The sequence below is a fragment of the Pseudomonas agarici genome (assembly GCF_900109755.1).
Lineage (GTDB): Bacteria > Pseudomonadota > Gammaproteobacteria > Pseudomonadales > Pseudomonadaceae > Aquipseudomonas > Aquipseudomonas agarici.
Map to the genome: position 1 here is coordinate 1 of NZ_FOAR01000003.1, position 55717 is coordinate 55717.

The 55717-nt window shown below is 59.7% G+C and carries 59 protein-coding genes, 2 tRNA genes and 1 pseudogene (1 of these 62 cut by a window edge); 26 read left to right on the top strand and 36 right to left on the bottom strand.

Translation table 11 applies throughout. The features are described 5' to 3' along the window. The 5 genes and pseudogenes from BMX68_RS03240 to BMX68_RS03260 form a co-directional block, all read left to right on the top strand. A pseudogene (locus tag BMX68_RS03240) lies at positions 1 to 345 on the top strand (hypothetical protein); the annotation flags it as partial. Positions 346 to 391: 46 nt separating this feature from the next. Continuing rightward, positions 392 to 1525, top strand: a complete 1134-nt coding sequence (locus BMX68_RS03245) for a DNA-methyltransferase (protein WP_017132027.1) — start codon at positions 392 to 394, stop codon at positions 1523 to 1525. Positions 1526 to 1577: 52 nt separating this feature from the next. Next, positions 1578 to 1805, top strand: a complete 228-nt coding sequence (locus tag BMX68_RS03250) for a hypothetical protein (RefSeq protein WP_017132026.1) — start codon at positions 1578 to 1580, stop codon at positions 1803 to 1805. A 39-nt stretch (positions 1806 to 1844) separates the two neighbouring features. Beyond that, on the top strand, positions 1845 to 2030 hold the full coding sequence (locus BMX68_RS03255; protein WP_017132025.1) for a hypothetical protein: 186 nt from the start codon (positions 1845 to 1847) through the stop codon (positions 2028 to 2030). Further along, positions 2027 to 2278, top strand: coding sequence for a hypothetical protein (locus BMX68_RS03260; RefSeq protein WP_017132024.1), 252 nt, complete (start codon positions 2027 to 2029; stop codon positions 2276 to 2278). Before BMX68_RS03255 ends, BMX68_RS03260 begins: the two co-directional genes overlap by 4 nt. 2 nt (positions 2279 to 2280) lie before the next feature. Here the strand turns inward: BMX68_RS03260 and BMX68_RS03265 are convergent, their stop codons facing one another. The 6 genes from BMX68_RS03265 to dapA form a co-directional block, all read right to left on the bottom strand. Beyond that, the gene (locus BMX68_RS03265; protein ID WP_017132023.1) at positions 2281 to 3258 is read right to left on the bottom strand and encodes a tyrosine-type recombinase/integrase; all 978 of its coding nucleotides are present in this window, start codon (positions 3256 to 3258) and stop codon (positions 2281 to 2283) included. A gap of 120 nt (positions 3259 to 3378) precedes the next feature. Then, positions 3379 to 3468, bottom strand: a tRNA-Ser gene (locus BMX68_RS03270). An 84-nt stretch (positions 3469 to 3552) separates the two neighbouring features. Beyond that, positions 3553 to 4263 (bottom strand): phosphoribosylaminoimidazolesuccinocarboxamide synthase, encoded by a 711-nt coding sequence (purC, locus tag BMX68_RS03275; RefSeq protein ID WP_017132022.1) that lies wholly within the window; start codon positions 4261 to 4263, stop codon positions 3553 to 3555. 29 nt (positions 4264 to 4292) lie between these two features. Further along, positions 4293 to 5051, bottom strand: a complete 759-nt coding sequence (locus BMX68_RS03280) for an MBL fold metallo-hydrolase (RefSeq protein ID WP_017132021.1) — start codon at positions 5049 to 5051, stop codon at positions 4293 to 4295. A 5-nt stretch (positions 5052 to 5056) separates the two neighbouring features. After that, positions 5057 to 6169 (bottom strand): NlpB/DapX family lipoprotein, encoded by a 1113-nt coding sequence (gene bamC, locus BMX68_RS03285; protein ID WP_017132020.1) that lies wholly within the window; start codon positions 6167 to 6169, stop codon positions 5057 to 5059. Positions 6170 to 6186: 17 nt separating this feature from the next. Continuing rightward, positions 6187 to 7065, bottom strand: a complete 879-nt coding sequence (gene dapA, locus BMX68_RS03290) for a 4-hydroxy-tetrahydrodipicolinate synthase (RefSeq protein WP_017132019.1) — start codon at positions 7063 to 7065, stop codon at positions 6187 to 6189. A gap of 327 nt (positions 7066 to 7392) precedes the next feature. Here dapA and BMX68_RS03300 point away from each other — a divergent pair, with 327 nt between their 5' ends. Together BMX68_RS03300 and BMX68_RS03305 are read left to right on the top strand one after the other, a co-directional pair. Further along, positions 7393 to 7953 carry a glycine cleavage system transcriptional repressor gene (locus BMX68_RS03300; RefSeq protein ID WP_017132018.1) on the top strand — a complete coding sequence of 187 codons (561 nt, stop codon included), beginning with the start codon at positions 7393 to 7395 and terminating at the stop codon, positions 7951 to 7953. Positions 7954 to 7962: 9 nt separating this feature from the next. Beyond that, complete coding sequence (locus tag BMX68_RS03305; protein WP_017132017.1) at positions 7963 to 8436, top strand: peroxiredoxin; 474 nt, start codon at positions 7963 to 7965, stop codon at positions 8434 to 8436. A gap of 106 nt (positions 8437 to 8542) precedes the next feature. On the opposite strand, the gene BMX68_RS03310 is transcribed toward BMX68_RS03305, so the two are convergent. Further along, positions 8543 to 9613 (bottom strand): AI-2E family transporter, encoded by a 1071-nt coding sequence (locus BMX68_RS03310; protein WP_017132016.1) that lies wholly within the window; start codon positions 9611 to 9613, stop codon positions 8543 to 8545. A 43-nt stretch (positions 9614 to 9656) separates the two neighbouring features. Continuing rightward, positions 9657 to 9896 carry a sulfurtransferase TusA family protein gene (locus BMX68_RS03315; protein ID WP_017132015.1) on the bottom strand — a complete coding sequence of 80 codons (240 nt, stop codon included), beginning with the start codon at positions 9894 to 9896 and terminating at the stop codon, positions 9657 to 9659. 126 nt (positions 9897 to 10022) lie between these two features. Here BMX68_RS03315 and BMX68_RS03320 point away from each other — a divergent pair, with 126 nt between their 5' ends. Further along, positions 10023 to 11456, top strand: coding sequence for a M48 family metalloprotease (locus BMX68_RS03320; protein WP_017132014.1), 1434 nt, complete (start codon positions 10023 to 10025; stop codon positions 11454 to 11456). A gap of 59 nt (positions 11457 to 11515) precedes the next feature. Here the strand turns inward: BMX68_RS03320 and nadA are convergent, their stop codons facing one another. Then, entirely contained in the window at positions 11516 to 12574 is a 1059-nt protein-coding gene (gene nadA, locus BMX68_RS03325; RefSeq protein WP_017132013.1) for a quinolinate synthase NadA, read from the bottom strand. A 222-nt stretch (positions 12575 to 12796) separates the two neighbouring features. Between nadA and coaA the strand changes: the two genes are divergently transcribed. Further along, entirely contained in the window at positions 12797 to 13723 is a 927-nt protein-coding gene (coaA, locus tag BMX68_RS03330) for a type I pantothenate kinase (protein ID WP_017132012.1), read from the top strand. Positions 13724 to 13802: 79 nt separating this feature from the next. Here the strand turns inward: coaA and BMX68_RS03335 are convergent, their stop codons facing one another. After that, positions 13803 to 14345, bottom strand: a complete 543-nt coding sequence (locus tag BMX68_RS03335) for a hypothetical protein (protein WP_074861864.1) — start codon at positions 14343 to 14345, stop codon at positions 13803 to 13805. Between the two features lie 312 nt (positions 14346 to 14657). Here BMX68_RS03335 and gspE point away from each other — a divergent pair, with 312 nt between their 5' ends. From gspE to gspD, 11 genes are read left to right on the top strand one after another with little or no spacing between them, the layout of a single operon-like run. After that, on the top strand, positions 14658 to 16361 hold the full coding sequence (gene gspE / locus BMX68_RS03340) for a type II secretion system ATPase GspE (RefSeq protein WP_017132010.1): 1704 nt from the start codon (positions 14658 to 14660) through the stop codon (positions 16359 to 16361). A gap of 2 nt (positions 16362 to 16363) precedes the next feature. After that, on the top strand, positions 16364 to 17572 hold the full coding sequence (gene gspF / locus BMX68_RS03345; protein WP_017132009.1) for a type II secretion system inner membrane protein GspF: 1209 nt from the start codon (positions 16364 to 16366) through the stop codon (positions 17570 to 17572). A 12-nt stretch (positions 17573 to 17584) separates the two neighbouring features. Then, the gene (gene gspG / locus BMX68_RS03350) at positions 17585 to 18004 is read left to right on the top strand and encodes a type II secretion system major pseudopilin GspG (RefSeq protein WP_017132008.1); all 420 of its coding nucleotides are present in this window, start codon (positions 17585 to 17587) and stop codon (positions 18002 to 18004) included. A 2-nt stretch (positions 18005 to 18006) separates the two neighbouring features. After that, entirely contained in the window at positions 18007 to 18462 is a 456-nt protein-coding gene (locus BMX68_RS03355; protein WP_017132007.1) for a GspH/FimT family pseudopilin, read from the top strand. Next, positions 18459 to 18830, top strand: coding sequence for a type IV pilus modification PilV family protein (locus tag BMX68_RS03360; protein ID WP_017132006.1), 372 nt, complete (start codon positions 18459 to 18461; stop codon positions 18828 to 18830). The genes BMX68_RS03355 and BMX68_RS03360 overlap by 4 nt, the downstream gene beginning before the upstream one ends. Next, on the top strand, positions 18827 to 19456 hold the full coding sequence (locus BMX68_RS03365) for a type II secretion system protein GspJ (RefSeq protein WP_017132005.1): 630 nt from the start codon (positions 18827 to 18829) through the stop codon (positions 19454 to 19456). Before BMX68_RS03360 ends, BMX68_RS03365 begins: the two co-directional genes overlap by 4 nt. Then, positions 19453 to 20163, top strand: coding sequence for a hypothetical protein (locus BMX68_RS03370; protein ID WP_060782975.1), 711 nt, complete (start codon positions 19453 to 19455; stop codon positions 20161 to 20163). The genes BMX68_RS03365 and BMX68_RS03370 overlap by 4 nt, the downstream gene beginning before the upstream one ends. Beyond that, the gene (locus BMX68_RS03375; RefSeq protein WP_017132003.1) at positions 20160 to 21248 is read left to right on the top strand and encodes a PilN domain-containing protein; all 1089 of its coding nucleotides are present in this window, start codon (positions 20160 to 20162) and stop codon (positions 21246 to 21248) included. Before BMX68_RS03370 ends, BMX68_RS03375 begins: the two co-directional genes overlap by 4 nt. Then, positions 21223 to 21846 carry a type II secretion system protein GspM gene (gene gspM / locus BMX68_RS03380; RefSeq protein WP_017132002.1) on the top strand — a complete coding sequence of 208 codons (624 nt, stop codon included), beginning with the start codon at positions 21223 to 21225 and terminating at the stop codon, positions 21844 to 21846. The genes BMX68_RS03375 and gspM overlap by 26 nt, the downstream gene beginning before the upstream one ends. Next, positions 21843 to 22343: a type II secretion system protein, XpsN-like gene (locus BMX68_RS03385; protein ID WP_017132001.1), complete on the top strand. Its 501-nt coding sequence runs from the start codon at positions 21843 to 21845 to the stop codon at positions 22341 to 22343. The genes gspM and BMX68_RS03385 overlap by 4 nt, the downstream gene beginning before the upstream one ends. A gap of 57 nt (positions 22344 to 22400) precedes the next feature. Continuing rightward, a complete protein-coding gene (gene gspD / locus BMX68_RS03390; RefSeq protein WP_017132000.1) occupies positions 22401 to 24653 on the top strand; it encodes a type II secretion system secretin GspD in 2253 nt (750 codons plus the stop codon). Between the two features lie 125 nt (positions 24654 to 24778). On the opposite strand, the gene BMX68_RS03395 is transcribed toward gspD, so the two are convergent. The 18 genes from BMX68_RS03395 to BMX68_RS03480 all read right to left on the bottom strand — a co-directional run bounded on the left by BMX68_RS03395 (position 24779) and on the right by BMX68_RS03480 (position 38626). Then, positions 24779 to 24854 (bottom strand) — tRNA-Lys (locus BMX68_RS03395). A 62-nt stretch (positions 24855 to 24916) separates the two neighbouring features. Then, positions 24917 to 25606, bottom strand: a complete 690-nt coding sequence (gene queC, locus BMX68_RS03400) for a 7-cyano-7-deazaguanine synthase QueC (RefSeq protein WP_026013183.1) — start codon at positions 25604 to 25606, stop codon at positions 24917 to 24919. 1 nt (position 25607) lies between these two features. Next, positions 25608 to 26255: a 7-carboxy-7-deazaguanine synthase QueE gene (gene queE, locus BMX68_RS03405; protein WP_026013182.1), complete on the bottom strand. Its 648-nt coding sequence runs from the start codon at positions 26253 to 26255 to the stop codon at positions 25608 to 25610. Positions 26256 to 26419: 164 nt separating this feature from the next. Further along, positions 26420 to 27244: a tol-pal system protein YbgF gene (ybgF, locus tag BMX68_RS03410; protein ID WP_026013181.1), complete on the bottom strand. Its 825-nt coding sequence runs from the start codon at positions 27242 to 27244 to the stop codon at positions 26420 to 26422. 6 nt (positions 27245 to 27250) lie between these two features. Next, on the bottom strand, positions 27251 to 27748 hold the full coding sequence (gene pal, locus BMX68_RS03415) for a peptidoglycan-associated lipoprotein Pal (protein ID WP_017131996.1): 498 nt from the start codon (positions 27746 to 27748) through the stop codon (positions 27251 to 27253). Between the two features lie 52 nt (positions 27749 to 27800). Continuing rightward, entirely contained in the window at positions 27801 to 29051 is a 1251-nt protein-coding gene (tolB, locus tag BMX68_RS03420) for a Tol-Pal system beta propeller repeat protein TolB (RefSeq protein WP_017131995.1), read from the bottom strand. A gap of 47 nt (positions 29052 to 29098) precedes the next feature. Further along, a complete protein-coding gene (tolA, locus tag BMX68_RS03425) occupies positions 29099 to 30178 on the bottom strand; it encodes a cell envelope integrity protein TolA (RefSeq protein WP_017131994.1) in 1080 nt (359 codons plus the stop codon). Next, positions 30178 to 30630 (bottom strand): protein TolR, encoded by a 453-nt coding sequence (gene tolR / locus BMX68_RS03430; protein ID WP_011063015.1) that lies wholly within the window; start codon positions 30628 to 30630, stop codon positions 30178 to 30180. The genes tolA and tolR overlap by 1 nt, the downstream gene beginning before the upstream one ends. Positions 30631 to 30644: 14 nt before the next feature. After that, on the bottom strand, positions 30645 to 31340 hold the full coding sequence (gene tolQ / locus BMX68_RS03435) for a protein TolQ (protein WP_060782912.1): 696 nt from the start codon (positions 31338 to 31340) through the stop codon (positions 30645 to 30647). Next, positions 31330 to 31797: a tol-pal system-associated acyl-CoA thioesterase gene (gene ybgC / locus BMX68_RS03440; protein ID WP_017131993.1), complete on the bottom strand. Its 468-nt coding sequence runs from the start codon at positions 31795 to 31797 to the stop codon at positions 31330 to 31332. The genes tolQ and ybgC overlap by 11 nt, the downstream gene beginning before the upstream one ends. A gap of 137 nt (positions 31798 to 31934) precedes the next feature. Further along, complete coding sequence (ruvB, locus tag BMX68_RS03445) at positions 31935 to 32993, bottom strand: Holliday junction branch migration DNA helicase RuvB (RefSeq protein ID WP_017131992.1); 1059 nt, start codon at positions 32991 to 32993, stop codon at positions 31935 to 31937. Continuing rightward, complete coding sequence (gene ruvA, locus BMX68_RS03450; RefSeq protein WP_017131991.1) at positions 32994 to 33620, bottom strand: Holliday junction branch migration protein RuvA; 627 nt, start codon at positions 33618 to 33620, stop codon at positions 32994 to 32996. Between the two features lie 115 nt (positions 33621 to 33735). Further along, complete coding sequence (gene ruvC, locus BMX68_RS03455) at positions 33736 to 34260, bottom strand: crossover junction endodeoxyribonuclease RuvC (RefSeq protein WP_017131990.1); 525 nt, start codon at positions 34258 to 34260, stop codon at positions 33736 to 33738. 146 nt (positions 34261 to 34406) lie between these two features. Then, positions 34407 to 35153, bottom strand: a complete 747-nt coding sequence (locus tag BMX68_RS03460; protein ID WP_017131989.1) for a YebC/PmpR family DNA-binding transcriptional regulator — start codon at positions 35151 to 35153, stop codon at positions 34407 to 34409. 133 nt (positions 35154 to 35286) lie between these two features. Then, on the bottom strand, positions 35287 to 37062 hold the full coding sequence (gene aspS, locus BMX68_RS03465; RefSeq protein ID WP_017131988.1) for an aspartate--tRNA ligase: 1776 nt from the start codon (positions 37060 to 37062) through the stop codon (positions 35287 to 35289). A gap of 93 nt (positions 37063 to 37155) precedes the next feature. Continuing rightward, the gene (locus BMX68_RS03470; protein WP_017131987.1) at positions 37156 to 37377 is read right to left on the bottom strand and encodes an FmdB family zinc ribbon protein; all 222 of its coding nucleotides are present in this window, start codon (positions 37375 to 37377) and stop codon (positions 37156 to 37158) included. Between the two features lie 211 nt (positions 37378 to 37588). Continuing rightward, on the bottom strand, positions 37589 to 37861 hold the full coding sequence (locus BMX68_RS03475) for a ribbon-helix-helix domain-containing protein (RefSeq protein WP_017131986.1): 273 nt from the start codon (positions 37859 to 37861) through the stop codon (positions 37589 to 37591). Between the two features lie 294 nt (positions 37862 to 38155). After that, the gene (locus BMX68_RS03480; protein ID WP_060782908.1) at positions 38156 to 38626 is read right to left on the bottom strand and encodes a Dps family protein; all 471 of its coding nucleotides are present in this window, start codon (positions 38624 to 38626) and stop codon (positions 38156 to 38158) included. A gap of 443 nt (positions 38627 to 39069) precedes the next feature. On the opposite strand from BMX68_RS03480, the gene BMX68_RS26580 reads away from it, so the two are divergent. Beyond that, complete coding sequence (locus tag BMX68_RS26580) at positions 39070 to 39672, top strand: cold-shock protein (RefSeq protein ID WP_017131985.1); 603 nt, start codon at positions 39070 to 39072, stop codon at positions 39670 to 39672. 73 nt (positions 39673 to 39745) lie between these two features. On the opposite strand, the gene BMX68_RS03490 is transcribed toward BMX68_RS26580, so the two are convergent. Continuing rightward, positions 39746 to 39952 (bottom strand): SlyX family protein, encoded by a 207-nt coding sequence (locus BMX68_RS03490; protein ID WP_017131984.1) that lies wholly within the window; start codon positions 39950 to 39952, stop codon positions 39746 to 39748. After that, entirely contained in the window at positions 39949 to 40380 is a 432-nt protein-coding gene (locus BMX68_RS03495; protein ID WP_017131983.1) for an HIT domain-containing protein, read from the bottom strand. Before BMX68_RS03495 ends, BMX68_RS03490 begins: the two co-directional genes overlap by 4 nt. Before the next feature lie 982 nt (positions 40381 to 41362). On the opposite strand from BMX68_RS03495, the gene BMX68_RS03500 reads away from it, so the two are divergent. After that, positions 41363 to 42706: an OprD family porin gene (locus BMX68_RS03500; protein ID WP_017131982.1), complete on the top strand. Its 1344-nt coding sequence runs from the start codon at positions 41363 to 41365 to the stop codon at positions 42704 to 42706. A 299-nt stretch (positions 42707 to 43005) separates the two neighbouring features. On the opposite strand, the gene BMX68_RS03505 is transcribed toward BMX68_RS03500, so the two are convergent. Together BMX68_RS03505 and BMX68_RS03510 are read right to left on the bottom strand one after the other, a co-directional pair. Further along, positions 43006 to 43848 (bottom strand): mechanosensitive ion channel family protein, encoded by an 843-nt coding sequence (locus tag BMX68_RS03505; RefSeq protein ID WP_017131981.1) that lies wholly within the window; start codon positions 43846 to 43848, stop codon positions 43006 to 43008. A 121-nt stretch (positions 43849 to 43969) separates the two neighbouring features. Then, the gene (locus BMX68_RS03510) at positions 43970 to 44455 is read right to left on the bottom strand and encodes a YajQ family cyclic di-GMP-binding protein (protein ID WP_017131980.1); all 486 of its coding nucleotides are present in this window, start codon (positions 44453 to 44455) and stop codon (positions 43970 to 43972) included. Positions 44456 to 44575: 120 nt separating this feature from the next. Between BMX68_RS03510 and BMX68_RS03515 the strand changes: the two genes are divergently transcribed. Both BMX68_RS03515 and BMX68_RS03520 read left to right on the top strand, forming a co-directional pair. Further along, positions 44576 to 45529, top strand: coding sequence for a GGDEF domain-containing protein (locus BMX68_RS03515; protein ID WP_017131979.1), 954 nt, complete (start codon positions 44576 to 44578; stop codon positions 45527 to 45529). Continuing rightward, a complete protein-coding gene (locus BMX68_RS03520; RefSeq protein ID WP_017131978.1) occupies positions 45529 to 46446 on the top strand; it encodes a putative 2-dehydropantoate 2-reductase in 918 nt (305 codons plus the stop codon). The genes BMX68_RS03515 and BMX68_RS03520 overlap by 1 nt, the downstream gene beginning before the upstream one ends. Before the next feature lie 25 nt (positions 46447 to 46471). Here the strand turns inward: BMX68_RS03520 and BMX68_RS03525 are convergent, their stop codons facing one another. Next, entirely contained in the window at positions 46472 to 47707 is a 1236-nt protein-coding gene (locus tag BMX68_RS03525; protein ID WP_017131977.1) for a M20/M25/M40 family metallo-hydrolase, read from the bottom strand. 214 nt (positions 47708 to 47921) lie between these two features. Here BMX68_RS03525 and BMX68_RS03530 point away from each other — a divergent pair, with 214 nt between their 5' ends. Beyond that, on the top strand, positions 47922 to 49958 hold the full coding sequence (locus BMX68_RS03530; RefSeq protein ID WP_017131976.1) for a sensor histidine kinase: 2037 nt from the start codon (positions 47922 to 47924) through the stop codon (positions 49956 to 49958). A 2-nt stretch (positions 49959 to 49960) separates the two neighbouring features. After that, positions 49961 to 50545, top strand: a complete 585-nt coding sequence (locus BMX68_RS03535; RefSeq protein ID WP_017131975.1) for a cob(I)yrinic acid a,c-diamide adenosyltransferase — start codon at positions 49961 to 49963, stop codon at positions 50543 to 50545. A gap of 58 nt (positions 50546 to 50603) precedes the next feature. Here the strand turns inward: BMX68_RS03535 and BMX68_RS03540 are convergent, their stop codons facing one another. The 3 genes from BMX68_RS03540 to secA form a co-directional block, all read right to left on the bottom strand. Further along, entirely contained in the window at positions 50604 to 51545 is a 942-nt protein-coding gene (locus tag BMX68_RS03540; RefSeq protein ID WP_017131974.1) for a Nudix family hydrolase, read from the bottom strand. Between the two features lie 124 nt (positions 51546 to 51669). After that, on the bottom strand, positions 51670 to 52887 hold the full coding sequence (argJ, locus tag BMX68_RS03545) for a bifunctional glutamate N-acetyltransferase/amino-acid acetyltransferase ArgJ (protein ID WP_017131973.1): 1218 nt from the start codon (positions 52885 to 52887) through the stop codon (positions 51670 to 51672). Positions 52888 to 53018: 131 nt separating this feature from the next. Beyond that, a protein-coding gene (secA, locus tag BMX68_RS03550) for a preprotein translocase subunit SecA (RefSeq protein WP_017131972.1) crosses the window boundary here: on the bottom strand, positions 53019 to 55717 show its 3' portion. It continues 37 nt past the right edge of the window; 2699 of the gene's 2736 nt are visible here — the last part of the coding sequence; its start codon lies beyond the right edge, outside the window; its stop codon occupies positions 53019 to 53021.

The window sequence follows — 55717 nt, forward strand, 5'->3', positions numbered from 1 at the left end:
AAAGAGTGGGGCGGCGAGCCGCTGGTTATCTTCGACGGCGATGAGTACTTCTTCGACGAAGACAGCCTGCGCGACTACCTCATCGACAACGACATTGACCTGGCCGACCTGCAGCTTTGCATCTGCGAGCCGAACATGCCCTGCCAGATCGACCCTTGTGACGTCTTCTGCGATGACTTACCAGAGGACGGCGAGATCCGCGACGACCAGTTGATTGCGGCATTCGAGCTGCTGAACGAGATGATCTGCCAGTCCGAGCCATTGTCGTGGTCGCAAGGCGAGTTCGCCGCCTCTCTCCCGCAATCGCTTATTGATGAAGTAGCGGCTGCGCGGGTGACGCCATGACCGCCGTCGCCCACATGGCCTGGCTCATCTATCGAGGGCCTCGGCGATGACAGAACAGCACCGCATTCTGGTTGGTGATTGCATCGACATGATGCGGACTCTGCCAGACCAATCAGTTCAAACATGCGTAACCAGCCCGCCCTACTTCGGCCTACGCGATTACGGAGTAGACGGACAGATCGGTCTCGAACAAACCCCCGGCGAATTCATCGCTCGTCTGGTCGACGTGTTCCGCGAGGTGCGTCGAGTACTCCGCGACGACGGCACGGCCTGGGTGAATATGGGTGACAGCTACGCCGGCAGTTGGGGTGCACATGGCCGCGACGATATGGGCGTCGGCGTGTCGACGATCAGCCAGCGCCAGGTTATGGCCTCGCAGCGGAAGGCCAAAGCCACCACCCTCGCCGAGTACAAACCGAAGGACCTGATGGGTATGCCGTGGCGCTTGGCGTTCGCACTTCAGGACGACGGTTGGTATCTGCGTCAGGACATCATCTGGCACAAGCCAAACCCAATGCCTGAGTCGACGCGGGACCGGTGCACCAAGGCCCACGAATACATCTTTCTGCTCAGCAAGGCGCGGCGGTACCACTGCGACATGGAGGCGATACGCGAGCCGGCGATTTATGGCGCCACGCCCACCGGCGTCGGTTTCGGTCACGGGTTCGACGCAGTGAAGAAGCCGCGGGCAGCGGTACCAACCGGCTGGGATACCTCAACCGGGGACGGTGGCCACGGCGCTTTTCACAAAGATGGCGCGGAGCGGGCCCGGCGTGACAGTTTCAAGCGAGAGGATTCAAAGCGAGAGCAGGCAATCCCCGGCCAGAATAAAGGCACGCACCGGCCAGACCGCAAGGAAAGCCAATGGGATACCGCTACGAGGAACAAGCGCAGCGTGTGGACCGTGGCAACCCACAGTTTCAAAGATGCCCACTTCGCCACCTTCCCTCCCGACTTGATCCGGCCATGCGTTTTGGCCGGGGCGCCGCGCGGCGGCGTAGTGCTAGACCCTTTCGGCGGCGCCGGTACCACCGCAGTGGTCGCCATGCAGGAAGGTCGCAAGTCGATCCTGTGTGAGCTCAACCCCGAATATGCCGCGATGGCTGAACGCCGGATAGCGGCGGCCTGGCTCGACGGAGCCGCGCAGATGGACGTTTTCCACGACGCCGCAAACGCCTAACCCCCTCCCCCAACTCAACAGCCTGCCGGTGAACGGCGGGCGAGGAATTCGTATGCCCGTGATCATGATCACAACCTCAGTCGCGACCGTTTTTGAAGTGCCTGACGGGGTCGACCTCTTGCAGGTCCGCCGATTAGCGTTATCAGAACTCGGCGATGACGATTGCGCCACCGACACCGTGGCCGTCCAGCACGACAACGTCATGAGCCAGGTCTATCTCGGAGCCGCCGATCGCAAGACGGTTTCCATCTCGCACAGCGTTGTCGACCCAACCGAATAACCACCTTCTGCCGCCACGCGCGGCATGGAGCACACACACATGGCAACTGCAGAACTGCACGGCCAGAAGATCAACCCCTTCGAGCAGGGATACGCAGCCTTTCTCAAGGGCACGGACATCAAGCAAAACCCGTTCGAAACGGAAAACGACACGTCTCCATGCTCCAAAAAGCAGTGGATTCAAGGCTGGAACAAGGCACAGCGCGCGACTGGGGGGAAGTCATGAGTGACGAAGCTGAAATTGTCTTTGTAGATGGGCTGGGGAGGATGCTCGGGAGAACCGAGGCTTCGGTCAGGGAGGGAATCCGGCGCGGCGTTGATTGGCTGCCGAAGGGTTTCAAGATGGGCACCAGGCACTGCTGGCTCAAGGCGGATGTGCGAAAGTTTCTGATCGCGTGCCGGGATGGCGAGAATAAGGCGCCAAAGGTTGGACGGAAACGCCAGCCGCCGCCGACGCTCCGGGGTGTGGCGTGATGCTACCCCAGCTTTTCGGCCAGGTCGGTAGGACACAGATGGGTATATCGGCGCAGCATCGACAGGGTTTTATGGCCGGTGATGGATGCCACCTCCATCATCGCAAGCCCGCGCTCGAACATCCGACTTGTGGCCTCATGCCGCATATCGTGAAGGCGGAGGTCTTTGATCTTCGCCGCCTCACACGCCAGGGAGAAATAGTTGCTGACGCTGTCCAGCTTCAAGTGAAAGAATCTGCCGCCGTCAATCGGCGTCGGCAATCCCTCCAAGAGTTCCACCGCCCGCTTTGACAGTGGAACGGATCGGCGCTCGCCGTTCTTCGTGTCTTCGAGGAATGCAACTTTCCCCCGTATTTGATCCTTGCGCAACATGACCAGCTCGGAGCGGCGCATGGCCGTCTCGACCGCCAGCTCGATGATGACTGGCAGTTCGGCATTGATTTCGGCTGCATGCTTGTACAGCGCCTTCAGTTCTGCAGTGGACGGCCGGCGCTCCCGCTGCTTGCTCCCCTTCGGCATTCGGATTGACTGGCACGGATTCTTCAGTCCCTCGATGCCCCAGTCCTTCGCCGCTACCGTATAAAGGTGGCTGATCAGGGCAAGGTTCAGGCGGACCGTCGCAGTGGACTTCCCGGCCTTAAGTTCGGCATCGCGGTAGGCGGCCATATCACTGGACCGGATCGCGGCCAGGGACTTGACGCCATAGTCCGACTTCTGCCACTTCCTGGCGCGTACCTTCTCTTGGGCGGATCCTTTCTTTGATTCGCTCACCTCATTGATGTAGCGAGTCAGAGCATCGGTGAGCGTGGTGCTCTCAGCTTCCCGGGTGTCCACGAATCGCTTGCGCGACATATCACCCTCGACCTCGGCCGCCCATCGCTGGGCTTCTGCCTTGGTGTCAAAGGTCGATGAAAGTGTTGGGTATCCTTTGCGACGGATCTGGGCTCTCCAGGCGTCGCCGCGTTTTTCGTAGTAGGCCATCCACCGATAATAGCGTGAGCTTGGGGGAATGACATCCGCACCCAATCCCCCAAAATTCCCCCAATCTACAACCAAAAACAAAAAGCCCCGAGGCAGTTAAGCGCTCGGGGCCTTTAAATATGGCGGAGAGATAGGGATTCGAACCCTAGGTACCGGTGAAGGTACAACGGATTTCGAATCCGTCCCATTCGGCCACTCTGGCATCTCTCCAACGGCGCGCATCATAACAACACTTTTGCCTGAAGCGAAGCCCCAATTGCAAAAAAATTACGTGCTATCAAATGCTTGCGTCGATTACAGCGGTACGCCCAGGCGCTTGGCGACTTCCTCGTAAGCTTCGATGACATCACCGAGGCCCTGACGGAAGCGGTCCTTGTCCATTTTCTTGCGCGTTTCCTTGTCCCACAGGCGGCAGCCGTCCGGGCTGAACTCGTCACCCAGGACGATCTGACCATGGAATACACCGAATTCCAGCTTGAAGTCCACCAGTAGCAAACCGGCGTCGTCGAACAGTTTGCTCAGCACCTCGTTGACTTTGAGCGACAGTTCCTTCATGCGCACCAGTTGCTCGGCAGTGCCCCAACCGAATGCTACGACGTGGGATTCGTTGATGAATGGGTCGCCCTTGGCGTCGTCCTTGAGGAACAGTTCGAAGGTGTAAGGGTCGAGCTTCAGGCCTTCCTCGACACCCAGGCGCTTGACCAGGCTACCCGCCGCGTAGTTGCGCACCACGCACTCCACCGGGATCATGTCGAGCTTCTTCACCAGGCACTCGTTGTCACCCAGCAGTTTGTCGAATTGGGTCGGCACGCCGGCTTCTTCGAGTTTACGCATGATGAAGGCATTGAACTTGTTGTTCACCATGCCCTTGCGGTCGAGCTGTTCGATGCGCTTGCCGTCGAACGCCGAGGTGTCGTTGCGAAACAGCAGGATCAAGCGGTCGGCGTCATCGGTCTTGTAGACCGACTTGGCTTTGCCGCGGTAGAGTTCTTCACGTTTTTCCATGATGGGCTCCGCTTGTTTAAGTTGTGGGGCTAGGCGATGTGTCGCCAGTCGAGCCCTGAATCTTGATCGGCCAATTGCAGCCAGTCCGGGTCGCACCCGAGGGTGCCGACAAAACATTGCCGGGCTAGCTGCGGCAGGTTGTTCTTGCTGCTCAAGTGGGCCAGCACCAGATGTTGCAAGCCTTGCCAACCCAACTGGGCCACCAGGCTCGCGGCCTGGTGATTGTTCAAATGTCCCCGCTCACCACCGACCCGCTGTTTGAGAAAGGTCGGGTAATGTCCCCGCGCCAGGAGGTCCTGGCAATGGTTGGCCTCGATCATCAGCGCATCGAGGCCACTGTAGCTGTCCATGACGCTGGCGCAGTACGATCCCAGGTCGGTCAGTAGGCCGAAGCGCCGCCGACCGTCGTTGAATACATACTGCGTGGGCTCCAGGGCGTCGTGGGCCACGGCGACGATGTCGATGGCCAGCGAACCGAGCTGTAAGCTCTCGCCACCTGCCACGAAACCCGCAGGTTCGATGGGCTTGCGCATCCCGCGCAAGGTTCCGCGACTGAGATACACCGGTAGATTGTAGCGCCGAGACAGCAAACCCACGCCATGCACATGGTCGGCATGTTCGTGGGTCACCAGGATCGCGCTCAGTTGCGCTGGACTCATGCCCAGACGCGCCAGGCGGCGCTCGGTTTCACGCAAGGAGAAACCACAATCGACCAGCACGCAGGTGTCGCCACTGGCTATCAGTGTGCCGTTCCCTCGGCTGCCACTGCCGAGAACGGCAAAACGCATGGCAATCAGCCCAGGTTGTCTTGAATCACGCCCAACACTTTGCGCGCTACTTCAGCCGGCGCCACGGTGTTGATGTCCTTCTCGACCGTCACCTGCACGCTGTCACCGACCTTGCTCAGGCGAACCTGATAACGCTCCGCACGGGCTTCGATTTCTTCTTTGACCGGTTTGCTGCCAAAGAGCCTGCTGAAGAAGCCGGGCTCTTCGTTTTTCCTCTCGGCTTTTTCCGCCAGGTTGATGTAGTACAGGCCCAAGCTGCGGTTGATGTCTTCAACGCGCCATTCGCCCTGCTCCAGCGCACGACCGACGCTCGACCAGGCACGGTCCAGGTCTTCGCCGACATTGAGCACCGGGTTGCCGCTACCGTCCTGGTTCAGGCTGACACGGCTCGGGGTATCGAAATCACGTGCCGCCAGCAGCGACACCGAACCGCCCTTCTCGGCGCCGCGGCTCATGCTCGACAGCATTTCGTCGATCAGGATCGAGTCGCGACCGATATTGACCGAACGTGTGGTGAAATCGACATTCGCGGTGCTACCCGCCGGACGCTCGGCGCTGACGACGTAGATTTCACTGCTATTGCGCTGTACACCTGGCTCGATACGAACCCGCACACGCGCTTCGGTATCGGCGGAGCTGCCGGTGCCCAAGCGCTGGGCTATGTTTGCGGACAGCTCGTTGGCACGCTGCCAGGCGGTGGTGAACTCGCCGGTCTGCGGGCGCTGGGAGTCGATGCGAAAACCGTTGTCCTGGAAGAACTGCATGGCCAGCGACCAGACTTCAGCCGGGGCGTGTTGGCCCATGATCCAGCTCGAATCGCCGCTTTTCTGCAGGCTGTAGTCGCTGGCACTGGCCGCTGCCTGCAACGGCTGCGGACGCGGTACTTCGTATTCGCCCTTGACCGTTTCGGTGGCGACGTTGCGTGGAATAGGCAACAGCGGGTCGAGACGCTTGCTGGTGGAAATATCCGGCGGCAACTGCATGGCAGGTGTCTGTTGCGCCTCCAGGTAATCGCTGCCACGGTCACGGAAGTAACCTTCCGAGCCCCAAATCCAGCCACAACCGCTGGTGCTGGAGATAATCAAGGCAAGTGCGCAAAGTCCGGCCAATCGCTTCATGCGGTGTATTTCCTCAATTAAACCAGGACGCCGGACTGACGCAAGGCCTGCCGCAGCGGTTCGTGACTCGGGGTGCTGAGCCAGGTGAGCGGTAGACGGATACCGTCCGGCATCAGGCCCATCTCATGCAGCGCCCATTTCACGGGAATAGGATTGGATTCGATGAACAGGGTCTTGTTCAGCGGCATCAGTTTCTGGTGGATCGCCCGGGCGGTGACGGCGTCGCCACGCATCGCAGCGGCACACAACTCGCTCATTTCACGCGGGGCGACGTTGGCAGTCACCGAGATGTTGCCCTTGCCGCCGAGCAGAATCAGCTCGACCGCGGTGGCGTCGTCGCCGGAATAGACCAGGAAGTCGCTGCCCACGCCAGCCAGAATCGCCTTGGCACGGTCCAGGTCGCCGGTGGCTTCCTTGATTCCGATGATGTTCGGCACGGTCGACAGACGAATGACGGTCTCGGCCTGCATATCGCAAGCGGTACGGCCTGGTACGTTGTACAGGATCTGCGGGATATCGACGGCTTCGGCAATGGTTCGAAAATGCTGGTACAGGCCTTCCTGAGTCGGCTTGTTGTAGTAGGGGGTAACCAGCAGGCAGGCGTCGGCACCGGCGGTTTTCGCATTGGTGGTCAGTTCGATCGCTTCACGCGTCGAGTTGGCACCCGTGCCGGCGATCACCGGAATGCGCCCCGCCACCCGGTCAACCACACGACGAATCACTTCGATGTGTTCGTGCACGTCAAGGGTAGCCGACTCACCTGTGGTGCCGACCGCGACAATGGCGTTGGTGCCGTTTTGCAGGTGGAAGTCCACCAGTTTGCTCAGGCTGTCCCAGTCAAGACGACCCTGTGCATCCATGGGTGTGACCAGTGCCACCATACTGCCCGCAATCATGCAACCGCTCCTGCCGGAAAAAGAGAGCGGTAATGGTACTGGCGCCATCAGCCTTGTACAAGCGAAGTACTCACCATGAGCATTCCCCTTGGCGCTGCTTTTCGCTACCCTTCAGACTTTGATCGGTACTGAGTCAGTCACGCGCCAGGTTTCAGCCTTCCTTTTCGCTGCCCGAAACCCGATCCAGCCTTGCCATTGCTCGCTCTCGCCCTTGCCTGAGCCCGGCGCAAGCGTTTGATCCACGGCGAGGTCAATGACTTGTGAATACCGGAACCCGACCCGCGACGCCCCTGTCGTACCGACCGCTCATCGCTTTAGGAATGCTGCATGTCCACCCCCACAGTCCGCGAACAATTCCTTGTTATCAGTGCCCTCGGCGCCAACCCCATGGAGCTGACCAACGTCCTGTGTCGCGCCAGCCATGAAAATCGCTGCGCCGTCGTGACCTCGCGTCTGACCCGCCACGGTGAGTACAGTGCGTTGGTCCTGCAGATTTCCGGCAGTTGGGATGCCCTGGCTCGCCTCGAAGCGGGCCTGCCGAACCTGGCGAAAAAGCACGCCCTGATCGTCAGCATGGTGCGCAGCGGTGCTCTGGAGAATCGTCCACAGGCACTGCCTTACGTCGCTTATGTCAGCTCGGCCTATCGCTCGGACATCATCAACGAGTTGTGTCAGTTTTTCATCGACCACAACGTCGAGCTGGAAAACCTCACTTGCGACACCTACCTGGCGCCGCAGACCGGCGGCACCATGCTCAACGCCACCTTTACCGTGACCCTGCCGGCCGGTGTGCAGATCAGTTGGCTGCGCGACCAGTTCCTGGATTTCGCCGACGCGATGAACCTCGACGCGCTGATCGAACCGTGGCGCCCACAAAATCCCATGTAAGGAGCCAGCATGGCCGTTTTCATCAATGAAGCCGTCACCGATTTCCAGGCGCCGGCCACCAGCGGGCAAACCGTCAGCCTCGCTGCCCTCAAGGGCAAGCAGGTGGTGCTCTACTTCTATCCGAAGGACAGCACTCCCGGCTGCACCACCGAAGGCCAGGACTTTCGCGACCAATACGCAGCGTTCAAGGCCGCCAATACCGAGGTTTTCGGTGTTTCGCGCGACAGCCTGAAATCCCACGAGAACTTCAAGAGTAAGCAGGCGTTTGCGTTCGAGTTGATCAGTGACAAGGATGAAGCTGTCTGCCAGCTATTCGACGTGATCAAGCTGAAGAAGCTCTACGGCAAGGAATACCTGGGTGTCGAGCGCAGCACCTTCCTGATCGATGCCAAAAGCGTGTTGCGTCAGGAATGGCGTGGCGTGAAGGTGCCGGGCCATGTAGATGCGGTACTGGCAGCGGCCCAGATGCTGAACAAAGCCTGATCTCTACAGCGTTGGTATGAGCAGGCTCGCGTGCTGACTTGTCCGCGAAGAGGCCGGCAAGGCTTCGCGGGCAAGCTCCACTACCAATGCCCTCTCAACTTAGCGATTACAGCAACGGCGCCACCATCGGTTCCTTGCGCGGCCAGGCATCCAGCACTGCCTTGAACAGCGTGGCCAGGGGAATCGCAAAGAACACTCCCCAGAAACCCCATAACCCGCCAAACAGCAAGACCGCACAGATAATCGCCACCGGGTGCAGATTCACCGCCTCGGAGAACAGCAGCGGCACCAGTACGTTGCCGTCCAGGGTCTGAATAATCCCGTACACCGCCATCAGGTAGATGAACTGATCGCTCCAGCCCCACTGGAACAGCGCGATCAGCATCACCGGTACGGTGACCACCACCGCGCCGACATAGGGCACGACCACCGACAGCCCCACCAACAACGCCAACAGAGCGGCGTAGTTGAGTCCCAGCGCGACAAAGGCGACATAGGTCACGCCACCACAGATGATGATCTCGATCACCTTGCCGCGAATGTAGTTGGCGATCTGCCGGTTCATTTCCTCCGCGACCCGGGTAATCAGCGCCCGCTCGCGGGGCAGGTAGCCACGTACCCAGTCACGGATGGTCGCCCGGTCCTTGAGGAAGAAAAACACCAGGATCGGCACCAGCACTAGGTAGATCATGATATTGACCAGCAGCGGCAGGCTGGATAGGGAAAAGGTCAGCGCCCATTGGCCGAACTTGCCGACTTCCCCCCGCGCCACTTCGATGGCCTGCATCACCTGCTCGTCGGACACCAGGTGCGGATAACGCTCAGGCAGCAACAACAGCAACGACTGCCACTTGGCCAACATCCCCGGCAGCTCGTTGAATAAGGTGATCATCTGATGCCAGAGCAGCGGCACCACCACCAGCATAAACAGCAACAGGCCGCCCATAAACAGCGCGAATACCAGGCCGACCGCCGCCGCGCCAGGCAACCGCATGCGCTCCAGGCCGAACACCAGCCCCTGCATCAGATAGGCCAAGACCATCCCGGCCAATACCGGCGCGAGCATCTTGCCCAGGGTCAGTACGGCGGTGAACGCCAGGAACAACAGGACCGCCAATACCACCGCTTCCTCATCGGAGAAATAGCGCTGGATCCAGTCTCGCAACACCTTGAACATCAATATTCCTTAAAAAATCGACGACAATTTCAGCGCCAGAGAATCAGGCCTTGCGCAACCAGTAACGATAGACCCCAGCTTCTTCCTCTTCGCGCAATAGCGTGTGCCCGGCCAGCCTGGCAAAGGTACGAAAGTCGCGCTGCGAACCGGCATCGGTAGCGATCACCCTGAGCACGGCGCCACTGGCCAGGCGATTGAGTTCCAGCTTGGCCTTGAGCAACGGCAGCGGACAAGTCAGGCCGCTGGCGTCCAGTTCGGCGTCGTAGTTTACAGCGTCGGTCATTACTTCACTCCTGGCGGCGCGCCGGGTCGATTATTAGGCCACTAGGATAGCCCAAGCGATGCCACCTCTGGTCGTTCGCGTGGTGTGCGGCTAAAGTAAGGGCTTTGCCGAATTAGAGCCTTGTGCATGACTTTTCTGCGCCCCACCCTGTTGACGCTCGCCTGCCTGCTCGCCGCCCCTGGCTTCGCCGACGACCTGCCGTCACTCGGTGATGCCAGTTCCGCCATCGTCTCTCCCCAGCAGGAATATCAACTGGGTCGTGCCTGGCTGAGTCTTTTGCGCAGCCAGGTCAAGCAATTGAACGACACGCAGCTCAAGGATTACGTGGAAACCACGGTCTACAAGCTGGTGGAAACCAGCCAGGTGCAGGACCGACGCCTGGAATTCATCCTGATCGACAGCAACCAACTCAACGCTTTCGCTGCTCCGGGTGGCATCATCGGGATCAACGGCGGTCTGTTCCTCAATGCGCAAACCGAAGGCGAATATGCTTCGGTACTGGCCCACGAACTGGCGCACTTGTCGCAGCGCCACTTCGCCCGAGGCGTGGAGGCCCAGCAACGCATGCAACTGCCGATGATGGCGGCGCTGCTGACCGGAATTATCGTTGCCGCCGCCGGCGGTGGCGACGCGGGTATCGCGGCCATTGCCGGGACCCAGGCCGCCGCTTTCCAGGAGAGGCAACGCTTCTCTCGCCAGAATGAACAGGAGGCCGACCGCATCGGCATTCTCAACCTGGAGAAGGCCGGCTACGACCCGCGCAACATGCCGACCATGTTCGAACGCCTGATGCGCATCTACCGTTTCGATGCCAAGCCGCCGGAATTCCTCCTGACCCACCCGGTCACCGAATCGCGGATCGCCGACACCCGCAACCGTGCCGAACAAGCCAAGCCCGGCGGTATCGAAGACAGCCTGCGTTATCAACTGATCCGCGCTCGCGTGATGCTCTCATACGAGGACTCACCGGGACTGGTGGCCAAGCGTTTCCGCATCCAGTTGGACGACAACCCCAAGTCCGATATTGCCCGTTACGGCCTGGCCATCGCGCAGATCAAGGGCAGCCAGTTGAATGACGCACGAGAGACCCTCAAGCCGCTGCTGGTCAAGTCTCCCAGCGAGATTATCTACAACCTGGCCCAGATCGAACTCGATATCGCCAGCGGCCATCTTGCCGATGCCGTGGCACGCACCGACCGGATGCTGGCCTTGTATCCGGGCAATTACCCGCTGAACCAGGCCCATGTCGACCTATTGGTCAAGCAGAACAAGCCGGCCGACGCGGAGAAGATCCTGGTGAGCCTGCTCAAGACGCGTTCGGACGATCCGGATATCTGGTACCAGATCGCCGAGACCCGTGGCCAATCCGGTAATATCATCGGCCTGCACCAGGCCCGGGCCGAGTATTTTGCCCTGGTAGGCGACTTCAAACAGGCCATTCAGCAACTGGACTTCGCTAAGCGCCGTGCGCCGAACTTCCAGCTGGCATCGCGCATCGATGCACGGCAAAAAGAGATGATCGACCAGGAACGCATGGTCAAGGACATGATGGGCGGTTGATAGCCTTCATCGACAAACAGACCTGAGCAGGTTCAGGGCTGTTTGTCGGTGAAGGCGGATCAGGCGTTACCGGCCAGTTTCAAACGCGCGGTCTGGGTGAAATCCAGCATGCGTTTGAGCGGGCGAACCGCCCGGGGAATGATCGAGGGATCGACGAAGATCTCGTTGTTACCCTCGCGCAGGCACTGCAGGGTGCGTTCGAGGGTGTTCATGGCCATCCACGGACAATGGGCGCAACTGCGGCAGGCCGCGCCATTGCCGGCGGTCGGTGCTTCGACAAAGACCTTGTCCGGACACAACTGCTGCATCTTGTAGAAAATGCCACGGTCGGTGGCGACGATAAAGGTCTTGTTCGGCAAGGTTTGCGCCGCCTTGATCAACTGGCTGGTGGAGCCCACTGCGTCGGCGAGGTCGATCACCGATTCGGGGGATTCCGGGTGCACCAGGATCGCCGCATCGGGATACAGCGCCTTCATGTCTTCCAATTGCTTGGACTTGAATTCTTCATGAACGATGCAGGCACCGTCCCAGAGCAACATATCGGCGCCGGTCTGTTTCTGGATATAGCGCCCCAGGTGCTTATCCGGCGCCCAAATGATCTTTTCGCCGTTGTCCATCAGGCTCTCGACGATTTCCAACGCACAGCTGGAGGTCACCACCCAGTCGGCTCGCGCCTTGACCGCCGCCGACGTGTTGGCATACACCACCACCGTGCGTTCCGGGTGTTGGTCGCAGAATGCGGAAAACTCCTCCACCGGGCAGCCCAAGTCCAGCGAGCAGGTGGCTTCGAGGGTTGGCATCAGGATGCGTTTTTCCGGGGTGAGGATCTTCGCCGTCTCGCCCATGAACCGCACGCCGGCCACCAACACTGTGCTGGCCGGGTGAGCGGCGCCGAAACGGGCCATTTCCAAGGAGTCGGACACACAGCCGCCGGTTTCTTCGGCCAGGGCCTGAATCACCGGATCACAGTAGAAGTGGGCCACCAGCACCGCGTCCCGAGCCTTGAGCTCGGCGGCGATCTCGGCGCGGAGGGTCGCCTCTTGCTCGACGCTCAACGGTTTGGGCTGCTTGGCGTCGAGGTGGGCTTGAACCAGAAGGCGTTCGGAAATCTGCGTCATGTTCGCAAGACCTGCAAGCGCGTAAGCGCGAAAGTCGAGTATACCCCGGCGCTGATGTAGCGTAAGGCGACCGGGAAAGTAAATCCATCAGGCATGGAGTGCTTTTCAGCGCCGCAAGGCTACAGAATATCCAATGGATTCAAAAGATTATTCTGAGCTGCGGACACGCGAGGGTCAGTCGATGGATAATCCGCCCATTGACGAGACGTGGGACAGTAACCGATGACCGCAGATGACTACCTGGTAATGAACCGCACGGAGTGGGCGGGCCTGCGCGCCAACACACCCCTGACGCTCTCGGAAGAGGATCTGTCGACTCTGCGCGGGGTAAACGAAGACATCTCCCTGGAAGACGTCGCCAACGTCTACCTGCCGCTGTCGCGACTGATCAGCCTGCACGTGGGCGCGGCTCGCCATCTGGCCGGTATCAAGGACACCTTCCTTGGTCGGGCAAGCCCACGGGGGCCTTATATCATTGCCATCGCCGGCAGCGTCGCGGTGGGCAAGAGCACTTTTGCCCGCGTCCTGCAGGCCCTGATGGCGCGCTGGCCGGACCATCCGAACGTCGCCCTGGTGACCACCGATGGTTTCCTCTACCCCAACAGCACGTTGGTTGCCAAGGGCATCATGCACCGCAAGGGTTTTCCGGAAAGCTACGACCGCCGGCAAATGGTCAAATTCCTCGCCGCCGTCAAGGCCGGCGAAGGCGAAGTCCGGGCGCCCATCTATTCCCACATCAGCTACGACATCGTAGCGGGCGAACACCAGACGGTGAATCGGCCGGATATCCTGATCTTCGAAGGGCTCAATGTCCTGCAAACGAACGGCGCCGACGAACCGAAACCGAGCACCATTGTCTCTGATTTCTTCGACTTCTCGATCTACCTGGATGCCGAGGAAGAGGATATCGAACAGTGGTACGTGGACCGTTTCCTGCTGCTGCAGAAAACCGCCTTCCGCGCACGCGGCGCCTACTTTCGCAAGCTGGCCGACCTGACACCCGAGGAGGCGCCTGATGCGGCGCGGCAGATCTGGCGGGATATCAACCGGGTCAATTTGCTGGAAAATATCCTGCCGACCCGTAAACGGGCCGACCTGGTGGTGCGCAAGGCCGGCAATCATTCGGTGAGCGAGATTTGGTTGCGCTAAGATATTCGAGCATCGACATCGCAAGCGCCTGAAACGGGAAGCAGAGCTTCCCGTATTACAACGATGAGACAGTTGAATATCAATTCACAGTAAAGAGGATGGGCGCCCCAAGGTGGGTGACTTTCCTCGAACCGAGAAGAGCGCAGCCCAATAGTGCGAGGCTCAAGGGGGGACTGGCAGTGATAGACATCGTATGGTTGACTTCGTGCGGGCCGCTGACGATCTTGAATTGAGCGCCAAAGGGCCCGAACGGCAGTGGGAAGAACGACGGACTTGTAGATACATAGGTCGCCGTTCCCGTTGTATTATCATCCCAGGTAATCGTCATGACGGGCGGCGTGGCCAACGTGAAACCCGTGCATGATGCGCCGCTGAAACTGGTGGTTATCGTGAGGCTGGCCGGTTGAATGGACGTCCCCACAATTGCACAGCCCGCCACCGACACGACACTGCCCTGCGCCGATATGGTCTGGGAGGCCGGGCTCGGCGAGAGTCCGGGCGAGATGACGGCCCCCAGCGTTCCAGTACACCCCACAATAGCGGCCGAGGCCGGTAACGCGCACAAAAGACTCAACAACAGAAAAACCGAGCCCAGTATTTTTTTAGCAGTAGAGTTGGACATGATATCGCTCCTGCGAATCGGACCTTCGATCGACATGATCGAAAGAATGGAAACAACTGCTTTTCCATCCACGCCAAACTATCCACCCCCTAAAAAAACTGCCTACTGTCATTTCTGACAGTTCGGACCAGTGGTTGCGGCTTTTTTCCTCAGCCTTATTTGTTCGGAGCGCATCCCGGAGTTCGCGATGATGCTCCACTAGCAACACTTACGCCCCGACCAACGGTCAGCAAAACTGTCATTTCTGACAGTAGTCGCCCGAGCGCTTCAGGTTCAGGCTGTGCCAGAGGCATGGAGCCTGGAGAGCGCATCATGAACGCCCCGATGTCCCATGACCTGGGCAGGCTGGCTATCGATTGGCTGGTCGACAAAGGTCGCCTGAAACTCGCCGATGTCGACCGGGCTCACCCACTGCAGGACGCCAGCGCAGGCCACGACTCGACCGAACTGCTGGCGCGCCTTGGCTTGGTCTCGGAGCAGGACCTGGCGCAGGCCTGGTCGACCCTGCTCGAAACTCCCCTGCTGACGCTGACAGACGCGCCCGAGCGACTGGAAGAACCACCCGAACTGGCGCCACGCTTCCTCAAGCAGCATGGTCTGGTGCCTCTGTCATCCATCGGTGACGAGCTGCATGTACTGATCGCTAATCCGAACCAACCCGACGCCCTGCATGCGCTGGAATATGCCTGTCAATGCGGCCTGCGCCTGTCCATCGGCCAGCGCAGCGATATCGAGCAATTGATCGAGCGCTACTACGGCCGAGGTCGCAGCGCGATGGGCACCCTGGTAGAAAACCTGGAAGAAGACCCCGACAATCAGAAAACCGATATCGAGCACCTCAAGGATCTGGCGTCCGAAGCTCCGGTGATCCGCCTGGTCAACCTGCTGCTGCAACGGGCCGTCGAACAGCGGGCCTCGGACATTCATATTGAGCCGTTCGAGAACCAACTCAATGTCCGCTACCGGGTCGATGGCGTGCTGCATTTGGCCGAGGCGCCACCCGTCAGTTCCTCGGCGGCGGTGATTTCGCGTATCAAGATCATGGCTCGACTGGATATCGCCGAACGCCGCCTGCCCCAAGACGGCCGCATTATGCTCCGCGTGCAGGGCAAAGAGTTGGATTTGCGGGTCTCCACCGTGCCCACCAGTTTCGGCGAGTCGGTGGTGATGCGTCTGCTCGACCGCCAGACCGTGACGTTCGATTTCCAGAGCCTGGGCTTCGACGGCGCACGCCTGGAGGCGTTGCTGAACGTGCTCGAACGGCCCCACGGTATCTTGCTGGTCACCGGTCCTACCGGCTCGGGCAAGACCACCACGTTGTACACCGCATTGGCGCGGCTCAATACCGCCGAGCGCAAGATCATCACCGTCGAGGACCCGGTCGAATACCAGTTGGAGGGTATCAATCAGATCCAGGTCAAACCAGGCATCGGCCTGGATTTCGCCGGCGTGCTGCGCGCTATCGTGCGCCAGGACCCGGACGTGATCATGATCGGCGAGATGCGCGACCTGGAAACCTGCCGAATCGCCATCCAGTCCTCGCTGACCGGCCACCTGGTGCTTTCCACCCTGCACACCAATAGCGCCGCCGCCAGCATCACCCGCTTGCTGGACATGGGCGTCGAAAGCTACCTGATCGCCTCGACGGTGAACGGTATTCTCGCTCAGCGCCTGGTGCGCCGGTTGGCTCCCGAATGGCGGGAAAGCTTCGAGGCCCCGGCGGAACTGGTGGCCGAACATCAGTTGGAGCGCTTCACCGACGAACGCCCGATCCGCCTCTACCGCCCGCGCACCGATGCACCCGGCGGCGGCTATCGCGGGCGCAGTGCCCTCAGTGAATTGCTGGTGATGAACGACACCTTGCGCTCGCTGCTCATGCGCCACGCCGATGCTGCAACGCTGGAACAGGCAGCCCGCACCGCCGGGCTGCGAACCCTGTACGAGGACGGCTTGCGCCAGGCCTTGGCTGGTATCACCAGCCTTGAAGAAGTCCTGCGCGTCAGCCGTGGCGAATAAACATGGAACACTATCGCTATCGCGCCCTGGACCCGAATGGCAACGCCCTTGCTGGCGCACTCGAGGCCGAGAATGACGACGCGGCCGCCAGCCAGTTGCAGGAGCGCGGCCTGCTGGTATTGCAACTCGAACCGACGGCGTTCGCCACCGTATCCAGCGCGTCCTGGTTCAAGCGCCCGCCTCTCGTCGGCGACGAACTGGAGCGCTTTACCCAGCAACTCGCAACGCTGCTGGATGCCGGTCAACCGCTGGAACGGGCCCTCAATATCTTGGCCCGTCAACCGGGCAAACCCCAGTCGCGACGCTTGCTCGAACGCATTCGCGACCGGGTCAAGGGCGGCCAACCGCTGTCAACGGCGATGGCTGTCGAAGGCCCATCGTTCTCGCCGCTGTACCTCAGCCTGGTGCGCGCCGGGGAAGCCGGCGGCGCGCTGGGCGACACCCTGGGACAACTGGCTAACTACCTGGAGCGAACCCAGAAAGTGCGTGGCGAAGTGATCAATGCATTGATCTATCCAGCCTTCCTGTTGGTCGGCGTGCTGGGGTCGCTGGTCTTGTTGTTGGCCTATGTCGTACCGCAGTTCGTACCGATCTTCAGTGGCCTGGGCGTGCCCGTGCCGCTGATCACCGAGGTCATCCTCGGCCTCGGCCAGTTCCTCGGCCACTACATCCTGTACCTGCTGGGTGCCATGGCCTTGCTCTGCGCCTGGCTTGGGCAACGCTTGCGCACAGCCCAGGGACGCCTGCAACGGGACCGCCTGATGCTACGCACGCCCGTCGTCGGGCCGTTGCTGCTGCGCCTGGAAACCGCTCGCCTGGCCCATACCCTGGGCACGTTGTTGAGCCAGGGAGTCGCACTGATCAGCGCCTTCGATATCGCTCGGCAGGTCTGCCGAAACCAGGTACTGCGCGATGCGGTGGAACTGACCATCGGCAAGGTCAAGGACGGCAGCCGGCTGTCGGTCGCCATGGACTCCACTGCGACCTTCCCGGAACTGGCGATCCAGATGATTCAGGTCGGTGAGGAGTCGGGGCAGCTTGACCGGTTGCTGCTCAAGGTCGCGAGCATTTTCGACGCCGAGGCCAAGCGCCATATCGATCGCCTACTCGCCGCCCTGGTGCCGTCCCTGACCCTGGTCATGGCCGTGCTGGTGGGCGTGATCATGCTGGCCATCATGCTGCCGTTGATGAGCCTGACCAATAACCTCTGAAAGGAACCCGCCATGCGTCGTGATCGTTCGCCACGTTACCACCAAGGTTTCACCCTACTGGAGATGCTCGCGGTGATCGTGCTGCTCGGCGTGATCGCTACCATCGTCGTGCGCCAGGTCGGCGCCAATGTCGACAAGGGCAAATCCGGCGCCGGCAAGGCACAGTTGGCCAGCCTGTCGATGAAGATCGAAGGTTACGCCCTGGATATCGGCGCCCCGCCCAAGGAACTCGTCGAGCTGACGAGTTCGCCGGCTAACGTGCGCCTGTGGAGCGGCCCCTATGCCAAACCCAGCGACCTGCTCGATCCCTATGGCCATTCGTTCGGCTATCGCGCACCAGGTGCGCACGGGGCCTTCGACCTGATCTTCTTCGGCAAAGACGGGCAACCCGGTGGCGACGGCTACAACGCCGACCTGGGCAATTGGGAATAGCCATGGCCGACCTGGGCGCCACACGGGGTTTCACCCTGCTGGAAATGCTGGTGGTGATCCTGATCATCTCGATCGGAACCAGTCTGCTGGCCCACAGTGTGACCGGTGGCCTGGACAACGCTCGTGAACGCCAGGCCAAGCGCGAGCTAAGCCTGGCGCTGCGCAGTGTCCGCAGCCAAGCGGTGCTGAGCGGACAACCGACCACTTTGCACTTCGACCTGCGGCGCGACAGCTACCGGATAGGCCACCAGGCCGAACACTTTCTGCCCGAGGGCATGCACTTGCGTCTGACCACTGCCGTCGACCTGTCGTCGTCCCGGGACGGAGCAGTCGAGTTCTATCCGGACGGCGGCTCCAGTGGCGGCAACGTTTACCTGGAGCGTGGTCCGAACAGCTGGCGGGTAGATATCGCCTGGCTGACCGGCAAGGTCAGTTGGCAGGATGGGGCACAGCCATGAAAACATCGACCCAGAGCGGTTTTACCCTGCTGGAAATGCTCGCGGCGGTGGTCTTGCTGAGCATCGGCTTTGCCATTTATCTCAACGCGATGGGCACCACGAGCCAGGCCTTGCTGCGCGACGAACAGAGCACCCGCATGGCGCTGCTGGCCAGGAGCCTTTTCGACGACCGCGGCCATGGGCCGCTCAAGCCGGGGCACTGGCAAGGCAACCTGGCGCAGGTGCAATGGCAACTCACCGCGACCGCACAACCCGCTACCCCACCGGTGGACCTGTATCGACTGGAGCTGGTGCTGGAACAAGGCACCCGACAGGAGCGCTTCGTCACCTGGCGCGCCCAGGGGCGGATCGTGAGAGTCCAGCCATGACGTCCCGGTTGCGTGGGTTCACCTTGTTGGAAGTGCTGATCGCGCTGAGCCTGCTCGGCTTGCTGATGGTGCTGATCGCCTCGGCACTGAGCGCCAGCAGCCGCACGCAAGTCTTCGGCGAACGTTATTCCAGCCGTCTGGAGGAGATCCGTTCGGCGCAGAATTTTCTCCGAAACACGGTGCAACAGGCCCATCCGATAGTGTTTCTGCGCGACACGAAAAACAACGACTGGATGTTCGAGGGCGAGCGCGAACAGATGCGCTTTGTCGCCCCACTGCCGCCGCGACTTGCGGGAGGCATGCCCTTGCAGGTGTTCTCGGTGATTGAAAACCGGCGCAGTTCAAAGGATCTGCAAGTGGCTTTCTTCCAGATCGACGAGCGCGCCCTGCATCCTTGGGGCGAGCCGCAGATCCTGCTGCACGGACTGGATAAATGGCGGTTGAGCTACCGGGGCTTGGACGAGCAGTCGCAAGCCACCGGCTGGCTGCCACGCTGGCCTTGGCCAACGCGCCTACCGCAGGCGTTGCGTATCGAATTGCAGGTCAGCGGCGCCATCGCCTGGCCCCCTCTGGTGGTGCTCATCCGCATGAACCTGGGCGGCAATGACGCTCAGGCCTCGCGATGAACAGCGCACGCGGGGCCGCCCTGGTCCTGGCGCTCTGGGCCCTGGCGCTGCTAAGCCTGATGATGGCCGTGGCGGTGGGCACGGTGCGCCTGGAAAACCGCCAGAGCGCCTATGCCTTGCAGCACGCCCGCGCCCTGCTCGCCGCCGAGTCCGGCCTGGCGCTGGTGGTGCAAGACCTGTCGAGCAAAACGCCCCGAATAATTGCCGATGGCCGCCGCTATCGCCTGAACGTCGAAGACGCCCAGGTCAGCGTCGAACTGCACAGCGAACGCGGCAAGCTGGACCTGAACCAGGTCAGCCCCGAAGACTTCAACCGGGTCGTGCGTTATCTGGGCGCCAGCCCCGCTCAAGGCAAGAAGCTGACCCGCGAGCTGCTGGCACGGCGCAATGGAAGCCGCCCGATAAGGGCCGTCGAAGAGTTTCAGTTGTTTGCCGCCATGGATCGCCAACTCTACGCGCGACTGGCCCCGAACCTGACACCGTGGACAGGGCTGGCACAACCCGACCCGAGCCTAGCTACCGCGCCACTGCGCGCCGCGCTCAAGCTGGCGGCGCCCGCAATCGCAAGCCCGGCAGGGCCAATCTACAACGCACAGATACAGGCAACATTACCAGCGACTGTTGCGGCCAATCTCAACGTGACGTTTCTGCTCAACCCCCAGGCGGAGGGTACGCAACTCTATCGCGTGCTGCGGTGGCAAGAATGAAGCCGCCAGAAAGTCGCTGGCGCGCCGCGCTACTGGGTGCCACGCGCCACTTCTCACAACAATGGCGTGCCTCGCGCCTGCCGGTGTTCCTGCGTTGGTGGCGAGGAGAACTGCTGGGCTGCCTACCTCGGCGCTGGCACGCGCGCCTGGCATCGGCGAACCAGGAACACCTGCTGCGCTGGCACGAAGGAGCATGGCGCCATGACTCCACTGCCGATCGGCCGGCGGGGAGTCGCCGCCAAGTCTTGTTGATGCCCTACGAACAGGTGATGCTCGCCCACGTGCAACTCCCTCGGGCAGCCGCCGCACAAGCCCATGCGGCGCTGGCCTTCGAGATGGACAAGTACACGCCGTTCAAGGCCGACCAGGTCTATTTCGATAGCGTCCGCGATCCGACCGTGGACCGTGCCCGAGCAGTATTCGAGCTGACCCTGGTGGTCGCCCTGCGCGAACGGATCGACGCAATTCTGGAGGAGGCCGCACAAACCGGATGGCGCATCGATGCCATCGACGCACAAGATCGCGACGGCTCACGCTTGAACGTCAACTTGCTACCGGCCCAACGCCGCCCCCAGACCCGTCACCCGACTCGACGACTGCAACTCGGATTGGCCCTGCTCAGTGCCGGCCTGTCGGTAGCCGCCATGCTGATGTGGGTGCATAACCGCCAGTCGGCGCTGGATGTCATGAAGGCCCAGGTCACCGCACTGCGCAACGACACCCAGCAGATTCAGACGTTGCGCCGACAACTCGATGAGCAGCTCGACACCGGACGCTACGTGCAAACACAAAAAGCCCTGTCGCTGTCCAAAACCGCATTGCTGCAAGAATTGACCACCTGCATTCCCACCGACACCTGGCTGGAGCAGTTGGACATCGACGCCCAAGGCACCCTGACTCTCAGCGCACAAAGCAGTCAGGCCAGCGACCTGATCGCCAAGATGAAGACCTGTGCGACCCTGCGGGACCTGCAATTTCAGGGGGCGATCCAGGCCGACGCGACCACCGGCCAGGACCGCCTCAATCTCACCGCACGCCTGCGTCCCCCGGAGGAGCAACATGCCGCTGCGCCTGACACGCCGTGACCAACGCGGCGCGGCCTTGATGCTGGCCGTACTGTGCCTGATCGCCGCCTATTTCATCGGTATCCATTGGTGGTTCACCGCGCCGCTACAGTCGATCAGCGCTGATATGGAGGCGCTGCGCGCCCAGCACCAACGCTACCAGGCTCTTGAACACCAACGCCCGCTACTGGAGGCACAACTGGTCCAAGCCCGCAACCTACCGGCGAGCAACGACAGCCTGTTGCCGGACTCCGATGCCGGCGCCGCCACCGCGCAACTTATGCAACAAGTGGCCTCCAGCCTGCAGGCCCTGCCTGCGCAGAGCGGCGTTTGCACAATGAGCAATCGCATGCCGCTTGCGGTCGGCGATACCGCGCCCTATCGCCAAGTCAAGGTCAGCATCAACCTGGACTGTGCCATAGAGCCCCTCGTGATGTTGCTCCACGGGTTGGAAAACCAGCACATTTCACTGTTTGTCGAGGCCCTCAGCATTCGCCAGAATCCGGCCCAGACTCCCGAAAACACTTATCGCCTGGCGGTACAGTTGCAAATCGGTGCCTACCTGAACAACCCGCCGGATAAAAACCTCGCCCCCGCCAACGGGGAGCCACCTGCATGAAAACCCCGGACCGCCTCACGCTCTGGCTGGGGGTTTTCGTGGCATCGACCGCCACCTTGTGCCTGGCCTTGCTCGAAGGACTGGGCGCGCAAATCGAGTGGTATCCCGAGCAGGCGCATCTGCCGCCGGCGGTGCCTCCTGTAGCCGTGACGGTCGAAACGTCGCCACCGCTGTCGTCCTATGCCGGGATTTGGGAGCGCTCGCTGTTCAACCGTGATCGCAAGCCCGACCCAACGAATTCGCTAGCTACGGGCGAACACGATACGCAATCGCTCGCCGGCCTTTCGCTGAACGGCGTCGCCGTCTCCGCGACCCTGCGCAGGGCTCTGTTCAAGAGCCGAGAGGGCAAGAACCTGAGCGTGGCCGAAGGCGAAACCCTGCCCAACGGCTGGCGGGTCGAACGGATAACCGCTGAAAAAGTCTCGCTGAGCTTCCAGTCCACCGAGCAGGAACTGAGCATCCCCGTTTTGAAATTGCCGGCCACGGCCGTGCATTAACACCACGCCAGTGCCTGACACTTTGGGCGCCGGACGCCTCTACAAGGATGAATCAATGTGATCGAGCGTATCGTCTGTCCCTACCTTATCGGTTGCCTCTTGCTCTCGGGCTGCGTCGCGCCGGTGACCGATGATAGTCAAGACGACTCACTGATCCGGCAAGGCCTGGCCGGCACGGGGGCTGATCGTCCGCCTCTGGCGACGGCAATGTCGTCAGCTTCCCTCGCCGTGCCGCTTCAGGCCCCGGCGGCCTCCGGATCACAGATCATCAGGGGCAACCAGGGCCTGCTGGCCCGCGATGGCGCCACGGTCAAACCGCACCCCGTGCCGGCTGGCGACAACGGGACAATGTTCAACTTCGCCGGCGTGCCGATCCAGGCGGTGATCAACACCATCCTCGGCGATGTACTCAAACAGAACTACAGCATCGGCCAGGGCGTGACCGGGGACGTGACCTTCTCGACTTCAAGGCCTGTAGACAAGGCCCAGGCGTTTTCCATCCTCGAGACCCTGTTGTCCTGGACCAACAACGCGATCATCCGCCAGGGCGAGCGTTATCTGATCCTCCCGGCCAACCAGGCGGTCGCGGGCCAACTCACCCCCCGCCAATCGATCCAGGAGCCGGGCAGCGGCCTGAGTGCGCGATTTTTCGTACTGGACTATATCTCGCCGTTGGAGATGCAAAAACTGCTCAAACCGTTTGCCCGGGAGAACGCTTTCCTAGTCGTCGACACTTCGCGCAACGTGTTGGTGATGGCGGGCACGCCGGAGGAGTTGAACAATTACCAGCAGACCATCAATACCTTCGACGTCAACTGGCTGCAGGGCATGTCCATCGGCGTGTTTGGTCTCAAACGCGCCAATGTGAGCCAACTGATGCCCGAGCTGGATCGCCTGTTCGGCGCCCAGAGCGGCACACCGCTGGCAGGTATGTTGCGTTTCCTGCCGATCGAACGCACCAACGCGATTGTCGCTATTTCCCCGCAAGCCGAATACCTGAACGACGTCCGCCGCTGGATCGACACCATTGATCAGGGCGGCGGTGACGAACCGCAGATGTATGTCTATGACGTGCGCAACATGAAGGCTACGGACCTGGCCCGCTACCTGCGCCAGATCTACAACGACGAATCGGTCACCGAAGAGGCCGCAGCGCAGGTCGCGCCGGGGTTGCGCACCGTGACCCTGACCAGCAACGGTTTCGGCGGCAGCTCGGGCGGTGCCTCAGGCATCGGTAACGGGCTGCCCACCAACGGCAGCGGCGGCCCGGGTTTGCCGCCGCCTATGAGCAGCTCGGCAGATACCCGTATCGCCCCAGAGCGCACCAGCGACGATCTGCAACTGGGAGCTCCCGCCACCAACAATGCCGCCAGAGGCCCGGACAATACCAACAACCCGACCAATTCGGTGCGTATCACCGCGCAAAAAAGCAGCAACCAGTTGCTGGTGCGTAGCCGACCGACCCAGTGGGCCGAGATCCAGTCGGCCATCCAACGACTCGACAATCCACCGATGCAGGTGCAGATCGAAACCCGGATACTGGAAGTCGGCCTCAGCGGCTCGCTGAACCTGGGGGTGCAGTGGTATCTCGGACGCCTGGCCGCAAACTCGGCGACCAAAGGTATTGAAAACGTCTCCGGCAGCCAGGGTGCGCTGGGACGTGGCGGTGCCGCGCTGGGTGCTACCGACTCGTTGTTCTACTCGTTCGTCAGCAACAACCTGCAAGTGGCCTTGCACGCCCTGGAAACCAACGGCAATACCCGCGTGCTGTCCGCTCCGTCGCTGGTGGTCATGAACAACCAGCAGGCGCAGATCCAAGTCGGCGACAACATCCCGATCAACCAGACCACCATCAATACCAACACCACCACCATCAGTACCAGTTCGGTGCAATACATCCAGACGGGCGTGATCCTCGACGTGGTGCCGCGGATCAATCCGGGTGGCCTGGTGTACCTGGATATCCAACAGCAAGTCAGCGATGCCAGCAACACCGTCGATGCCAACGGCAACCCGACCATCTCGACCCGCGCTGTCTCGACGCAAGTGGCGGTACAAAGCGGACAAACCATCTTGCTCGGCGGCCTGATCAAGCAGAACGAAAATGGCACCGACAACAGCGTGCCGTACCTGGGGCGGATTCCTGGCCTGCAGTGGTTGTTCGGCAACACCCAACGTCAGCGTGGACGCTCGGAGCTGATCGTGCTGATCACGCCACGGGTGATCACCGGCAACGGCGAGGCGAGGCAGATTACCGATGAGTATCGCCAGCAGTTGCAACTGATGACACCGATAAAGGCCAACCACTAGCCATTGTCATGATGGAAGGGAAGGAGCTTGCCTGGCCTCTGAAGCTCATTCGCTTTTTTGCAGGCAAAAAAACCCGGAAATCCTCACTTGCGTGGGCCTTCCGGATTTTCTAAACCGCCAAAATATGGTGGGTCGTGTGGGATTCGAACCTACGACCAATTGGTTAAAAGCCAACTGCTCTACCAACTGAGCTAACGACCCGCTGTGTGGTGGCGCGTATAATACTGATTTCTAACGGTAATTCAACACTTTATATAAAAAAATCAAAAATAACGGGTTGGGTCGCCGATTCCGGCCGCCGAGAAGCCTTCGGCCCGCAGGCGACAGCTGTCACATTTCCCACAGGCAAAGCCGTTAGCATCCGCTTGATAGCAGGAAACGGTCAGCGAGTAATCGACGCCCAGTTTGACTCCGGCCTGAACGATATCAGCCTTGCTCAGGTTCTGCAGTGGGGCCCGAATACGGAAACCGTCCCCCTCGACACCGGCCTTGGTCGCCAGGTTGGCCAGAGTTTCGAAGGCCTCGACGAACTCGGGGCGGCAATCCGGGTAGCCGGAGTAGTCCACCGCATTCACACCGATGAAGATATCCCGTGCACCGAGCACCTCGGCCCAGCCTAGCGCCAAGGATAGGAACACGGTGTTGCGTGCCGGTACGTAGGTCACCGGAATCCCCTCGCCCGGGGCCTCGGGCACCTCGATGGCGCTGTCTGTCAATGCCGAGCCACCGATACCGTTCAGGTTCAAGCCGATGACCTTGTGCTCGATCACCCCCTGGTCCCGCGCAACCCGCTCGGCGGCCTGTAACTCGGCGCGATGGCGTTGGCCATAATCGAAACTCATGGTGTAGCAGCGGTAACCATCGGCACGCGCCATGGCTACCACGGTCGCCGAATCAAGGCCCCCGGACAGCAGGATTACCGCTTTTTTTTCAGTGTTCGCTTGAGTGGTCATATCAGCGCCCCGGCTCATCATTCCATAGATATTTGTGCAATTGCATCTGCAAGCGCACGGGAAGGTTATCCGCCACGATCCAGTCCGCCAGATCTCGGGGCGGCAAGTCGTGATGACTCGGCGAGAACAGCACCTCACCGGCCCGTTTCTCCAGGCCGTATTGGATCAGCTTGGACACCGACCAGTCGTAGTCTTCGCGGGAGCAAATCACGAACTTGACCTGATCATTGGCGGTCAGCCGCTCAATGTTTTCGTAGCGGTTGCGATGCGCCTCCTTGGAGCCCGGCGTCTTCAGATCGACCACGCGGCTGACCCGCGTATCCACCGCCGAGATATCCAGTGAGCCGCTGGTTTCCAAGGAAACCTCATAACCAGCGTCACAGAGCCGCTGGAGTAGCGGTATGACATTGGGCTGGGCCAACGGCTCGCCGCCCGTCACACAGACATAGCGCGGCCGGTAACCGGCAACCTGATCGAGAATGCCGTCCAGCGTCATCAACGTACCGCCGCTGAAGGCGTAGGCGCTGTCGCAGTACTGACAGCGCAGGGGACAGCCCGTCAGGCGCACAAATACTGTCGGCAACCCAGCGGTGCGCGCTTCACCCTGTAACGAGTAAAAAATTTCGGTAATTCTCAATGTGTCTTGCATATTCGCCACGGGCGTAACAGCTAAACAGGCTGTCCGCCTCCGTCAGGCACCGTCATGAACCGGCAATCGCACCGTCCAGAACAGCGTATTTCATAAAAAGGGCAGTAATTCTAACGAAAAAACCCGCGACAAGCGCGGGTTTCTTGATTCAGGTCCTCAACACATCACATGCGCTGTAGGTCCCGTTGAGCCAACTGGGCAGCCGAGGTGCCCGGATACTGGGAAACCACCTGCTGCAAAATGCCCTTCACCTTATCGGTGTGCCCCAGCCGACGCTCTACGTCAGCCAGCTTGTACAGCGAGTCAGGTACCTTGGCATGCTTGGGATACAGCTGGCTGACTTTGGCAAAGGCCTGGCCGGCACCTTGCAAGTCGCCCTTGGCCAGGTTCACTTCACCCAGCCAGTATTGCGCATTGCCTGCGTATTGACTGTTCGGGTATTTGCGCAGAAAGGCGCCGAATGCCTGGCTGGCCTTGTCGAAATCCTTGGCTTTGATCAGGTCGAAAGCAGCGTCGTAGTACAGCTTTTCTTTCGCAGGATCGCCAGATTCACCGCTGGCCGCCGGGGCCAGGGCAGCAGGTGCAGCACCGACGCCGGCATTGACATCGCCACCGCCGGAAGAATTATCAGGCGCCGCAGTCGCCGGAGCGCCGCCACTGCCTATGCGCCGATCAAGATCCTGGTATCGCTCCAGGCTTTCCTGCTTCATGCGCGCTACATCATTTTGCAGAACTTCGATTACGCCTTGTTGCTGCGCAAGTTGTTCCTGCATGCGTTGCAATTGGTTGAACAATTCGCCCTGTGCCGAGACAGGGGCCGAAACCCCTCCCCCGGCATAGGCGCCGTTCGTACCGTAACCCGCAGGAGGATAACTCCCACCGCTATTGTTATAGCCGGAGTTGTTATCGACCACGGGAACCGCAGCCCACGCCGCAAGCGGCATGAGGCTGAGAGCCAATACAGTTACAGCACGACGGCACGTTCGCATGACGAATTACTTACGCAGTTCGACGCGACGGTTTTGAGCCCAGGACTGCTCGTCGTGGCCAGTAGCAACTGGACGCTCTTTACCGTAGGAAACCAATTCCAGCTGAGCTGGGGAAACACCCTGCAGTACCAGGTAGCGCTGAACGGCTTTCGCACGACGCTCGCCCAGTGCCATGTTGTACTCACGAGTACCACGTTCGTCGGTGTTGCCTTCCAGAACGACACGAGCGCCGTTGGCTTTCAGGTCCTTGGCGTGAACGTCCAGCGCACGCATGGCTTCTGGCTTCAGGTCCGAGCTATCGTATTCGAAGTAGAAGGTGGTGATTGCGCGCAGAGCAGCTTCTTCGCTCATCGAGCCATCGACGGCACCGGTGTTAGCGCTGTAACCAGCGTTTGGATCAACAGCGCCTTGACCGGCGTTGTCGCCGCCTTTGGACGAGCAACCTACAGCTACAGCCATGGCCAGAGCCAGCGCAGCAAATTTACCAAACTTCAGCATTTCCATCGTGAAACTCCTAATGAACCCCAGTGTGTTAAGTAAAACGTACAGCGCCGCGTCAGTTCAGGTAAGGGGACCAGGAAGGTTCTCTGACTTCGCCTTGTGCGGTAGGAAGCGGGAGCCTTACGCGTCCGTTGATGGACACGAGCATCAAGACTCCCCGGCCCTGCTGGGCGGTGGCGTAGATTACCATGGTGCCGTTGGGCGCGACAGTAGCTGACTCATCAAGGTTAGTGTCTGTAAGGATTTTTACGCTGCCGCGCTGCAAATCCTGAGCGGCAACTCGGAAATTGGTGAAACCATCCTGACGGTGGATCATCACCAGCGTCTTTTCATCAGCCGACAGTTTCGGGTTGGCATTGTAGTTACCGATAAAGGTCACCCGCTCCGCGCTGCCACCATTGACCTTGGTCTTGTAGATCTGCGGCTTGCCGCCGCGGTCGGAAGTGAAGTACAGCGTCGAGCCATCCTTGCCCCAGAACGGCTCGGTGTTGATGCCCGGACCGCTGGTTACACGGCTGATCTGACGCGAAGCCAGGTTCATCACGTAGATATCCGGGTTGCCGTCCTTGGACAGCACGAACGCCAGGCGCGTGCCATCTGGCGACCAGGCCGGCGCGCCGTTCAGACCTTCAAAGTTGGTGATCTGCTCACGACGACCGGTGTCGATATGCTGGACGAAGATGCGTGGACGCTTCTGTTCGAACGACACATAGGCGATACGCTTGCCGTCCGGCGCAAAACGCGGCGAGAGGATCGGCTCGCGCGATTGCAACAGGGTCACCGCACGCGCGCCGTCATAGTCCGAGCGCTGTAGGGTGTAGCGGGTGTTGTTCACCGAGAAGCGCTCGGCTGTCACGTACAGCATGCGGGTCGAGAACGCGCCCTTGATGCCGGTGAGCTTTTCGAACGACTGGTCGGCGATGTAGTGCGACATATCGCGCAGTTGCTCGGCAGTGCCCGACACGCTGCCGGCCAGCACCTGCTGCTCGGTGGCGACGTTGAACAGCGCATACTGTACCTGCAGGCGACCGCCTGCCGGGACAATGCTGCCGACCATGAGGTACTGGGCGCCCAGGGCCTTCCAGTCACGGTAGATGACTTCGCTGGCCTGGGTCGGCAGGCTGATCATGTTCTGCTTCGGGATCGGCGAGTAGTAACCGGAGTTACGCAGGTCGTCGCCGACAATCTGGGCCATGTCATCCGGCAGCACGCTACCGCCCTGCCAACCGAACGGGACCACCGCAATCGGCGTCGCCCGGTCACTGCCACTGGTAACCAAAATGTTCTTTTCATCTGCTACCGCCATCCCTGCCAGACAGCAGATCACGACAAGCATTCCTCGAAGAAGGTTTCTCACAAGGCTAGATCCTCAGGTGTGAATGTCATCTTGAATGAACGATAAGGAGCGAAGTCGCTCGGTTTCATTCCCTGCATTTCTGTCAAACGACCAATATTCTTGACCGCCGCTACCGCCGATGCGTCAAACGGCCCATCGCCACTGGATTTGGCCACCGAGACCGTGGTCACGGTACCATCCGGCAACATGCCGATCTGCAGCACCACCGTCATCCCTTTACGTGCCGAAGGCGGGCGAGCCCAACCCTCCGCGGCACGGGCGCGAATTAGATCGTCGAAACTGCCCGCGGTTTCATCGCCCTGCTCATCCGCCAGGGCCTGCTGGCGCTGCGGCGTATCGGAAAGCAAATCGGCCAGGGCTTGGGCCTTCTTCTCCTCGGCGGATTTACGCGCGGCATCCTGCGACTTTTTCTTCGCCGCATCGGCCGCTGCTTTCTTCTTCGCGTCTTCGGCGACCTTCTTCTTCGCCTCTTCCGCTTCAGCTTTTTTCTTGGCGTCCTCCGCGGCCTTCTTCTTCGCGTCTTCGACTATCTTTTTCTTCGCTTCCTCAGCCGCCTTTTTCTTGGCCTCTTCTTCAGCGACCTTCTTGGCTTCTTCTTCGGCTTTCTTCTTGGCTATATCAGCCAATTGTTTCTCTTCAACCTTTTTCGCCTCGGCGGCCTTCTTCGCGTCGTCGGCTTTCTTGGCTTCGTCGGCCTTCTTTGCCTCGTCCGCTTTCTTGGCTTCGTCAGCTTTTTTCGCTTCTTCGGTCTTTTGAGCGGCCTCTTCTTTCTTTTTTTCCGCTGCCTTTATCGCTTCCTGCTCGACCTTCTTCTGTTCCATCTGCTCGACTTCGGTCTGGCGCGCGGCGGATTTCTTCGCCTCACCCGCAATCTTCTGATTGGTCTGGGTGGTTGCCTGACTCTTCGATTTCAGTTGGTACAGAGTCGCCTGGACGATGGGCTTGGCCGGCGGCAGTTCCGGAGTCATGGCAAAGCTGGCGAACAACATGCCGAAAATCAGGAGGTGCAAGCCTATCGCCCAGACGCTGGGCCAGAAGTAGCTTTCCGAGGTGGACGGCTCTCGCTGTTGCTGCATCAGGGCGCCTCGGTAATCAAGCCAACATTACCGACCCCTGCTTTTTGCAGACCGCCCATGGCTCCCATGACGGCACCGTAGTCGACGCTTTTGTCGCCACGAATGAAGACCTGGGTGTGCTTGCCGCCCTCGTTGCCGGCGCGAATGATCTTGGTCACGGCGTCGGTCATCTGCGGCAAGGTCATGGCCTTGTCCTGCTGCTTTTCGGTGTCGACTTCACTGCCAAGATTCCAGTAGTAGGTCTTGTCAGCCTTGATCGAAATGGTCAGGACCTGGGTGTTGTTGTCCTGCGGCAAGGCTTCGCTGGAAACCTTGGGCAGATCGACTTTCACGCCCTGGTTGAGCATCGGTGCGGTAACCATGAAGATAACCAGCAATACCAACATCACGTCGATGTATGGCACCACGTTCATCTCGGCAACCGGCTTGCGTTTGTGGCGAACTCGGGCCATGGGGATTTACCTGCTCACTCTTCGCTGGTGTGCACTTTACGGTGCAGGATCGCCTGGAACTCGTCGGCGAAGGTGTAATAACGGCTGATCAGGGTTTCACCGCGGGCGGCAAACCGGTTGTAGGCGATCACCGCCGGAATCGCCGCGAACAGGCCAATGGCGGTGGCGACCAAGGCCTCGGAAATACCGGGAGCAACAGTGGCCAGGGTCGCCTGCTGGGCAGTCGCCAGGCCACGGAAGGAATTCATGATCCCCCAGACGGTGCCGAACAGGCCGATATACGGGCTGACGGAACCCACGGTCGCAAGGAACGGCAGACTCTGCTCGAGTTTTTCCTCCTCGCGGGAAATGGCCACGCGCATGGCACGGGACACGCCTTCCATCACCGCCTCCGGATCGACACCCGATTGCTGGCGCAGACGAGAAAATTCCTTGAAGCCGGCGCGGAAGATCTGCTCGACCCCCGAGTCCGGATCTGGGTTGCTACCGGCCTGACGGTACAACTTGGACAGGTCGATACCCGACCAGAAGCGTTCCTCGAAGCTCTCCAGAGCACGACGACCGGCGCGCAGCAGATTACTGCGCTGAAAAATCATGATCCACGAGGTGACTGAGGCAGCCACCAGGATCAGCATGACCAACTGCACCACGATGCTGGCATTGCTGACCAGACTCCACATGGAGGTATGGTCGACGACGTTAGCTTCCACGCTTTTTCTCCTGCTGTAAGTGAGTACCCGCGCCGCTTGAGTCGGCAAAGGCCGACCGCAAGGCTTCTGGAATGGCCCGGGGTTTCAAACTGTCGGCGCGCACGCACGCCACCAGAAACTGCCCTTCACAGAGCAGTGTTGAATCCGTTGCTCGCCGAACCTGCTGCTTGAAACGCAGGCTCGCTCGGTTCAATTCAATGACATCAGCGCTGACCGACAGCTCGTCGTCCAGTCGCGCCGGCGCGTGGTAACGCGCTTCGCTGGAATGTACGACGAACAGCAGGTTCTCCCCCATCAGCTGCGATTGGGCAAAACCCAGCGCCCTCAGCCGCTCGGTTCGAGCCCGCTCCATGAATTTAAGGTAATTAACGTAATACACGATGCCGCCAGCATCGGTGTCCTCGTAATAAACGCGACAGCGATGTGCGAACGACTGAACCCCGTTTTGCGCGCGCATACTCTAGTGCTTACTCCTCAGGTTGCCAATCCGGCCAGGCAACTGTTTTTCATACTTCCACGACTTTTTGCATAAAGATTTGTGACACGTACCTTCGGACAACGCAAACATCGAATAAATCAGCCTCGGTCTTGCCTTTACTCGTCCAGCGCATCAAGAAACCCGTCTGCTACGGGCATTTCACCTAAACGTGAGGGAATGTTCAAACCGAAGTGCAAATACGCGTGCCGGGTGACCACCCGCCCACGGGAAGTACGCATGATGTAGCCCTGTTGGATCAGGTAGGGTTCGAGCACATCCTCGATGGTGTGCCTTTCCTCGCTGATCGCCGCCGCGAGGCTGTCCACCCCCACCGGGCCACCGTCGAACTTCTCGATCATGGTCAACAACAGACGTCGGTCCTGGTGATCGAAACCGTGCTCGTCGACATCCAGCAGGTTCAGCGCCAGGTCAGCGACCGCCTTGGTAATATGCCCCTTGGCCCGCACCTCGGCGAAATCACGGACTCGCCGCAATAATCGGTTGGCGATCCGCGGCGTACCGCGCGCGCGCCGAGCGATCTCGAAAGCCCCCTCGGGATCCAGCGGCAACCCGAGAATCCCAGCCGAACGACTGACGATGGTCGCCAGATCCGCGGTGCTATAGAACTCAAGACGCTGCACGATACCGAAGCGGTCACGCAACGGATTGGTCAACATACCCGCGCGAGTGGTCGCCCCTACCAGGGTGAACGGCGGCAAATCCAGCTTGATCGACCGTGCGGCCGGGCCTTCGCCGATCATGATATCGAGCTGAAAGTCCTCCATCGCCGGATACAATACCTCCTCGACAATCGGCGACAGGCGGTGGATTTCGTCGATGAAGAGCACATCGTGGGGCTCGAGATTGGTCAGTAGCGCCGCCAGGTCGCCCGCCCGTTCCAACACCGGTCCGGACGTGCTCTTGATCGATACCCCCATCTCCTGGGCGATGATATTGGCCAGGGTAGTCTTGCCCAACCCCGGCGGCCCGAAGATCAAGGTGTGGTCAAGGGACTCGTTGCGGCCCCGGGCCGCCTGGATAAACAGCTCCATCTGCTCCTTGACCGTGGGCTGACCGATGTACTCGGCCAGGCTCAGCGGACGAATTGCCCGGTCCTGGACCTCCTCGCGGTCGCGCCCGCCGGAGGCGGTTATCAAACGATCGGCTTCAATCACTTAAATCATTCCCTTCAGGGCGCGGCGAATCATATCTTCGCTGCTCAAGCCTTTCTCTTTGATGGCAGACACCGCCTTGCTGGCTTCCTGTGGCTTGTAGCCCAGGGAAATCAGTGCGCTGACCGCATCCGTCTCGGCACTCGCAACCGGCACCGGCACCGGCACCGGCGGCGAGCCATCCGGCTGGTTGGGCACCAACGCAAACATGCTCGGCACGGTTTCCCAAGCCTTGAAGCGGTCCTTGAGCTCGACCAGCAGACGCTCGGCGGTCTTCTTGCCGACCCCCGGCACCTTGACCAAGGCCGAAGTATCCTGGGCCGACACGCAACGTACCAGCTCATCAACCTCCAGGCTGGACATCAACGCCAGCGCCAGCTTGGGTCCGACACCATTCAGGCGGATCAGCTCGCGAAAGAAGTCACGCTCGCGCTTGCCGACAAAGCCATAGAGTAACTGGGCATCCTCGCGCACGACCAAATGGGTGTGCAGCGTCAGCGGTTCGCCGACCGACGGCAGACGATAGAGCGTGGTCATCGGGACCTCCAGCTCATAGCCGAGTCCATTCACATCCAGGATAAGGTGCGGCGGCTGTTTTTCAGCCAGGGTACCGCGCAAGCGTCCAATCACGTATCAGATCCTTATTTCCGGCCAGGCCAGGGGGCTGATGAACAGGCCGATAGACCTGCCATCATCCGGCAGGACACGCTATCGGCAAGCAAAATTGTTTAAGCTGATGATGCTATCAGAGACGCAGGCGACCGCCACGAGCCCGTGCCGCCCCCAATCCATGGGACAACAGGCTCGAACGCGTGTGTGCATGGCACAAGGCGATCGCCAACGCATCCGAGGCGTCGACCTGCGGCTTGCTGGTCAACTTGAGCAAGTGCATCACCATCATCATCACCTGTTCCTTGTTCGCGCCGCCCGTACCGGCCACCGCCTGCTTGACCTGCGTCGCCGTGTACTCGGCAATCTCCAGGTTCTCTTCGGCCCCGGCGACAATCGCCGCGCCACGCGCCTGGCCGAGCTTGAGCGCCGAATCGGGGTTCTTTGCCATGAACACCTTTTCGATGCCCATGGTCACCGGCTCATAGGTCTGGATCACCTCCCGCACACTGCGGTAGACCACTTGCAACCGCTCGCGCAGCTCACCACTGCCGGTGCGAATGCACCCCGACGCCACATAGACACAGCCACGCCCAGTGTCGCGTACCACACCGTAACCGGTAATTCGCGACCCTGGATCGATACCAAGAATAAGAGTCATAACGCCTGCGGTTTAATCGAGAAAGCCTGCCAATGACGCCTAGTATCTACTGTATATGCATGCAGGTCGATAGCGTGTCGCCCAGAGGACGCCAGTCCTTTGCGCTGCAACGGGAGACGCCCCTGTCAGACAGGAGCGTAAGTCGGTCAGCCGAGCTGTTCCAGCACAGCCTCGGGAATTTCCGCGTTGGAGTAGACGTTTTGCACATCATCCAGGTCTTCGAGCATGTCGATCATTTTCAGGACCTTCTCCGCACCTTCGAGATCGAGTTCGGCACTGGTGGTCGCCAGCATGACGATTTCCGCATCGCCGGCCTTGAACCCAGCAGCCTCCAAGGCGTTACGCACCGCGTAGAAACCGGAAAACGAAGTGAAGACATCGATCGAACCATCTTCATTGGTCACCACGTCGTCGGCATCAGCCTCCATCGCAGCTTCCATCAGCGCATCTTCGTCGACGCCCAGCGCGAAGGATATCTGCCCCTTGCGCTCGAACAGATAGGCCACCGAGCCGTCGGTGCCGAGGTTGCCGCCACATTTGCTGAAGGCATGACGCACGGCGGCGGCGGTACGATTGCGGTTATCGGTCATGCATTCGACCATCACCGCCACACCGCCCGGACCGTAACCTTCATAGCTCAGTTCGACCATGTCGTCGGTGTCGGCGGCGCCGGCACCGCGGGCCACGGCGCGGTCGATGATGTCGCGACTCATGTTCGCACCCAAGGCCTTGTCCAGGGCCAGGCGCAAGCGTGGATTGGAGCCCGGCTCAGCACCACCCTGCCGGGCGGCAACAGTCAGCTCGCGAATCCACTTGGTGAAGATCTTGCCCTTCTTGGCATCCTGACGTTCTTTGCGGTGCTTGATGTTCGCCCACTTGGAATGACCCGCCATAACTTGCTCCGATGCTCTTTGAAAAATTGCCTTGAAACATTGCCCGCCACGCAATCAATACGGGTTGGCAAGCGAAATTTTCGACCCTATATAAAGAAAGGGCGCATCCAAGGATGCGCCCGCAAGCACCGAGTTACTCGGCCTTGGGTGTTTCACGCAGGCGAATGTGCAGCTCGCGCAACGCCTTGGCGTCCACCAGGCCCGGTGCCTGGGTCATGACACAGGCCGCGCTCTGGGTTTTCGGGAAGGCGATCACTTCGCGGATCGATTGGGCACCAGTCATCAGCATCACCAGACGGTCGAGGCCGAAAGCCAGACCACCGTGGGGTGGAGCACCGTATTTCAGCGCATCGAGCAGGAAGCCGAACTTCTCTTCCTGTTCCGCTTCACTGATACCCAGCAGACGGAACACCGCCTGTTGCATTTCCTTACGGTGGATACGGATCGAACCGCCGCCTAACTCGGTGCCGTTCAGGACCATGTCGTAGGCGCGGGACAGCGCGGCGGCAGGGTTGGCCTGCAACTCTTCGGGCGAGCACTTCGGCGCGGTGAACGGATGATGCAAGGCGGTGAAGCTGCCGTCTTCGTTCTCCTCGAACATCGGGAAGTCGACGACCCACAGCGGCGCCCACTCGCTGGTCAGCAGCTCGAGGTCGTGACCGATCTTGATCCGCAGCGCGCCCAGGGCCTCGCTGACGATCTTGGCCTTGTCGGCACCGAAGAACACGATATCGCCATCGACCGCGCCGACGCGATCGAGGATCACGTTAAGGTTGGCCTCGGGGATGTTCTTGACGATCGGCGATTGCAGGCCTTCCACGCCCTTGGCGCGTTCGTTGACCTTGATGTACGCCAGGCCCTTGGCACCATAGATACCGACGAACTTGGTGTAGTCATCGATCTTGCTGCGCGGCATGCTCGCCGCACCGGGGACACGCAAGGCGGCCACGCGGCATTTCGGGTCGTTGGCCGGGCCGCTGAACACCTTGAATTCAACGTCCTTGAGCTGGTCGGCGACGTCCACCAGTTCCAGCGGGATACGCAGGTCCGGCTTGTCGGAGCCATAACGGCGCATGGCCTCGTCCCACGTCATGTGCGGGAACTCGCCGAACTCCTGACCCAACACTTCCTTGAATAAGTTGCGAATCATGCCTTCGGTCAGGCCCATGATGTCTTTTTCATCGAGGAAGCTGGTCTCGATGTCGATCTGAGTGAATTCCGGCTGGCGGTCGGCACGCAGGTCTTCGTCGCGAAAACACTTGGCGATCTGGTAGTAACGGTCGAAGCCGGCCACCATCAGCAGTTGCTTGAACAACTGCGGCGATTGCGGCAGGGCAAAGAAGCTGCCGGCATGGGTACGGCTCGGTACCAGATAGTCACGAGCGCCTTCTGGCGTCGCACGGGTCAGGATCGGTGTCTCGACGTCGAGAAAACCGTTTTCGTCCAGGTAACGACGGATGCTGGTGGTCATGCGCGAACGCAGGCGCAGCTTCTCGGCCATTTCCGGGCGACGCAGATCGATAAAGCGATAGCGCAGGCGGGTTTCTTCGCCGACATCGGAGTACTCGTTGAGCGGAAACGGCGGGGTTTCCGCTTCGTTCAGCACTTCCAGCTCGTAACCGAGCACTTCGATTGCACCGGAGGCCATGTTGGCGTTACCGGCACCGGCTGGGCGCAGGCGCACCTTGCCGGTGATCTTCACCACGTACTCACTGCGCACACGATCGGCGGCGGCAAAGGTGTCGGCACGATCCGGGTCGAAGACCACCTGGGCCAGACCTTCGCGATCACGGATATCGAGGAAAATCACCCCGCCATGGTCACGACGACGGTGGACCCATCCGCAAAGGGTGACTTCCTGGCCTTCAAGACTCTCGTTCAGTTGGCCGCAATAATGGCTGCGCATCATGGTCGTGGTTTCACTTCTCGTAATTCGAATTCGGTGAGGTCTTGCGCACCGTAGTACCTGTAGCGCGCAAGAGCCTGCTCGTGTGATTCATTTTCAGTCGGCTTTGTCGCCACCGGCCAGGTTTTTCTTGGCGCCGGTCTTGAAATCGGTCTCGTACCAACCGCTACCGCCGAGGCGGAAACCGGGCATCGAAAGCATCTTTTTCAACGCTGGCGCCTGGCAGGCCGGGCAATCGACCAGAGGGGCGGCGCTGATTTTCTGAATGGCTTCCAACTGATGAGCACAGGAAGCGCATTGGTAGTCGTACATGGGCATGGGGCATCTCGACAATCAGATAACGACATCACTGCTGCCCGAGCCCAGAGTCGGGCCATGCAGCAAAGAGCGGGATTATATCCGTTAAATCGAGGCTTTGCAGCCGTATGACCGACCGTCCCGCTCAGTGTATTCGCCAAATACCGACAGGCGCCTCCTTTCAAGACATTCTACAAGCTGAACGCCAGAGCGGGACGCCTCTCACCCGCAATCAGGCCGAACGGTGCAAACCACCCGATGTCAAAAGATGCACCATGCAGACCACACGAATCAAACCACTGAAATTCTTTACCCCTCCATAACGCAGATGTACCTCCATATCGACATTGGAAAGCAGCGCATTGACCGTGCACTGGTTGATGCCGGCCATGTCGGACAACACTTTCCAATACACCTCCTCCAAGCGCAGACAGGTTGCAAACCCATTCAGGCGAACCGATCGCGATACCGGTTTTGCCAATCCGATATCAAACTCCAGCAACATGGGTTCCGTCCTGGCTTTACGAAACAAACCAGTCTCCCCCACACACTGACTTAACTGCACCATCTTCCTCGCACTCCGTCGCTACATGCCTTTGAATAAAGACATTCCTGGAAAATCTCTTTTACATAAAACATTAAGCAAAAGTTCTTATCCAGCGGACCGGACCATGAAAACCGTAGGATGAGGCAACCAGAAAATGCAGAACAGCGACGCGAGCCGGCAGGAACGGCATGCCCGCACACACCTGGCAATCGCACGAATGAAGCCACAAGGACCTCATCCGCGCGCCAAGCCTCAGCCTTCCAGCAGGGCTCGCAACATCCAGGCGGTTTTCTCATGCACCTGCATGCGCTGAGTCAGCAGATCGGCGGTGGGTTCGTCGCTGACCTTCTCCAGCAGTGGAAATATGCCACGCGCCGTGCGGGTCACCGCTTCCTGGCCCTGTACCAACTGCCGGATCATTTCCTCGGCACTCGGCACGCCTTCCTCCTCCTTGATCGAGGACAGGCGGGCATAAGTTGAATAAGTGCCTGGCGCGGGGAATCCCAACGCGCGGATTCGCTCGGCAATCGAATCCACCGCCAGTGCCAGCTCGTTATATTGTTCTTCAAACATCAAATGCAGGGTCCGAAACATTGGGCCGCTGACATTCCAGTGGAAGTTATGGGTCTTCAGATAAAGTACATAAGTATCCGACAGCAGGCGGGAAAGACCTTCAACAATAGACTTGCGGTCTGCTTCGCTGATACCGATATCAATAGCCATATGAGTCCCTTTGATGTGATTGAGATAACCCGTGAAGGTGTCGGACCACTCTAGCAAGAGTCCGTGCCCCGTGCAGCCCTGGCGTCACCTGCCCCGTGCGACAAATCCGCCTTGCCCGCCCATAGCTTGCGCCAGCTATGCAAGAACAGTCCGAACGCCCATCACCCGCTCGTCGCGGCTCGAACCACTGACCTGCAGGTGTCTAGGACAGGCCTCTGCTCGCCTCTTGCGACATGCACCCAAAAAGTCCGGCGATACCGCTCAAACCGTTAATTTGAGAAGGCCCTGGCTTTGCTGTTAAATAGAGGTTGTGTCGTCGCGCCGGATATCGGCAGCGACGCATAGGCTGACAGGCTTGCGTGCTCACCGCCTCACCTTTTTTCAGAAGCGAACCGCTCGTCGTCAGCTCTTCCTTGCGATCTATCTTGAGTGAGTTAATCAAAATGTTAAAAATCGTCCATCTGATAACGGGCGCTGTCGCCCTGCTGCTGTCCTTTATACCTAGCCTGCGATCCGAAGCCGTGCCTTACCTGCAACAACCCGATGCGCTTTACCTGGCATTCTTCGGCTTGCTCAACCTCATCCTGGCTCCGGTCATTCCTTACTGGAACAAGGGTCCACGTCACCAGGTGCAGAATCTGGTCAGCGTCCTGCTGATCCTCGCCGTTGCCCTACAGATCCTGGTACTGCTCGCCCCCCTGCCGATGATCGGCAGCCAGCCCGCCGTACTGTTGAGCCTGGTAGCCGCAGTGGCGGCTGTGTCTATGCACCTGGCCGTGAGTTTCTACAGATCTTCACCCGCTGCGGTTTCACACAACTACGATATGAGCAATCGCGATACCGGCACCGTGAAATGGTTCAACACCTCCAAGGGTTTCGGCTTTATCTCGCGGGATTCCGGTGATGATATTTTCGTACACTTTCGCGCCATTCGTGGCGAAGGCCATCGCGTCTTGGTCGAAGGCCAGCGCGTCGAGTTCTCGGTGATGAACCGCGACAAGGGCCTGCAAGCTGAAGATGTGATCGCTGCGTTGCCGCGTCGCTGATCGGGTCTGAAAAAACCGCGATGCCGTTTGACGGCGCGCGGTTTTTTTATGCCCGAAGACTGGCACGTCACCGTCAATAGTGCGGCGGTGGCGCTTCCTCTTCGGACGACTCGAATTGCCCGATCATTTCCTCATGGCGTTTGAGCAGGGCCGTCATCTGCAATTGCAAGCGCTCCACCACGCGCTGCTGCATCACCAGCACATCGTTCAGCGACTGGATGGTGTCATCCTGAAAGGCCAATCGGGTTTCCAGTTCGGTCACGCGTTCTTCAAGACTCATGACTGCGCCTGCACATAAGAGAAACCCTCGGCCAGCGCTGTGCGCAACCGTTCGCGAATCTGCGCGACCTGCGCATCGGCATAGGGCCGCGCCGGATGTTTGCCCCACACCGGAGCTGGCCACGCGGCATCACTGCACCGACGAACGATGACGTGCATATGCAGTTGGCTGACCACATTACCCAACGTCGCAACATTCAACTTGTCCGCCTCGAAAACCTGCTTGAGCACCTGCGCAAACGCGGTGGTTTCACGCCACAACTGCTCCTGGTCAGCCGCCTCCAGTTGAAATAGCTCGCTGATATCCGCACGCTTGGGCACCAGAATGAACCAAGGATAATTCGAATCATTGGATAACAGCAGACGACACAACGCAAAGTCGCCCATCGGCAAAGTGTCTTGTTGAAGACGCGAATCGAGAACGAACACCGTACACACTCCTGCTTGACTGATTTTCCCGTCCGAGGCGACAAACCGACAACACCTTCGCCCGGCAACAGACCATGAGGATACGCGCCTTCAACTGCCAGTTCACCGCCAAGCAATCGGAGAATAGCAAACGGATTATCGCCTCCTTCCGCACGCCAAAGTAAAACACCGGCTCACGATACGCACCATTCCAGACTCCAGGCGCACCTTTTTTACCCATCAATGGACAAAAGACCGGCGCTTGCAATCAACAACCTATCTGTTCCTGAAACCCTCCCCGACCTGCGATATCGGCCCAGCCTGATCTGATAACCGGAGCACCCGACCAGAATCGATCGACCACACAAACAGAAAAAACCTACAAGCCTTTTTGCACCAAAATCGCATAAGGCGGCTACTATCGGTGCATCTTTTTTACCCGTCGATCACCCAATCCGCAGTGTGGACCGGTAACGTTTTACCTTTGTGCACAGAACCAACTAATTAGCAACACAAGAAAAAGCAAAACGTCAAGCACCATGAGAAACGGATTTCACCCCAGTTCTCACAAGGGTTTCGGCGCGACAAGACCGTCAACAAAATATTTTCTGGTTTTTTTCAACTTTGTGCATGCTTGTTGCTTTACTCCTCCCATAGTCGCTATAGAGAGCCTGATCGGACGCTGAAGCTCCCGCGACAAGGTAACAATGCAAGACGCTGTGACCATGGACAGTTCAATCCTTGAACATGAGGCTTTCTTATCTATGCTCAAGCATTCGACAGCGCTGAAGTTGTGCCGCTGGTTACGTAAGGTTGTGAATTTACGACATGAACCAAGCTTTTTGCGACATGCTCGTAAAGAAGTCGCAAGGATAGATGGGCAAGTGTCGCCAATATGGTCAGCGTGATATAAGTTTGCGCCGACACAAAAAGAAAGAGCCGTCCAGATAAAAACACAAGTGGGACGGCAATAATCTTCCTAAAACCAAAGGAGCAAATCACGATGCGCGTGATGAAGTGGAGCATGATCGCCTTGGCTGTAGCAGCAGGCACATCGCAGTTCGCAATGGCGTCCTCTCAGAGCGATTCGAAAGGCTTTCTTGAAGACCAGAGCCTGAAGCTCAAAACCCGTTTTGAGTACATGAATCGCGACTACAGGAATGGCGCCGGTAACGTTGCCAAAAAAGATGGCAGCCCAGGTTATGAAAGCGGTTATCGCCAGGACAGCGGCATCAGCACCCTGCTGAATTATGAATCGGGCTTCACCCAAGGCACCGTCGGTTTCGGCCTTGACGCCATGGCGATGGGCTCGCTCAAAACAGATGGCGGCTCGGGCCGGCGCGGCAATGGCCTGTTTGCCAACGACTCCGATGGTAATCCGGAAGACTCTCAAAGCAAGATTGGTGGCGCGGTCAAAGTCCGCTTGTCGGATACCGTCCTGAAATACGGTCAGCAGTTCGTGGCTAGTCCGGTATTCGCTACCGATGACAGCCGCTTGCTGCCAGAAGTTGCCACCGGCACCTTGATCACCAGCAAGGAAATCAAGGGTCTTGAGGTCAGCGCGGGTCGCTTCACCTCCCTGAGCAAACAAACCGGTATGGGCAGAGACAGCATCGGTGGCCTCCCTGATGAAAATGGTAACGGCGCCAAGGGCCTGACCTATATCAATATCTTCGGTGCCAGCTATGCCTTCACCGACAACTTCACCGGCACACTGGCTGCATCCGAGGCTGATGACTACTTCAGGAAGCAGTACCTCAACCTGAACTACACCCTGCCGATCAATGACAACCAATCGCTGAACCTCGACCTCAACGGCTATAAAACCGAGGGCAAAAAACGTGGTGACCTGGTTGATGCGATCGGCGACGGCACTACCGGCGTAGACAACAATTTGTGGAGCCTGGCGGCGGCCTACAGCATCGGCGCCCATAAATTCACCATCGCTCACCAGCGCTCCAGCGGCGACAACGCCTACTACTACGGCGTTGACGGTAATAGCACCGTGTTCGTGGCGAACTCCATCCAGATCTCCGACTTCGTGGGCCGTGAGGAACGCTCCTGGCAAGCGCGCTACGACCTGAACATGAAAACCTACGGCGTACCCGGCCTGACCTTCATGGCTCGTTTTGTCAGAGGTGACAACATCGAGACCAATGGCCTGGGTGAAGGCAAGGAGAACGAGTTCAACTTCGAGAGCAAGTACGTCATGCAGGAAGGCCCGGCAAAAAATCTGTCCTTCCGCCTGCGTAGCGCCGTGTATCGCTCCAACGGTGCGTACAATAACTACAGCGCAGACAACAATGATGTTCGTGTCATCATTGAGTACCCGCTGAGCATCTTGTAAGAGAGATGTAACAGCACGATTCAAAAGCTTTACGCATGTAAAAAAGCCGTCTACCCGAACAGGTAGACGGCTTTTTTATGTATCAGGAAAGGTGGCGGAGCAAATAAGATAGGAAGCTAGTTAATAGCTAAGCAACATTATCCTCGGCAAACAACAAACAGCAAAAAAAGCACACTGTTTAGCGCGACAAACCACGCAGCAACGTCGCCGACCGCCTGCACGGTTCGTATCGGCGGCTCAACTGATTGGCATCAGCCATCAATAGCCACTTCATCCGACACCGAATAGCCGACGACTGTTTATTTCGTCGGGGCTTCCTGCATCACCCGAATCACCCGCTGCGGAAACGGAATATCGATCCCCGCCGCCTTCAGACGATCCCGCGCATGTTCGTTGAACATGAACATCAAGTCCCAGTAATCAGCAGTCTTGACCCACACTCGCAGGGAAACGGTGATCGAACTGTCACCCAAGGCCGAAACCACCGCCGCTGGTGCCGGATCAGCCAGCACGCGCTCATCCTTGGCCAGCGTCAACAAGACCTCGCGGGCCTGTTGCAAGTCAGCTTCGTAATCCACTCCCACATCAAACACCACCTTGCGAGTGGCCTGACGGTTGGTGTTGGTGATGATGCCGTTCGACAGATTACCGTTAGGCACAATGACCGTCTGGTTATCGCCGGTCCGCAAGACGGTGTGGAAAATCTGGATGCTGTCCACCGTCCCGCTGACCCCTTGGGCCGTGATCCAGTCACCGATGCGAAACGGCCGGAACATCAGGATCAGCACGCCACCGGCAAAGTTCGCCAGGCTGCCCTGCAACGCCAGGCCAATGGCCAGGCCGGCGGCACCGATCGCCGCGACAAACGAGGTGGTCGCCACGCCGATCATCGATGCGACGCTGATACTGAGCAAGATCTTGAGGGCAATATTGGCCAGGCTGCTGATAAAGCCCTGCAGTGCCAGGTCGGCATTGCGCAGTGCCAGCAACTTGCCTAGCTTGCCGGTCAGCTTGTTGATCAACCACCAACCCACGGCCAAGGTGATGATCGCCAGCAGCACGCGGCTGCCGTATTCCATGATCATCGGAATCCAGGCCTGGGAGGCCTTGATAAGGTGATCCACTTCAGCGTTCAGATCCATTGTTCTCTCCTATTACCATGCGACGGTTCGGCGAAACGACAGGGGCTCGAACACTCAATCGTTTGCGCCGTACCTGGGCCCTCCGACGCCAATAACCGCCAGAGGTTCCTTGGCAACTCAATCAGTCGCGGAAGTTGTTGAATTGCAGCGGTCTATCGAACTCCTTGATCCGCAAGTTAGCAATCGCCTCTTGCAGATCATCACGTTTCTTACCGGTCACACGGACCTGCTCACCCTGGATGGCCGCCTGCACTTTGAGCTTGGCTTCCTTGATGTGCGCCACAATCTTCTTCGCCATCTCCTTGTCGATGCCTTCCCTGAAGGTCGCTTCCTGTTTCATCAGCTTACCGGAAGCATAGGCGTCCTTGACTTCCAGGCACCTCACATCGATCTTGCGCTTGGTCAGGGCCATACGCAGGATTTCCAGCATCGCCTCCAACTGGAACTCAGCTTCGGCCGTCATGTTGACGGTCAGCTCTTTTTCCTTGAACTCGAAAGAACCTTTGCCCTTGAGATCATAACGGCGGTCCAGCTCCTTGACGGCGTTCTCGACGGCGTTGGTGACTTCGTGTTTGTCCAGTTCAGATACCACGTCGAACGACGGCATGTCATTTCTCCAAAATTATGCCAGGCACGGCTCGATACCGATGGAGCGCACCCGGTTTGACGGTTAAAATCCACGAGCAGTATAACGGTTCTTAGTACTCATTCACTTGCGAGCCACGCCATGCCTAATCCGGATCTGAGCATTTTGCTGGTGAGTGACGACCATCTGGTAAGCAGCGCCTTTGGCGCCAGTCTGCAACGCGCCGGTTATCAGGATATCCGCCAGGCCAACGACATCGTCCTGGCGCTGGAGCAAATCGACCAGCGTGCGGTCAGCGTGCTGGTCTGCGCCGCAAGCGCTGGCTTGAAGCTGGCGACGAAGGTCAGGCAGCGCGACGAGATGAACGATCACGCTACCTACGTGCTCCTCATCAGCTCCGAATCGCCGCTCTCCTTGCTCGACGATGCCTCGGACAACGATATCGACGACCTGATCGCCCCCGAGGACATCGAGCGCCTGCTGCTGACCCGCGTTCTGGCTGCCGACCGCCAATGCAGCACCCTGCAGCGACTGCGCCAGGAGAACCGCCTGCTGCGCCAGAACATCGCCAGCCTCGAACAACGCAATCTCGTCGATGCCTTGACCGGCCTCGGCAACGCTCGCTATCTGCGCCAGAAACTGACCGACAGCCTGCGCCAGGTGCAGGCTCGTGGCGGCGCCATTTGTTACCTGCTGATCGGCGTGCAGCAGGCCAATGAGTTGCAACGCAAGTACGGCAATGACTTCTATGACGAACTGCTGCAAGGTATCGCCCGGCGCCTGCAGCAACTGGTACGTCCGCTGGATATGCTGGCGCGCCTGGACGACCAGCACTTCGTGCTGATGACCCTGCCAGCCGACCTTCAGGACTGCGCGCCCAGCAGCTTCAAGCGCCTGTATGACGGACTGAACCTCAAGCCCTTCATGACCACCGCCGGACCGGTGGAACTCAAGGCTGGCGTCAGCCTGGTGGGCCTGGACAGCAAATGCCTCCCACTGGACCAGCAAACCCTGTTCGACGAAGCCGATCGGCTGCTGGCCGAATCCTATGCCGATGGTGTGGTCAGCGCCAAGCGCCTGCCGGCCCGCGATTGATGGCCACCACCTGGCACGTCCTCGGTGCCGGTAGCCTGGGCAGCCTGTGGGCTGTCCGCCTGGCACGCGTGGGGTTGCCCGTCACGCTGATCCTGCGAGACCCGGCGCGATTGGCTGCCTACCGCGCCAGCGGCGGTCTGACCCTGGTCGAACAGGGTCAGGAGCAACAGATTGCCATTCCAGCTCAGACCGTTGACGCCGCCGAGCCCATTAGCCGGCTGCTGGTCGCCTGCAAGGCCTATGATGCGCAATCGGCCGTGGCCCGACTGGCCCCGCGCCTGGCCGAGAATGCCGAACTGATCCTGCTACAGAACGGCCTGGGCAGCCAGGATGCCGTCGCTACGCTGGTGCCCAAGGCTCGCTGCCTCTTTGCCTCCAGCACCGAGGGAGCCTTTCGCGACGGCGACTGGCGAGTCGTGTTTGCCGGGCACGGCTTTACCTGGCTGGGAGATATTGCCCACCCCCAACCGCCCTATTGGCTCGACGATCTGCTCCTGGCCGGTATTCCCCATGAATGGCAGACCCAGATCCTCACCCCGCTCTGGCGCAAGCTGGCGCTCAATTGCGCCATCAACCCGTTGACGGTGCTGTATGGTTGCCGTAACGGCGACCTGCGCGATCACCACTGTGAAGTAGCCACCCTCTGCGGCGAACTGAAGGAACTGCTGGAGCACTGCGGCCAACCCGCAGCCGCACAGGACCTGCACGACGAAGTGACACGGGTCATCCAGGCCACGGGGGCGAATTACTCCTCCATGTATCAGGATGTCGCCCATGGCAGGCGCACGGAAATCAGCTACCTACTGGGTTACGCCTGCGAAGCGGCCAAACGCCATCATTTGAACCTGCCCCACCTGAATCAACTGCGCGACCGTCTGATCGCGCACCTTGCCGCCCATGGATTGCCCGGTACCTGAGTAAACCTGTGAATGGATGTCGTGGTTAGCGGGTGATTTCCATCAGCATCCGGGTCAGCAGATAGAGGCGCGGCACCACGCTCTCGACTTCCGCATACTCGTCTTCGGTGTGAATGCCACCGCCGACGATACCGAAGCCATCCAGCGTCGCGGTGCCCATTGCCGCCGACAGGCTGGCATCAGCCGCGCCACCACTGCCCTCCAGGGTCAGCTTGCGACCGATTTCGCCATAGATCGCCTGCGCCTTGGTCGCCAGCGCATCCTGGGCCGGTGTCGGCGACATCGGCGGCAGGCCACGCTGCAGGCTGGTCCTGACCTCGGTGTCGGCAATCAACTTGTTGGCCGAGACCCTGGCCAGGTCGCGCTCGACCCGATCGAACTCCTCCGGCACCAACACCCGTACATCGGCCTTGGCGATGGCTGAATCCGGGATCACATTGACCCGGTCACCGGCCTTGAGCACCGTGAAGTTGACCGTGGTCTGCTTCCCCGGATCACCCAGCTTGCCCAACTGGAGAATCTGGTGCGCTGCTTCCATCGCGGCATTGCGCCCACTGTCCGGAGCCACACCGGCATGGGCCGACTTGCCCTTGACTTCCACTACCGCCGTGCCACTGCCCTTGCGCCAGATCACCAGGCCGTCGGCGGGGCGACCGGGCTCCAGATTCAACGTCACATCGTGTTCCTTGGCCACCCGCTGAATCAGTTCGGTGGTCCCCTTGGAGCCGGTTTCCTCGTTGGTATCGAGCAGGAAGGTGATTTTCGCGTAATCCTTGAAATCAAGGTCTTGGAGGATTTTCAGCGCATACAGACCGGCGACGATGCCACCCTTGTCATCCATGACACCCGGCCCGTAGGCCCGTCCGTCCTTGATATAGAAGGGTTTGGCCGTCGCCGTACCTTCCTTGAAGACGGTGTCCATGTGCGCCATCAACAAAATTCGCGCCTTGCCGGTGCCCTTGAGGGTCGCCACGATGCTCTCGCCCGACGCCGGGGTGGCGGGAAAGGTCTCGATACTCGCCCCGAGCTTTTTCAATTCTTCGCTGACAATCGCCCGGACCTGCTGCAAACCCGGCTCGTAGCCCGACCCCGAATCGATGTTGACCAGCCGCTCCAGCAGCTTCAACCCGTCTTCCTTGTAGTGCTCGGCCCTGTCATGAACCGGCTGGTTGATCTGCGCCAGCGCATGAGGCGCGGCTATCGACAGCGCAACCCCCATGGCAAATCTCGCCAGTGCCGCACGTTTGCAATAAAACCCCATGGTTGTTTTCTCCCTGAACCCAGTTCTTGATGTTTGTCTATCGAACTGCGAGCGCATCGCCCAAGCAACTTACAACGCCGTAAAGCAGCCGTCGACCCGTTCAGTTCGCACTTTAGGCAAAAGACCGTAGTAAAAATCGGCGGTTTGATACACTCATTCATGTTCGATGCGACCAATGCTCGCCCCTTTTTTCCCTTGTCAAACAGGATCCGCAATGCCTCTGCGCCAGCGCCTAGAAAACCTGCCCGTCGGCCAGAAACTCCTGGCGGCCCTGCTGGTGCTGCTGACTACCGTACTGCTGGTGGCCAACCTGACCTTTATCAGCGCGGCTTATTGGATTTCCCAGGAAAGCATGGCACCCCAGGCCTTGCAGATCATCGGTCGGCTGGTTTCAAACCCGAACCTGGCCAGCCAGGCTCTGGACTCCGCCGCAAACGCCGAGATCCTGCTCAAAGAACTCAACACCTATTCCCCCCTGCGGGCCGCCGCCATCTATGACAGTCAGGGTGATCGACTGACTCAACTGCAACACGGTGACCGTCTGACGTTGCCGGAACGCTATCGGGACATCGAAGCCTGGCGCCTGACCGAGTTTCGCAGCAATCAGGTGATCGACATGCCCTATCCAGACCGGGCCTCCGGACACCTGCTGCTGGTGGCCAGCAGCGAGTTACCGGTGGCCTTCTACACCGGGACCCTGACCGCAAGCTTGGGAATCCTGATCTTCAGCGTCCTGCTGTGGCTGATCATTGCCCGGCAAATCAAGCGACTGATCACCCGACCGATCCACGAGCTGGAGGAACTGTCGCGCCAGGTTACCCGCGAAGAAAACTATTCCCTGCGGGCCTCGCGGGGCAACCGCGATGAAATCGGCAGCCTGGCCGAAGCCTTCAATACCATGCTCTCGCGCATCGAAGCGCGTGAACAGCAGCTCAAGCGCGCCCGTGACGACTCCCAGGCCGCCTACGACCAGGCTCAGGGTCTGGCCGAGGAAACCCGGCATACCAACCGCAAGCTGGAGCTCGAAGTCCAGGTCCGCAGCAAGATCGAGAAAAAACTCACTGGCTTCCAGAACTATCTCAATAGCATCATCGACTCCATGCCCTCGGCACTGATCGCCCTGGACGAGCAGCTCTATGTCACCCAGTGGAATCAGGAAGCCAGTACGCTTTCCGGAACCCGCCTGGATGAGGCACTGAACCAGCCGATCTTCCTCGCCTTCGAGCCGTTGAAACCCTTTCTGCCGCAGCTCAAGGACACCGTCGAACAACACAGCGTGGCGAAGATCGAGCGCGTTACCTGGATCAAGGACGACGAAGCCCACCACTATGCGCTGACTTTCTACCCACTGATGGGCGGTGCCGGGCGCGGCGTGGTGATCCGCATCGACGACATTACCCAGCGCCTGTCCCTGGAAGAAATGATGGTACAGTCGGAAAAGATGCTCTCGGTCGGCGGGCTCGCCGCCGGCATGGCCCACGAAATCAACAATCCACTGGGGGCTATCCTGCACAATGTCCAGAACATCCGTCGACGCCTGTCCTCAGAGCTACCGAAAAACCTCGAATACGCCGAACTGGCCGGGATCGACCTGGACACCGTCAATCAGTACCTCAAGAGCCGCGAAGTCCCGCAACTGCTTGACGGCATCCAGCAGGCTGGCGCACGAGCGGCCAAAATAGTCACCCATATGCTCAGCTTCAGCCGGCGCAGCAATCGGGAAATGGCCCCATGCGATCTGCCCGCCCTGATCGACCAGGCCGTGGAAATCGCCGGCAACGACTTCGACCTGGCTATTGGTTTCGACTTCAAGGGCCTGGCTATCATTCGTCAATTCGACCCCCAACTCGGCCCTGTCCCCGGTACCGCCAACGAACTGGAACAAGTGCTGCTCAATCTGCTGAAAAACGCCGCGCAGGCCATCCACCAGCGTGACGACGAGCGTGAACCCGCACGCATCACCCTGCGCACCCGGTTGAACCCGCCATGGGCGGAAATCCAGGTCGAGGATAACGGCATCGGCATGTCGGAGAACATCCGCAAACGCACCTTCGAACCCTTCTTCACCACCAAGGAGATCGGCCAGGGCACTGGACTGGGGCTGTCGGTTTCCTATTTCATCATCACCAACAACCACAAGGGCCAAATGGAAGTGCAATCGGCTCTTGGCCAGGGGACCTGCTTCACCCTGCGCCTGCCGCTGGCCGGTAGCCAGGTCACCTTTCCCATACTGAAGCAAACGGAGCTGTAATCATGGGTTTTCGTCTATCGAAGATTTATACAAGGACCGGTGATACCGGCGAAACCGGGCTGGGCGACGGTCGTCGCGTACCCAAGGATCACCCACGGATCGAAGCCATCGGCGAAGTCGATAGCCTTAACAGCCAACTGGGTTTGCTATTGGCGGGTCTGGCGGAACTGGTGGTCATTCACCCGGAACTGGAGGAATTGATCGAGGTGCTCGCGCCTTGCCAGCATCGTCTGTTCGATCTCGGCGGCGAACTGGCCATGCCGGAGTACCAGGCCCTGAACCAAAGCGAAATCGACCGGCTGGAAGCCACTATCGATCGCTGGAACGAAGAGCTGGGGCCGCTGGAGAATTTCATCCTGCCAGGCGGTTCGATGCTGATTGCCCAGGCCCATGTCTGCCGTAGCCTGGCACGCAGCGCGGAACGCCGTTGCCAGCAGCTCAACGCCGTGGAACCACTGGGCGGCGTGGGCCTGGCCTATATCAATCGGCTATCGGATCTGTTCTTCGTCGCCGCCCGACTGATTGCCCGGCGTGAGAAGGTTGCCGAGATTCTCTGGGAAGCGACGAAAAGCCCTCCCGCTCACTGATCGGCGCGACGCCAGGGCATCTGTAGAAACCGGTCTCAGATGCCCGTGCCTGGACCGGTTAATCCGGCCAGAACGCGCGGATACCCGCCACCCCTTGTGCTCCGTTCTCCCAGGCGCGTTGCCGCTCCTGCGGACCCACGCCACCGAGCAGATACACTGGCCGATTGAAACCGCTGATCAACTGCCGTGCCTGGTCCCACCCCAGAGGCTGTGCATCCGGATGGGTCGGGGTCGGCTGGACCGGCGACAGGGTGACGAAATCCACGCCCATCTGCTCGGCCAGCGCCAGCTCCTGCGCATCATGACATGACGCTGCCAACCAGCGATCCTGAGGCAATGGGCGACCGGCACCGGCGTATTGGCGCAACTGCGCGGCGGTGACATGCCAACCGGCCGAAGGAAAATCGCCCAGCCATTCAAAAGGCCCCTTGAGCATCAATTGTGCCTTGCCGGCACACAAACCGGTCGCATCCACCGCCAGGTCGCGATACTTCGGGTCATAACCGTTCGGTGCACGCAACTGGACTAACTTGATCCCACCGGCAATCGCCTTCTGCAGGCCTCGCAACAACTGCGTCGTCTCCAGGTCTTGCGGCGTGATCAGGTACTCGCCTGGCAACCGGGCTGCCGCGATGATCGCTTGGTTGGCCGCCGGAAACTGATAATCCGCCAGTTCCCGCCGCGTGACCCAGGCCAAGGGCTGACCTTCGGCCCCATGAGGCTCACCGGTAAAAGCCGAGACCTCCCAGACATCCAACAATACCGCCTTGTCCGGATAGTCATGCCGTACCTTGATCAGTGGCCGGGCTGTAATCACCACGATACCCAGTTCTTCGCGCAGCTCACGGGCCAGGGCCGCCAACACCGTTTCACCCTCCTCGACCTTGCCGCCGGGAAACTCCCACAAGCCACCCTGATGCTGGGAATCGGCCCGCCGAGCGATCAGGATCCGCCCGTCTATGTCTCGAATAACCGCCGCTGCCACCTGTACGGGTTTCACACTAAAAGCTCCTACAGTCCGCTCGTTTCTTGAGAGTCGGCGTTTGTGCACAAACTCGTGAGTGGTCTCACGGGCTAGCCAGCCGGGAGATCGGACCGCTGGCTCCTCCGGGACCGCGCCGTCCTTACGTGCGGTATTCCGCGTTGATCTTCACATACTCATGGGACAGATCCGTGGTCCAGATCGTTTCGCGGCACGCACCACGTCCCAGTTCGATACGAATGATGATTTCCTCACGGGCCATCACTGCCGCTCCCTGCTCCTCGGTATAAGTCGCGGCGCGAGCACCACGGCTGGCGATGCAGACTTCACCGAGAAACACATCGATCTTGCTCACATCGAGGTCGACGACACCGGCGCGACCGACCGCTGCCAGGATGCGTCCCCAGTTCGGGTCGGAGGCGAACAGCGCGGTCTTGATCAGGGGGGAATGGGCCACGGTGTAGCCGACGTCCAGGCATTCCTGATGAGTACCGCCGCCATTGACTTCAACCGTGACGAACTTGGTTGCGCCTTCGCCGTCACGGACAATCGCCTGGGCCACTTCCATGCAGACTTCGAACACCGCCTGCTTCAGCGCTGCGAACAGCGGGCCGCTGGTTTCGCTGATTTCCGGCAATTTGGCCTGGCCGGTAGCAATCAGCATGCAGCAATCGTTAGTCGAAGTGTCGCCGTCGATAGTGATACGGTTAAACGACTTGTTGGCGCCGTCGAGCAGCAGGTTCTGCAGAACGTCACGGGAGACTTTGGCATCCGTGGCGATATAACCGAGCATGGTCGCCATGTTCGGTCGAATCATGCCGGCACCTTTGCTGATACCCGTCACGGTGACGGTGACGCCGTCGTGCTGGAACTGGCGGCTGGCGCCCTTGGGCAAGGTATCGGTGGTCATGATGCCGGCGGCGGAGGCGGCCCAGTTATCCACCGACAGGTCGTCCAGCGCGGCCTGCAGGGCACCTTCGATCTTCTCGACCGGCAATGGTTCACCGATCACGCCGGTGGAGTATGGCAGTACGGCGTTCGCATCGACGCCCGCCAGCTCGGCCAATCGCGCGCAAGTACGGGCCGCGGCCACCAGCCCAGGTTCGCCGGTACCGGCGTTGGCATTGCCAGTGTTGGTCAACAGGTAACGCACCGCTCCCTGTACACGTTGCTTGGCCAGAATCACCGGCGCAGCGCAGAACGCATTCAGGGTAAACACGCCGGCCACCGTGGACCCTTCGGCACAGCGCATGACCACGATATCCTTACGCCCTGGGCGCTTGATACCCGCCGAGGCGATACCGAGTTCAAAACCGGCAACCGGGTGCAACGTTGGCAACGGGCCAAGACCAACAGCCATGAATGCGCTCCTTTGAATGTTCAATGTAATGTCTGCACTGTCGTCAAAAGGGACAGTGTTTCAAATGGAAAAACGCCGCGACGGCAAGGCAAGCCAGTCGCGGCGCGGTGCTTCAGAGTCGAACAAAAATCTTAGCTGATCTGTCCATGGCAATGCTTGTACTTCTTGCCCGAACCGCAGTAGCACAGCTCGTTGCGACCCAACTTCTGCTCGTTGCGTACAGGAGTGCTGGCCAAGGCCACATCAGCCTCTTCCCCCAGCACTTGCGGCGCTTCCAGACCAGGCGCTTCGGCGTGTTGGAACTGCATGCGTTGGGCCAGGGCTTCGGCTTCCTGGCGCAGGCGGGCTTCTTCTTCGACCGGATCTTCGCGGCGCACCTGAACGTGGGACAGCACACGGATCGAGTCGCGCTTGATCGAATCGAGCAGTTCGGAGAACAGCGTGAACGACTCGCGCTTGTACTCCTGCTTCGGGTTCTTCTGGGCGTAACCGCGCAGGTGAATACCGTGACGCAGGTGATCCATGGTTGACAGGTGATCTTTCCACAGATCGTCCAGCACACGCAGCACGATCTGTTTTTCAAAGGTTCGCAATGCCTCGGCGCTGGCCTGATCTTCCTTGTCCTTGTAAGCCGCCAGCAGCTCGTTCAAAAGCTTCTCGCGTAGCGTTTCCTCGTACAGATGATCGTCTTCGTCGAGCCACTGCTGGATCGGTAGCTTCACGCCGAAATCGGTTTCCAGGGCAGCCTCCAGCCCGGCTACGTCCCACTGCTCCGGCAGCGACTGTGGCGGAATGTGGGCGCTGACCGTGGCGTTGAGCACATCCTGGCGGAAGTCGGAGATGGTTTCGCCGATATTATCGGCCGCCAGCAACGTGTTGCGCATGTGATAGATCACTTTACGCTGCTCGTTGTTAACGTCGTCGAACTCGAGCAGTTGCTTACGGATGTCGAAGTTGCGCCCTTCGACCTTACGCTGGGCCTTTTCAATGGCATTGGTCACCATCCGGTGCTCAATCGCTTCGCCAGGCTGCATGCCCAGGGCCTTCATGAAGTTCTTCACCCGATCGGAGGCGAAGATGCGCATCAGGCTGTCTTCCAGGGACAGGTAGAAACGGCTGGAGCCGGCGTCACCCTGGCGACCGGCACGACCACGCAGTTGGTTATCGATACGGCGCGATTCATGACGCTCGGAAGCGATCACCTGCAAGCCGCCCGACTCAAGCACTTGCTGATGGCGCTTCTGCCAGTCGGCCTTGATCTGGGCAATCTGCTCCGGCGTCGGGTTTTCCAGCGAGGCCACTTCGACTTCCCAATTGCCGCCCAGCAGGATATCGGTGCCGCGACCGGCCATGTTGGTGGCAATGGTCAGAGCGCCGGGACGACCGGCCTGGGCAATGATTTCCGCCTCCTTTTCGTGGAACTTGGCGTTCAGGACCTTGTGCTCGATCCCTTTCTGATTGAGCAGGTTGGACATGTGCTCGGAGGTTTCGATGGTCGCGGTACCCACCAGCACCGGACGCCCCTGCTTCAGGGACTCCTCGATATCGGAGATGATTGCTGTGTATTTCTCGTCGGAGGTCAAGAACACCAGGTCGTTGTAGTCCTTGCGGGCCAGCGGCTTGTTCGGCGGGATGACCATCACCGACAGGCCGTAAATCTGATGGAACTCGAACGCTTCGGTGTCGGCCGTACCGGTCATGCCGGACAGCTTGGTGTAGAGACGGAAGTAGTTCTGGAACGTGGTCGATGCCAAGGTCTGGCTTTCGGCCTGGATATTGAGGTTTTCCTTGGCTTCGATGGCCTGGTGCAGGCCCTCGGACAGACGGCGCCCCGGCATGGTACGGCCAGTGTGCTCGTCGACCAGGACCACCTGGCCATCCTGCACGATGTATTCGACGTTGCGGTGGAACAACTTGTGCGCACGCAGGCCAGCGTAGACGTGGGTCAGCAGGCCCAGATTGTGCGCCGAGTACAGGCTCTCGCCTTCGGCCAGCAGGCCGACCTGGGTCAGCATCTCTTCGATGAATTGGTGACCGGCTTCGTTCAGCTCAACCTGGCGAGTCTTTTCGTCGATGGTGAAGTGACCCTCCTTGGTCACCACGCCTTCGACTTCCTCGATGTGCTGGGTCAGGCGCGGGATCAGCTTATTGATCTCGGTGTACAGGCGCGAACTGTCTTCGGCCTGGCCGGAGATGATCAACGGGGTACGGGCTTCGTCGATCAAAATAGAGTCGACTTCATCGATCACGGCGAAGTTCAGCTCGCGCTGGAACTTCTCTTCCATGCTGAACGCCATGTTGTCGCGCAGGTAGTCGAAACCGAATTCGTTGTTGGTACCGTAGGTGATATCGGCGGCATAAGCGGCACGCTTTTCTTCCGGCGGCTGGAATGGCGTGACGACGCCGACCGTCAGGCCGAGGAACTCATAGAGTGGACGCATCCAGTTGGCGTCGCGGCGAGCCAGGTAGTCGTTCACCGTCACCACGTGCACGCCCTTGCCGGACAGTGCATTGAGGTAGACGCCCAGGGTGGCTACCAGGGTTTTACCCTCACCGGTACGCATCTCCGCGATCATGCCTTCATGCAAGGTCATGCCGCCGATCAACTGCACGTCGAAGTGGCGCATGCCCATAACACGCTTGCCGGCTTCACGGGCGACCGCAAAGGCTTCCGGCAGAATCTTATCGAGGGTTTCACCTTTGGCTATGCGGGCCTTGAACTCTTCGGTCTTGGCGCGCAACTGCTCATCCGAAAGGGCCACCATTTGCTCTTCGAAGGCATTGACGATCTGTACCGTCTTGAGCATGCGCTTGATTTCACGCTCGTTCT

What these genes read in the sequence shown, in the direction of transcription:
- BMX68_RS03320 (WP_017132014.1), top strand. Translation starts at nt 10,023, where the DNA reads ATGACTTTTCTGCGCCCCACCCTGTTGACGCTCGCCTGCCTGCTCGCC.
- BMX68_RS03265 (WP_017132023.1), bottom strand. Translation starts at nt 3,258, where the DNA reads ATGGCCTACTACGAAAAACGCGGCGACGCCTGGAGAGCCCAGATCCGT.
- BMX68_RS03475 (WP_017131986.1), bottom strand. Translation starts at nt 37,861, where the DNA reads ATGTTGCTGGAGTTTGATATCGGATTGGCAAAACCGGTATCGCGATCG.
- gspG (WP_017132008.1), top strand. Translation starts at nt 17,585, where the DNA reads ATGCGTCGTGATCGTTCGCCACGTTACCACCAAGGTTTCACCCTACTG.
- BMX68_RS03365 (WP_017132005.1), top strand. Translation starts at nt 18,827, where the DNA reads ATGACGTCCCGGTTGCGTGGGTTCACCTTGTTGGAAGTGCTGATCGCG.
- BMX68_RS03260 (WP_017132024.1), top strand. Translation starts at nt 2,027, where the DNA reads ATGAGTGACGAAGCTGAAATTGTCTTTGTAGATGGGCTGGGGAGGATG.
- BMX68_RS03335 (WP_074861864.1), bottom strand. Translation starts at nt 14,345, where the DNA reads ATGTCCAACTCTACTGCTAAAAAAATACTGGGCTCGGTTTTTCTGTTG.
- queC (WP_026013183.1), bottom strand. Translation starts at nt 25,606, where the DNA reads ATGACCACTCAAGCGAACACTGAAAAAAAAGCGGTAATCCTGCTGTCC.
- purC (WP_017132022.1), bottom strand. Translation starts at nt 4,263, where the DNA reads ATGGAAAAACGTGAAGAACTCTACCGCGGCAAAGCCAAGTCGGTCTAC.
- bamC (WP_017132020.1), bottom strand. Translation starts at nt 6,169, where the DNA reads ATGAAGCGATTGGCCGGACTTTGCGCACTTGCCTTGATTATCTCCAGC.
- BMX68_RS03520 (WP_017131978.1), top strand. Translation starts at nt 45,529, where the DNA reads ATGGCCACCACCTGGCACGTCCTCGGTGCCGGTAGCCTGGGCAGCCTG.
- BMX68_RS03355 (WP_017132007.1), top strand. Translation starts at nt 18,007, where the DNA reads ATGGCCGACCTGGGCGCCACACGGGGTTTCACCCTGCTGGAAATGCTG.
- BMX68_RS03490 (WP_017131984.1), bottom strand. Translation starts at nt 39,952, where the DNA reads ATGAGTCTTGAAGAACGCGTGACCGAACTGGAAACCCGATTGGCCTTT.
- BMX68_RS03300 (WP_017132018.1), top strand. Translation starts at nt 7,393, where the DNA reads ATGTCCACCCCCACAGTCCGCGAACAATTCCTTGTTATCAGTGCCCTC.
- pal (WP_017131996.1), bottom strand. Translation starts at nt 27,748, where the DNA reads ATGGAAATGCTGAAGTTTGGTAAATTTGCTGCGCTGGCTCTGGCCATG.
- ruvC (WP_017131990.1), bottom strand. Translation starts at nt 34,260, where the DNA reads ATGACTCTTATTCTTGGTATCGATCCAGGGTCGCGAATTACCGGTTAC.
- BMX68_RS03310 (WP_017132016.1), bottom strand. Translation starts at nt 9,613, where the DNA reads ATGTTCAAGGTGTTGCGAGACTGGATCCAGCGCTATTTCTCCGATGAG.
- tolR (WP_011063015.1), bottom strand. Translation starts at nt 30,630, where the DNA reads ATGGCCCGAGTTCGCCACAAACGCAAGCCGGTTGCCGAGATGAACGTG.
- BMX68_RS03255 (WP_017132025.1), top strand. Translation starts at nt 1,845, where the DNA reads ATGGCAACTGCAGAACTGCACGGCCAGAAGATCAACCCCTTCGAGCAG.
- BMX68_RS03470 (WP_017131987.1), bottom strand. Translation starts at nt 37,377, where the DNA reads ATGCCCATGTACGACTACCAATGCGCTTCCTGTGCTCATCAGTTGGAA.
- BMX68_RS03510 (WP_017131980.1), bottom strand. Translation starts at nt 44,455, where the DNA reads ATGCCGTCGTTCGACGTGGTATCTGAACTGGACAAACACGAAGTCACC.
- BMX68_RS26580 (WP_017131985.1), top strand. Translation starts at nt 39,070, where the DNA reads ATGTTAAAAATCGTCCATCTGATAACGGGCGCTGTCGCCCTGCTGCTG.
- argJ (WP_017131973.1), bottom strand. Translation starts at nt 52,887, where the DNA reads ATGGCTGTTGGTCTTGGCCCGTTGCCAACGTTGCACCCGGTTGCCGGT.
- BMX68_RS03480 (WP_060782908.1), bottom strand. Translation starts at nt 38,626, where the DNA reads ATGGCTATTGATATCGGTATCAGCGAAGCAGACCGCAAGTCTATTGTT.
- BMX68_RS03525 (WP_017131977.1), bottom strand. Translation starts at nt 47,707, where the DNA reads ATGGGGTTTTATTGCAAACGTGCGGCACTGGCGAGATTTGCCATGGGG.
- queE (WP_026013182.1), bottom strand. Translation starts at nt 26,255, where the DNA reads ATGCAAGACACATTGAGAATTACCGAAATTTTTTACTCGTTACAGGGT.
- BMX68_RS03500 (WP_017131982.1), top strand. Translation starts at nt 41,363, where the DNA reads ATGCGCGTGATGAAGTGGAGCATGATCGCCTTGGCTGTAGCAGCAGGC.
- gspM (WP_017132002.1), top strand. Translation starts at nt 21,223, where the DNA reads ATGCCGCTGCGCCTGACACGCCGTGACCAACGCGGCGCGGCCTTGATG.
- BMX68_RS03250 (WP_017132026.1), top strand. Translation starts at nt 1,578, where the DNA reads ATGCCCGTGATCATGATCACAACCTCAGTCGCGACCGTTTTTGAAGTG.
- BMX68_RS03370 (WP_060782975.1), top strand. Translation starts at nt 19,453, where the DNA reads ATGAACAGCGCACGCGGGGCCGCCCTGGTCCTGGCGCTCTGGGCCCTG.
- BMX68_RS03505 (WP_017131981.1), bottom strand. Translation starts at nt 43,848, where the DNA reads ATGGATCTGAACGCTGAAGTGGATCACCTTATCAAGGCCTCCCAGGCC.
- aspS (WP_017131988.1), bottom strand. Translation starts at nt 37,062, where the DNA reads ATGATGCGCAGCCATTATTGCGGCCAACTGAACGAGAGTCTTGAAGGC.
- BMX68_RS03315 (WP_017132015.1), bottom strand. Translation starts at nt 9,896, where the DNA reads ATGACCGACGCTGTAAACTACGACGCCGAACTGGACGCCAGCGGCCTG.
- BMX68_RS03515 (WP_017131979.1), top strand. Translation starts at nt 44,576, where the DNA reads ATGCCTAATCCGGATCTGAGCATTTTGCTGGTGAGTGACGACCATCTG.
- ybgF (WP_026013181.1), bottom strand. Translation starts at nt 27,244, where the DNA reads ATGCGAACGTGCCGTCGTGCTGTAACTGTATTGGCTCTCAGCCTCATG.
- BMX68_RS03385 (WP_017132001.1), top strand. Translation starts at nt 21,843, where the DNA reads ATGAAAACCCCGGACCGCCTCACGCTCTGGCTGGGGGTTTTCGTGGCA.
- BMX68_RS03305 (WP_017132017.1), top strand. Translation starts at nt 7,963, where the DNA reads ATGGCCGTTTTCATCAATGAAGCCGTCACCGATTTCCAGGCGCCGGCC.
- tolA (WP_017131994.1), bottom strand. Translation starts at nt 30,178, where the DNA reads ATGCAGCAACAGCGAGAGCCGTCCACCTCGGAAAGCTACTTCTGGCCC.
- gspE (WP_017132010.1), top strand. Translation starts at nt 14,658, where the DNA reads ATGAACGCCCCGATGTCCCATGACCTGGGCAGGCTGGCTATCGATTGG.
- BMX68_RS03360 (WP_017132006.1), top strand. Translation starts at nt 18,459, where the DNA reads ATGAAAACATCGACCCAGAGCGGTTTTACCCTGCTGGAAATGCTCGCG.
- BMX68_RS03535 (WP_017131975.1), top strand. Translation starts at nt 49,961, where the DNA reads ATGGGTTTTCGTCTATCGAAGATTTATACAAGGACCGGTGATACCGGC.
- ybgC (WP_017131993.1), bottom strand. Translation starts at nt 31,797, where the DNA reads ATGCGCGCGCAAAACGGGGTTCAGTCGTTCGCACATCGCTGTCGCGTT.
- gspF (WP_017132009.1), top strand. Translation starts at nt 16,364, where the DNA reads ATGGAACACTATCGCTATCGCGCCCTGGACCCGAATGGCAACGCCCTT.
- BMX68_RS03375 (WP_017132003.1), top strand. Translation starts at nt 20,160, where the DNA reads ATGAAGCCGCCAGAAAGTCGCTGGCGCGCCGCGCTACTGGGTGCCACG.
- BMX68_RS03460 (WP_017131989.1), bottom strand. Translation starts at nt 35,153, where the DNA reads ATGGCGGGTCATTCCAAGTGGGCGAACATCAAGCACCGCAAAGAACGT.
- BMX68_RS03280 (WP_017132021.1), bottom strand. Translation starts at nt 5,051, where the DNA reads ATGCGTTTTGCCGTTCTCGGCAGTGGCAGCCGAGGGAACGGCACACTG.
- tolB (WP_017131995.1), bottom strand. Translation starts at nt 29,051, where the DNA reads ATGGCGGTAGCAGATGAAAAGAACATTTTGGTTACCAGTGGCAGTGAC.
- coaA (WP_017132012.1), top strand. Translation starts at nt 12,797, where the DNA reads ATGACCGCAGATGACTACCTGGTAATGAACCGCACGGAGTGGGCGGGC.
- BMX68_RS03245 (WP_017132027.1), top strand. Translation starts at nt 392, where the DNA reads ATGACAGAACAGCACCGCATTCTGGTTGGTGATTGCATCGACATGATG.
- BMX68_RS03530 (WP_017131976.1), top strand. Translation starts at nt 47,922, where the DNA reads ATGCCTCTGCGCCAGCGCCTAGAAAACCTGCCCGTCGGCCAGAAACTC.
- dapA (WP_017132019.1), bottom strand. Translation starts at nt 7,065, where the DNA reads ATGATTGCGGGCAGTATGGTGGCACTGGTCACACCCATGGATGCACAG.
- nadA (WP_017132013.1), bottom strand. Translation starts at nt 12,574, where the DNA reads ATGACGCAGATTTCCGAACGCCTTCTGGTTCAAGCCCACCTCGACGCC.